This is a genomic window from Ensifer sp. NM-2 (assembly GCF_003024455.1).
Taxonomy (GTDB): domain Bacteria; phylum Pseudomonadota; class Alphaproteobacteria; order Rhizobiales; family Rhizobiaceae; genus Ensifer; species Ensifer canadensis.
In genome coordinates, this window is the sequence record NZ_PVZR01000001.1 from 849,302 (window position 1) to 906,364 (window position 57,063).

53 protein-coding genes and 1 pseudogene (2 of these 54 only partly in view) are annotated in these 57,063 nt (G+C 62.3%); 31 read left to right on the top strand and 23 right to left on the bottom strand.

Annotation, left to right across the window (positions count from 1 at the left end; all coding sequences use genetic code 11):
• The 4 genes from C6558_RS04115 to C6558_RS04130 form a co-directional block, all read left to right on the top strand.
• Window positions 1–537 carry the final stretch of an acyl-CoA dehydrogenase gene (locus tag C6558_RS04115; protein WP_025426140.1) on the top strand. Its footprint begins 1,245 nt before the window's first position, so 537 of the gene's 1,782 nt are visible here — the last part of the coding sequence; its start codon lies beyond the left edge, outside the window; the stop codon is at window positions 535–537.
• Window positions 538–548: 11 nt separating this feature from the next.
• Window positions 549–1,301 carry a crotonase/enoyl-CoA hydratase family protein gene (locus C6558_RS04120; RefSeq protein ID WP_025426141.1) on the top strand — a complete coding sequence of 251 codons (753 nt, stop codon included), beginning with the start codon at window positions 549–551 and terminating at the stop codon, window positions 1,299–1,301.
• A gap of 361 nt (window positions 1,302–1,662) precedes the next feature.
• Entirely contained in the window at window positions 1,663–3,741 is a 2,079-nt protein-coding gene (gene mcpU, locus C6558_RS04125) for a methyl-accepting chemotaxis protein McpU (protein ID WP_225906252.1), read from the top strand.
• Between the two features lie 341 nt (window positions 3,742–4,082).
• Window positions 4,083–6,299, top strand: coding sequence for a methyl-accepting chemotaxis protein (locus tag C6558_RS04130; protein WP_239637566.1), 2,217 nt, complete (start codon window positions 4,083–4,085; stop codon window positions 6,297–6,299).
• Between the two features lie 54 nt (window positions 6,300–6,353).
• Here the strand turns inward: C6558_RS04130 and C6558_RS04135 are convergent, their stop codons facing one another.
• Both C6558_RS04135 and C6558_RS04140 read right to left on the bottom strand, forming a co-directional pair.
• A complete protein-coding gene (locus C6558_RS04135) occupies window positions 6,354–7,604 on the bottom strand; it encodes a class I SAM-dependent RNA methyltransferase (RefSeq protein WP_025426144.1) in 1,251 nt (416 codons plus the stop codon).
• Window positions 7,601–8,371: a TlyA family RNA methyltransferase gene (locus C6558_RS04140; protein WP_025426145.1), complete on the bottom strand. Its 771-nt coding sequence runs from the start codon at window positions 8,369–8,371 to the stop codon at window positions 7,601–7,603. Before C6558_RS04140 ends, C6558_RS04135 begins: the two co-directional genes overlap by 4 nt.
• Before the next feature lie 115 nt (window positions 8,372–8,486).
• Between C6558_RS04140 and C6558_RS04145 the strand changes: the two are divergent.
• A pseudogene (locus tag C6558_RS04145) lies at window positions 8,487–9,434 on the top strand (methyl-accepting chemotaxis protein); the annotation flags it as partial.
• Between the two features lie 2 nt (window positions 9,435–9,436).
• Here the strand turns inward: C6558_RS04145 and dxs are convergent.
• The 5 genes from dxs to C6558_RS04170 all read right to left on the bottom strand — a co-directional run bounded on the left by dxs (window position 9,437) and on the right by C6558_RS04170 (window position 14,842).
• A complete protein-coding gene (dxs, locus tag C6558_RS04150; RefSeq protein WP_038575941.1) occupies window positions 9,437–11,350 on the bottom strand; it encodes a 1-deoxy-D-xylulose-5-phosphate synthase in 1,914 nt (637 codons plus the stop codon).
• A gap of 236 nt (window positions 11,351–11,586) precedes the next feature.
• Window positions 11,587–12,510, bottom strand: a complete 924-nt coding sequence (locus C6558_RS04155; protein WP_025426148.1) for a pirin family protein — start codon at window positions 12,508–12,510, stop codon at window positions 11,587–11,589.
• A gap of 110 nt (window positions 12,511–12,620) precedes the next feature.
• Window positions 12,621–12,872 carry an exodeoxyribonuclease VII small subunit gene (locus C6558_RS04160; RefSeq protein ID WP_025426149.1) on the bottom strand — a complete coding sequence of 84 codons (252 nt, stop codon included), beginning with the start codon at window positions 12,870–12,872 and terminating at the stop codon, window positions 12,621–12,623.
• Between the two features lie 2 nt (window positions 12,873–12,874).
• Window positions 12,875–13,804 (bottom strand): histone deacetylase family protein, encoded by a 930-nt coding sequence (locus tag C6558_RS04165; protein ID WP_025426150.1) that lies wholly within the window; start codon window positions 13,802–13,804, stop codon window positions 12,875–12,877.
• 63 nt (window positions 13,805–13,867) lie between these two features.
• Window positions 13,868–14,842 carry a zinc-dependent alcohol dehydrogenase family protein gene (locus C6558_RS04170; protein ID WP_025426151.1) on the bottom strand — a complete coding sequence of 325 codons (975 nt, stop codon included), beginning with the start codon at window positions 14,840–14,842 and terminating at the stop codon, window positions 13,868–13,870.
• A 16-nt stretch (window positions 14,843–14,858) separates the two neighbouring features.
• Here C6558_RS04170 and C6558_RS04175 point away from each other — a divergent pair, with 16 nt between their 5' ends.
• Window positions 14,859–15,260 carry a thioesterase family protein gene (locus C6558_RS04175; protein ID WP_025426152.1) on the top strand — a complete coding sequence of 134 codons (402 nt, stop codon included), beginning with the start codon at window positions 14,859–14,861 and terminating at the stop codon, window positions 15,258–15,260.
• A gap of 12 nt (window positions 15,261–15,272) precedes the next feature.
• Here the strand turns inward: C6558_RS04175 and C6558_RS04180 are convergent, their stop codons facing one another.
• Genes C6558_RS04180 through C6558_RS04200 form a run of 5 tightly spaced genes read right to left on the bottom strand, consistent with a single transcriptional unit; the run spans window position 15,273 to window position 19,830 of the window.
• Window positions 15,273–16,460: a thiolase family protein gene (locus tag C6558_RS04180; RefSeq protein WP_025426153.1), complete on the bottom strand. Its 1,188-nt coding sequence runs from the start codon at window positions 16,458–16,460 to the stop codon at window positions 15,273–15,275.
• Window positions 16,444–17,946 (bottom strand): class I adenylate-forming enzyme family protein, encoded by a 1,503-nt coding sequence (locus tag C6558_RS04185; protein WP_025426154.1) that lies wholly within the window; start codon window positions 17,944–17,946, stop codon window positions 16,444–16,446. Before C6558_RS04185 ends, C6558_RS04180 begins: the two co-directional genes overlap by 17 nt.
• Before the next feature lie 4 nt (window positions 17,947–17,950).
• A complete protein-coding gene (locus C6558_RS04190) occupies window positions 17,951–18,514 on the bottom strand; it encodes a biotin transporter BioY (protein WP_025426155.1) in 564 nt (187 codons plus the stop codon).
• A gap of 36 nt (window positions 18,515–18,550) precedes the next feature.
• On the bottom strand, window positions 18,551–19,156 hold the full coding sequence (locus C6558_RS04195) for an energy-coupling factor transporter transmembrane protein EcfT (RefSeq protein ID WP_025426156.1): 606 nt from the start codon (window positions 19,154–19,156) through the stop codon (window positions 18,551–18,553).
• Window positions 19,150–19,830 carry an energy-coupling factor ABC transporter ATP-binding protein gene (locus tag C6558_RS04200; protein ID WP_025426157.1) on the bottom strand — a complete coding sequence of 227 codons (681 nt, stop codon included), beginning with the start codon at window positions 19,828–19,830 and terminating at the stop codon, window positions 19,150–19,152. The genes C6558_RS04195 and C6558_RS04200 overlap by 7 nt, the downstream gene beginning before the upstream one ends.
• Before the next feature lie 113 nt (window positions 19,831–19,943).
• Here C6558_RS04200 and C6558_RS04205 point away from each other — a divergent pair, with 113 nt between their 5' ends.
• Together C6558_RS04205 and tldD are read left to right on the top strand one after the other, a co-directional pair.
• A complete protein-coding gene (locus tag C6558_RS04205; protein ID WP_025426158.1) occupies window positions 19,944–21,143 on the top strand; it encodes a winged helix-turn-helix domain-containing protein in 1,200 nt (399 codons plus the stop codon).
• 77 nt (window positions 21,144–21,220) lie between these two features.
• Complete coding sequence (gene tldD, locus C6558_RS04210; RefSeq protein ID WP_057211534.1) at window positions 21,221–22,636, top strand: metalloprotease TldD; 1,416 nt, start codon at window positions 21,221–21,223, stop codon at window positions 22,634–22,636.
• Window positions 22,637–22,650: 14 nt separating this feature from the next.
• Here tldD and C6558_RS04215 read toward each other — a convergent pair whose 3' ends face one another.
• Window positions 22,651–23,916 carry a D-alanyl-D-alanine carboxypeptidase family protein gene (locus tag C6558_RS04215; RefSeq protein WP_025426160.1) on the bottom strand — a complete coding sequence of 422 codons (1,266 nt, stop codon included), beginning with the start codon at window positions 23,914–23,916 and terminating at the stop codon, window positions 22,651–22,653.
• Window positions 23,917–24,240: 324 nt separating this feature from the next.
• On the opposite strand from C6558_RS04215, the gene C6558_RS04220 reads away from it, so the two are divergent.
• Window positions 24,241–25,290, top strand: coding sequence for a polysaccharide deacetylase family protein (locus tag C6558_RS04220; RefSeq protein ID WP_025426161.1), 1,050 nt, complete (start codon window positions 24,241–24,243; stop codon window positions 25,288–25,290).
• A 118-nt stretch (window positions 25,291–25,408) separates the two neighbouring features.
• Here the strand turns inward: C6558_RS04220 and pdxH are convergent, their stop codons facing one another.
• Entirely contained in the window at window positions 25,409–26,029 is a 621-nt protein-coding gene (gene pdxH, locus C6558_RS04225; RefSeq protein ID WP_025426162.1) for a pyridoxamine 5'-phosphate oxidase, read from the bottom strand.
• 140 nt (window positions 26,030–26,169) lie between these two features.
• Here pdxH and C6558_RS04230 point away from each other — a divergent pair, with 140 nt between their 5' ends.
• From C6558_RS04230 to C6558_RS04245, 4 genes are all read left to right on the top strand, one after another.
• Complete coding sequence (locus C6558_RS04230) at window positions 26,170–26,622, top strand: RT0821/Lpp0805 family surface protein (protein ID WP_025426163.1); 453 nt, start codon at window positions 26,170–26,172, stop codon at window positions 26,620–26,622.
• 212 nt (window positions 26,623–26,834) lie between these two features.
• Complete coding sequence (locus tag C6558_RS04235) at window positions 26,835–27,893, top strand: DnaJ C-terminal domain-containing protein (RefSeq protein ID WP_025426164.1); 1,059 nt, start codon at window positions 26,835–26,837, stop codon at window positions 27,891–27,893.
• A gap of 205 nt (window positions 27,894–28,098) precedes the next feature.
• The gene (fabI, locus tag C6558_RS04240; RefSeq protein WP_025426165.1) at window positions 28,099–28,917 is read left to right on the top strand and encodes an enoyl-ACP reductase FabI; all 819 of its coding nucleotides are present in this window, start codon (window positions 28,099–28,101) and stop codon (window positions 28,915–28,917) included.
• A 49-nt stretch (window positions 28,918–28,966) separates the two neighbouring features.
• Window positions 28,967–29,551, top strand: a complete 585-nt coding sequence (locus C6558_RS04245; protein ID WP_025426166.1) for a histidine phosphatase family protein — start codon at window positions 28,967–28,969, stop codon at window positions 29,549–29,551.
• Window positions 29,552–29,708: 157 nt separating this feature from the next.
• Here the strand turns inward: C6558_RS04245 and C6558_RS04250 are convergent, their stop codons facing one another.
• The gene (locus C6558_RS04250; RefSeq protein ID WP_025426167.1) at window positions 29,709–29,969 is read right to left on the bottom strand and encodes a DUF1344 domain-containing protein; all 261 of its coding nucleotides are present in this window, start codon (window positions 29,967–29,969) and stop codon (window positions 29,709–29,711) included.
• A gap of 297 nt (window positions 29,970–30,266) precedes the next feature.
• Between C6558_RS04250 and C6558_RS04255 the strand changes: the two genes are divergently transcribed.
• From C6558_RS04255 to ribB, 3 genes are all read left to right on the top strand, one after another.
• Entirely contained in the window at window positions 30,267–33,446 is a 3,180-nt protein-coding gene (locus C6558_RS04255) for an EAL domain-containing protein (RefSeq protein WP_057221513.1), read from the top strand.
• Window positions 33,447–33,668: 222 nt separating this feature from the next.
• Entirely contained in the window at window positions 33,669–34,769 is a 1,101-nt protein-coding gene (gene aroC / locus C6558_RS04260; RefSeq protein ID WP_025426168.1) for a chorismate synthase, read from the top strand.
• Between the two features lie 113 nt (window positions 34,770–34,882).
• Window positions 34,883–35,983, top strand: a complete 1,101-nt coding sequence (gene ribB / locus C6558_RS04265; protein WP_025426169.1) for a 3,4-dihydroxy-2-butanone-4-phosphate synthase — start codon at window positions 34,883–34,885, stop codon at window positions 35,981–35,983.
• 142 nt (window positions 35,984–36,125) lie between these two features.
• Here the strand turns inward: ribB and C6558_RS04270 are convergent, their stop codons facing one another.
• A complete protein-coding gene (locus C6558_RS04270) occupies window positions 36,126–36,656 on the bottom strand; it encodes an invasion associated locus B family protein (protein ID WP_025426170.1) in 531 nt (176 codons plus the stop codon).
• 355 nt (window positions 36,657–37,011) lie between these two features.
• Here C6558_RS04270 and coxB point away from each other — a divergent pair, with 355 nt between their 5' ends.
• The 13 genes from coxB to rnhA all read left to right on the top strand — a co-directional run bounded on the left by coxB (window position 37,012) and on the right by rnhA (window position 47,074).
• Window positions 37,012–37,896, top strand: a complete 885-nt coding sequence (coxB, locus tag C6558_RS04275) for a cytochrome c oxidase subunit II (RefSeq protein WP_025426171.1) — start codon at window positions 37,012–37,014, stop codon at window positions 37,894–37,896.
• 20 nt (window positions 37,897–37,916) lie between these two features.
• Window positions 37,917–39,605: a cytochrome c oxidase subunit I gene (ctaD, locus tag C6558_RS04280; RefSeq protein ID WP_025426172.1), complete on the top strand. Its 1,689-nt coding sequence runs from the start codon at window positions 37,917–37,919 to the stop codon at window positions 39,603–39,605.
• A gap of 98 nt (window positions 39,606–39,703) precedes the next feature.
• On the top strand, window positions 39,704–40,660 hold the full coding sequence (locus C6558_RS04285; protein WP_025426173.1) for a heme o synthase: 957 nt from the start codon (window positions 39,704–39,706) through the stop codon (window positions 40,658–40,660).
• Entirely contained in the window at window positions 40,660–40,800 is a 141-nt protein-coding gene (locus C6558_RS04290) for a hypothetical protein (protein WP_025426174.1), read from the top strand. The genes C6558_RS04285 and C6558_RS04290 overlap by 1 nt, the downstream gene beginning before the upstream one ends.
• Window positions 40,801–40,812: 12 nt before the next feature.
• Window positions 40,813–41,412: a cytochrome c oxidase assembly protein gene (locus C6558_RS04295; protein ID WP_025426175.1), complete on the top strand. Its 600-nt coding sequence runs from the start codon at window positions 40,813–40,815 to the stop codon at window positions 41,410–41,412.
• Window positions 41,413–41,476: 64 nt separating this feature from the next.
• Window positions 41,477–42,355 (top strand): cytochrome c oxidase subunit 3, encoded by an 879-nt coding sequence (locus tag C6558_RS04300; RefSeq protein WP_025426176.1) that lies wholly within the window; start codon window positions 41,477–41,479, stop codon window positions 42,353–42,355.
• 99 nt (window positions 42,356–42,454) lie between these two features.
• Window positions 42,455–42,949, top strand: a complete 495-nt coding sequence (locus C6558_RS04305) for a murein L,D-transpeptidase family protein (protein WP_057211512.1) — start codon at window positions 42,455–42,457, stop codon at window positions 42,947–42,949.
• The gene (locus C6558_RS04310; protein ID WP_025426178.1) at window positions 42,946–43,329 is read left to right on the top strand and encodes a DUF983 domain-containing protein; all 384 of its coding nucleotides are present in this window, start codon (window positions 42,946–42,948) and stop codon (window positions 43,327–43,329) included. Before C6558_RS04305 ends, C6558_RS04310 begins: the two co-directional genes overlap by 4 nt.
• Window positions 43,322–44,065 (top strand): SURF1 family protein, encoded by a 744-nt coding sequence (locus tag C6558_RS04315; RefSeq protein WP_025426179.1) that lies wholly within the window; start codon window positions 43,322–43,324, stop codon window positions 44,063–44,065. Before C6558_RS04310 ends, C6558_RS04315 begins: the two co-directional genes overlap by 8 nt.
• Before the next feature lie 154 nt (window positions 44,066–44,219).
• Window positions 44,220–44,585, top strand: coding sequence for a DUF1304 domain-containing protein (locus C6558_RS04320; protein WP_025426180.1), 366 nt, complete (start codon window positions 44,220–44,222; stop codon window positions 44,583–44,585).
• A 3-nt stretch (window positions 44,586–44,588) separates the two neighbouring features.
• Window positions 44,589–45,596: a 4-hydroxy-3-methylbut-2-enyl diphosphate reductase gene (gene ispH / locus C6558_RS04325; protein WP_025426181.1), complete on the top strand. Its 1,008-nt coding sequence runs from the start codon at window positions 44,589–44,591 to the stop codon at window positions 45,594–45,596.
• A gap of 36 nt (window positions 45,597–45,632) precedes the next feature.
• Window positions 45,633–46,613, top strand: a complete 981-nt coding sequence (locus C6558_RS04330) for a homoserine kinase (RefSeq protein WP_025426182.1) — start codon at window positions 45,633–45,635, stop codon at window positions 46,611–46,613.
• Complete coding sequence (gene rnhA / locus C6558_RS04335) at window positions 46,610–47,074, top strand: ribonuclease HI (RefSeq protein ID WP_025426183.1); 465 nt, start codon at window positions 46,610–46,612, stop codon at window positions 47,072–47,074. The genes C6558_RS04330 and rnhA overlap by 4 nt, the downstream gene beginning before the upstream one ends.
• A gap of 46 nt (window positions 47,075–47,120) precedes the next feature.
• On the opposite strand, the gene C6558_RS04340 is transcribed toward rnhA, so the two are convergent.
• Both C6558_RS04340 and C6558_RS04345 read right to left on the bottom strand, forming a co-directional pair.
• A complete protein-coding gene (locus C6558_RS04340) occupies window positions 47,121–47,606 on the bottom strand; it encodes a peroxiredoxin (RefSeq protein ID WP_025426184.1) in 486 nt (161 codons plus the stop codon).
• 139 nt (window positions 47,607–47,745) lie between these two features.
• Complete coding sequence (locus tag C6558_RS04345) at window positions 47,746–48,594, bottom strand: protein-disulfide reductase DsbD domain-containing protein (protein ID WP_025426185.1); 849 nt, start codon at window positions 48,592–48,594, stop codon at window positions 47,746–47,748.
• A 181-nt stretch (window positions 48,595–48,775) separates the two neighbouring features.
• Between C6558_RS04345 and C6558_RS04350 the strand changes: the two genes are divergently transcribed.
• Window positions 48,776–49,369 carry a YqgE/AlgH family protein gene (locus C6558_RS04350; RefSeq protein WP_371412230.1) on the top strand — a complete coding sequence of 198 codons (594 nt, stop codon included), beginning with the start codon at window positions 48,776–48,778 and terminating at the stop codon, window positions 49,367–49,369.
• A 117-nt stretch (window positions 49,370–49,486) separates the two neighbouring features.
• Here C6558_RS04350 and C6558_RS04355 read toward each other — a convergent pair whose 3' ends face one another.
• From C6558_RS04355 to thrC, 4 genes are all read right to left on the bottom strand, one after another.
• Window positions 49,487–52,393 carry an EAL domain-containing protein gene (locus C6558_RS04355; RefSeq protein WP_025426187.1) on the bottom strand — a complete coding sequence of 969 codons (2,907 nt, stop codon included), beginning with the start codon at window positions 52,391–52,393 and terminating at the stop codon, window positions 49,487–49,489.
• Window positions 52,393–53,004, bottom strand: coding sequence for a GNAT family N-acetyltransferase (locus tag C6558_RS04360; protein WP_025426188.1), 612 nt, complete (start codon window positions 53,002–53,004; stop codon window positions 52,393–52,395). The genes C6558_RS04355 and C6558_RS04360 overlap by 1 nt, the downstream gene beginning before the upstream one ends.
• 192 nt (window positions 53,005–53,196) lie before the next feature.
• Window positions 53,197–54,498, bottom strand: coding sequence for a pitrilysin family protein (locus C6558_RS04365; protein WP_025426189.1), 1,302 nt, complete (start codon window positions 54,496–54,498; stop codon window positions 53,197–53,199).
• Window positions 54,499–54,514: 16 nt separating this feature from the next.
• Window positions 54,515–55,915, bottom strand: a complete 1,401-nt coding sequence (thrC, locus tag C6558_RS04370; protein ID WP_057211510.1) for a threonine synthase — start codon at window positions 55,913–55,915, stop codon at window positions 54,515–54,517.
• Between the two features lie 279 nt (window positions 55,916–56,194).
• Between thrC and C6558_RS04375 the strand changes: the two genes are divergently transcribed.
• A complete protein-coding gene (locus tag C6558_RS04375; protein ID WP_025426191.1) occupies window positions 56,195–56,743 on the top strand; it encodes a hypothetical protein in 549 nt (182 codons plus the stop codon).
• Window positions 56,744–56,920: 177 nt separating this feature from the next.
• Here the strand turns inward: C6558_RS04375 and C6558_RS04380 are convergent, their stop codons facing one another.
• On the bottom strand, window positions 56,921–57,063 hold the 3' portion of the coding sequence (locus tag C6558_RS04380; protein ID WP_025426192.1) for an ABC transporter substrate-binding protein. The gene runs 964 nt beyond the window's last position; the window shows 143 of its 1,107 coding nt (coding positions 965–1,107); its start codon lies beyond the right edge, outside the window; the stop codon is at window positions 56,921–56,923.

A 57,063-nucleotide genomic window follows, 5' to 3' on the forward strand; every position in this document is an offset into this window, starting at 1 on the left:
GTTCATGGCGGCATGGGCTTCATCGAGGAGACCGGTGCCGCTCGTTACCTGCGCGATGCCCGCATCGCCCCGATTTACGAGGGCACCAACGGCATTCAGGCGATCGATCTCGTCACGCGCAAACTGCCGCTTTCGGGCGGCGAACACGTCCGTGGCTTCATTGCCGAATTGCGCGAGATAGGTGGCGCGGTCCGCGCCTCCAACCGTGAGGGATTCGGCGAAACTGCGGCGCGACTAGATGCTGCGCTCGACGATCTCTCCGAGGCGACGGAATGGCTGATTGCTGCTGTTTCGGCCGGTAAACTCTCCGAGGCACTGGCAGGAGCCACGGCCTGTCAGCGCCTGTTCGGTCTCGCCTTGACCGGCGCCTACCTCGCCAAGGGCGGTCTGGCCGAAGCGTCTGACGGTAAGGACGAGCAACGCATCGCGCTCAGTCGGTTCGCCGCGGAAAACATGCTGGCGGAAACCTCCGCCTTGAAGGATCGTGTCGTTACCGGTGCCGACAGCCTTGCTGCCGCGCGCGCCGTCTTGGGTTGAGGGGAAATATCATGACCGACCAGGTGCTTGTCGAACGTCCGGAAGCCTATCCGGGCGTGCAGGTCATCCGCTTCAACCGGCCGGAAAAGAAGAACGCCATCACGCGCGACATGTACGCGAAGATGACCAATGCGCTGACGGTTGCCGGCAGCGATCCGGCCGTTCGCGTGACCGCGTTCCTCGGCACCGAAGGCTGCTTTTCCGCCGGCAACGACATGGCCGACTTTCTGGCGTTTGCCATGGGCGGCAGCATGGGCACCGAGGTCATCGATTTTCTGAAGGCGCTCGCGGGTGCGGCCAAGCCGGTCGTCTCCGGTGTCGACGGGCTTGCCATCGGCATTGGCACGACGATCCACCTGCATTGTGATCTGACCATCACTTCCGCCCGCTCGGTGTTTAAGACGCCCTTCGTCGATCTGGCCCTGGTGCCGGAAGCGGCGTCGAGCCTGATTGCGCCGCGCATCATGGGGCATCAGCGTGCCTTCGCTCTGCTTGCCGCCGGCGAACCCTTGGAAGCGCGCGACGCGCTCGAAGCCGGACTGATCTGGAAGATCGTCGGCCAGGATGCCGTCGAGGAAGAGACGCTTTCGCTCGCCGCCCGCCTTGCCAAGAAGCCGCCGGAGGCGCTGCGCATCGCCCGTGATCTCGTCCGCGGTGACCGCAGTGATGTGCTCACGCGTATCGACGAAGAGGCGAAGCACTTCGCAGCGCAGCTGAAAAGCGCCGAGGCAAGGGCTGCTTTCGAGGCCTTCATGCGTCGCTAGGACGTTTTCCCGGCATCCCTTTCGGTGCCGGACAAGCAAAGTCGGGGCGGTCCTTTAACCGTCCCTGTGTGAAGATCGCGTTGCCGCCGGCATCCCGAACTTGCATATGACAATTTTAATCGCTTCTTAAATAGCGATCGCTAGCGTGCGGCGCGATAGGCCTACCCTCACCAGGGTGGCCCCGGCCGCATGAGGCATGGCTGGCCCCGCCTTTTTGGCATGTTCAACGTTTTCCCGAGGCTTGACCAACCGCCACTCCGGCGGCTGAGCGATGCTGCGCGTGAAAATCATCGAGAGCTCATGTCCGGCGAAGCACGCCGGCCCCTGTTAGGAGCCCATCTTGTCCAAGCGATCGAACCTCATGACGCGCATTCTCGTCGCCGCGTCCGGTGTCGTTGTTACCGCCTTTGCCGGCTTTTCCGTCTATATCGACACGCTTCAGTACGACACAACCACCAAGGCGGTCGAAGAAAACATCTCGTCCTCCGGCGTCCAGGCCGCACAGAGCGTCGCCAAGTGGCTCAACGGTCGCGTCACGTTGACGGCGATGGTGGCCGACGCCGCCGGTCGGACGACCGATGACAACGGCGTCCAGCCGATCCTCAAGAACGACGTGCTGACCAACGAGTTCATCTCGACCTATGTCGGCAACGAGAGCGGCAAGTTCATCACCTGGCCGGACAATCCGATGCCGGCGGGCTACGATCCGCGCCAGCGCCCGTGGTATCAGCAGGCCGTCAAAGCCGACGCGCGTGTTCTCACCGAGCCCTATGTCGACGCCTCGACCGGCGACCTCATCATCAGCGCTGCCGTTCCGGTCAAGCGCGACGGCAAGCTTTACGGCGTCACCGGCAGCGACTTCTCACTGGAAACGCTGGTCTCGATGGTCAAGGGCATCGACGTCGGCGGCGAAGGCTTCGCCTTCCTCGCCAGCAAGGACGGCCAGATCCTCGTTCACCCGGATTCCAAGCTCGTCACCAAGACGCTTGCCGACGCCTTCCCGATCGACACCCCGACGATCAGCTCCGGCATCATGAACACCGAACTCGATGGCAAGCCGATGATCGTCAGCTTCGTACCGGTTCAGGGCCTGCCCTCGGTCGAATGGTATGTCGGCTTCGTCATCGACGCCGATGTCGCCTATTCCGCGATCGACCAGTTCCGCATTGCCGCAACCGTCGCGACCATTCTCGCCGTCGGCGTCATGCTCGTCTTCCTCGCAACCTTCCTCAACCGCCTTGTCATCCGCCCCGTCACCGACATGACCGGCGCGATGGAGAAGCTTGCCGCCGGCAATCTCAACGTCGAAATCCCCGGCGAAGATCGCCGCGACCAGATCGGCTCGATGGCCGCCGCAGTCGCCGTCTTCCGTTCCAATGCGGTCGAGCGTGCCCGCCTCGAAGACGAGGCCGACGCCAACCGTTCACTGTCGGAGCGCGAGCGCCTGGAACGCCAGGCTCGCGATGCCCGTGATGCTGCCGAAGTGCAGCAGGCCGTCGATGGCCTGGCAAGCGGTCTCGGCCGCCTGGCCGACGGCGATCTCGCCTACCGCATCGACAATCCGTTTGCCGATCGTCTCGATCGTCTGCGCGCCGACTTCAACAACTCGGTCGCCAAGCTGCACGACACGCTCTGCGCCGTTGGTGCCAATGCCCGCGGCATCGACGCCGGTGCGACGGAAATCCGTTCGGCCGCCGACGATCTGGCCCGCCGCACCGAGCAGCAGGCAGCCTCGGTCGAAGAGACGGCAGCTGCGCTTGAAGAGATCACCACCACGGTCAAGGATTCTGCCCGCCGGGCGGAGGAAGTCGGCGTGCTGGTCGCCCGCACCCGGGCCGGTGCCGAAAAGTCCGGCGAGGTCGTTGCCAACGCCGTCGAGGCGATGCATGCGATCGAAAAATCGTCGGGCGAAATCTCCAACATCATCGGCGTCATCGACGACATCGCCTTCCAGACCAACCTGCTGGCGCTGAATGCCGGCGTCGAGGCGGCCCGTGCCGGTGATGCCGGCAAGGGCTTTGCCGTCGTTGCCCAGGAAGTGCGTGAACTGGCACAGCGTTCGGCCAATGCCGCCAAGGAGATCAAGGCGCTGATCACCACCTCGGGCAACCAGGTGCGCAGCGGCGTGACGCTGGTCGGCGACACCGGCAAGGCGCTGGAGACGATCGTTGCCGAAGTGCAGGAGATCAACAAGCATGTGAGCGCGATCGTCACGGCGACGCGCGAACAGTCGACCGGCCTTCAGGAGATCAACACGGCAGTCAACACCATGGACCAGGGCACGCAGCAGAACGCGGCAATGGTGGAAGAGCAGACGGCGGCAAGCCATGGCCTGGCTTCGGAAGCCGCTTCGCTCAATGCGCTTCTGGCCCAGTTCAACCTCGGCAATACCCAGAGCGCCTATGCGCCGGCAGCTATGCCGCGCCGTCGCGCCGCATAGACGTAAAACACCTTAGATGCGAAGCAGGGCCCGGAGCACAACTCCGGGTCTTTGTTTTTGGATGCCCGTTTTTCGAAAATCGGCGCGTGCGCCGTAATTCGTTGTTCCGGCTTTCCTTTTTTAAGTTTTGATAAAGTGTCGAGGCATACCGTCCGATTGCCGCGAAATGACTTCGCACCGCACATCCGCCGATAGGGTCCATCTCCCGAAAAGCTCGCCTCAGGGCCACCGATGTGTTCCAGACACCTGCCTCACGCTGCGCGTGTTTTGGCTTTCCATCACGCGTTCGAAGTTTGCTCGCGATCTGCTTTTTCAAGCAATCGCGCGAAGGGAGACGAACGGTGATTCTCAAGACTGCGACCGCACGAAACATGTTTGCCATCGTGATGACTGGCCTTTTGACCTGTATGGTCACGGCTGCCATCGTGTTCTGGCTATCCTATCAGCAGCTGAAAGAGCGCAGCATTGCGGAGATGACCAACGCCGCCTATGCAAGCGCCGCCAACGTCGAGGCGAGGTTCGCAGAGACGAAAACGCTCGCCAACAACATGCGCTCTGCCCTCTATGCCATGAAGGACAGTGGCACGGCGTCTCGCGAAGGTACGGTTGCGCTGCTGAAAAAGCTGATCGCGGACAACCCGCTCGCCGTTGGCCTCAGCACCGGCTGGGAGCCGAACGCGTTTGACGGCAAGGATGCGGAATATGCGGGCAAACCGGGCCACGATGCCAGTGGCCGCTACGTTCCCTATATCGCCCGTTCGGGGGAAAAGATCGTGTACGAAGCGCTGGTCGATTACGACAAGCCCGGCGCAGGAGATTACTATCAGGTCCCCAAGAAGACTGGCCGCGACATGATCACCGAGCCTTACTTCTACAAGATCGACGGCAAGGACGTGCTGATGACGTCGATCATGGTGCCGTTGAAGCTCGACAATGCCTTCGTCGGCGTCGATGGCGTCGACATGGCGCTTGACCACCTTTCCAACGAGTTGGGCAAGCTGGCCCCGTTCGGTACCGGATTCGTTTCGCTGGTCAGCCAGGGCGGCAGCATCATCAGCCATCCCGATCAGACTTTCCTTGGAAAATCGCTAAAGGACACCGGGCTTGAGGCCGGCGGTTGGGGCCAGCTTCTGGGCAAGACCGAGCAGGCGTTTGAACTCACCCACACGGATGGCTCGGTGCACATCGCCGTTGCCGTGCCGGTCAAGCTTCTGCCCGATACAACCTGGTACGTCGTCGTATCCGTGCCGCAGGCTACCGTCTTTGCCGGTCTCTCGCAGCTTGCGATGATCTCCGTCGCGGTTATCGCCGTCGCAGCCTTGATCATGATCCTGGTCGGTTGGACGCTTGCCACCCGATTCCGCAAGCGCGTTGCGGCGGTCATCGGCGTCACCGGTGAAATCGCTGCGGGCAAGACCGATGTCGACCTGTCGGAAGCCGAGTGCAAGGACGAGATCGGCGATCTCGCCCGCTCGCTGCAGGTGCTGCGCGACGCGACCATCGCCAAGCTCAAGCTCGAAGACGAGGCCGACGCCAACCGTTCACTGTCGGAGCGCGAGCGCCTGGAACGCCAGGCTCGCGATGCCCGTGATGCTGCCGAAGTGCAGCAGGCCGTCGATGGCCTGGCAAGCGGTCTCGGCCGCCTGGCCGACGGCGATCTCGCCTACCGCATCGACAATCCGTTTGCCGATCGTCTCGATCGTCTGCGCGCCGACTTCAACAACTCGGTCGCCAAGCTGCACGACACGCTCTGCGCCGTTGGTGCCAATGCCCGCGGCATCGACGCCGGTGCGACGGAAATCCGTTCGGCCGCCGACGATCTGGCCCGCCGCACCGAGCAGCAGGCAGCCTCGGTCGAAGAGACGGCAGCTGCGCTTGAAGAGATCACCACCACGGTCAAGGATTCTGCCCGCCGGGCGGAGGAAGTCGGCGTGCTGGTCGCCCGCACCCGGGCCGGTGCCGAAAAGTCCGGCGAGGTCGTTGCCAACGCCGTCGAGGCGATGCATGCGATCGAAAAATCGTCGGGCGAAATCTCCAACATCATCGGCGTCATCGACGACATCGCCTTCCAGACCAACCTGCTGGCGCTGAATGCCGGCGTCGAGGCGGCCCGTGCCGGTGATGCCGGCAAGGGCTTTGCCGTCGTTGCCCAGGAAGTGCGTGAACTGGCACAGCGTTCGGCCAATGCCGCCAAGGAGATCAAGGCGCTGATCACCACCTCGGGCAACCAGGTGCGCAGCGGCGTGACGCTGGTCGGCGACACCGGCAAGGCGCTGGAGACGATCGTTGCCGAAGTGCAGGAGATCAACAAGCATGTGAGCGCGATCGTCACGGCGACGCGCGAACAGTCGACCGGCCTTCAGGAGATCAACACGGCAGTCAACACCATGGACCAGGGCACGCAGCAGAACGCGGCAATGGTGGAAGAGCAGACGGCGGCAAGCCATGGCCTGGCTTCGGAAGCCGCTTCGCTCAATGCGCTTCTGGCCCAGTTCAACCTCGGCAATACCCAGAGCGCCTATGCGCCGACACCAACGTCGCGTCGGCGGGCGGCATAGGTCGGGTGCATCGGTCTGAACGATGAGAAAGGGCCCGGACATCCGGGCCTTTTTCTATTTCTCGAGCGTTGCGACTGCCTCGACATGGGCCGACCAGAGGAACTGGTCGATCGGCGTGACCGACGTGATGCGGTAGCCGGCAGCAACGAGGATCGCGAGATCGCGGGCAAGCGTTGTCGGATTGCAGGAGACGGCGACGATCTTCTTGACGCCGGAGCGGGCGATTTCCTGACACTGCACGTCCGCGCCCGCGCGTGGCGGGTCGAAGACGATGGCATCGTAAACCTTCAGTTCCTGCGCCATGAGCGGGCGGCGGAAGAGATCGCGCTTCTCGATCGTCACCGGCTTCAGCCCTTGCGTGTTGCGGGCGGAGAAGTCGAGCGCCTTCAGCGCCTTGTCCTCGCCTTCGACCGCGTGCACGCGGGCCTTGCGGGCGATGCGCAGGGCGAATGTGCCGCTGCCGGCAAAGAGGTCCGCAACCCGCTTTGCCTTGCCGATATGATCGAGCACCAGTGCTGCCATCGCCTCTTCAGCGGCAAGCGTTGCCTGGGTGAAGCCGCCGGGCGGCGGCGAGACGGAGACGCCGCCGAATTCGATCACCGGCTTCGTCGGCTCGACGATGATCTCACCATTGAGGCTGACGCGGGCAATGCCGCGTTCTCCGAGAACCGTCTCGACGGTGCGCCGGCGCTCGCGATCGCCAAATCCCTTGATGCCGTCGACCGAAAGGTCGAGACCGGAAAGCGTTTCGAGAACGGTGATGCGGAACGGTTCGGCGTTGACGGCCATGGCCGCGCCGATCTTGCCGATGGTGGCGAGCCGCGAGACGATGCCCGGGCTCGTGACGGGACATTCCGAAATCGCCACGATGTGGTGGCTTTCCGCCTGGTTGAAGCCGAGGAGCAGGTCTTTTTCGGTCTTGCGCGCCGTGAACACGGCGCGGCGGCGCTCGCCGGGTTGGGCTGTTATCAGCGGCGCGACATCAGGCTTCAATCCCTTCGACTTCAAGGCGTTGATCACCAGGTCGCGCTTGAAGGTCTGGTAGAGGCCGTCGGCCGCGTGCTGCAACGTGCAGCCGCCGCAGGTGCCGTTCTGACCGTCCGGGCCGAAGTGGCGACAGTGCGGTTCGACCCGGTCAGGCGATGCTTCGCGCAGCGAGATCAGCGTGCCCTGAGACTTGTTGACCGCAAGGGCCGCGCTCTCGCCCGGCAGCGTGAAGGGCGCATAGACCGGACCAGCCTCGGTTTCGGCAATGCCGTCGCCCTGCGCGCCGAGACGGGCGATGGTCAGGGTCTGCGTGCTCATGGCTTTTTCCCGGCCAGCAGGAACTCGACGTTGCCGTCGCCGCCTGATATCGGCGAGGGGATCAGCCCGAGGCTCTGCCAGCCCATGTCTTCGACCAGCCAGCGCTCGAGTTCGGCGGCAACCGCCGGCGCGCTGTCGGGATCCTTCAGCAGTCCGGCCTTGCTGATCGCATCGCGACCGGCCTCGAATTGCGGCTTGACCAGCAGGATGCAGTGCGCACCGCGAAGCGCCATCTCGAGTGCCGGCGGCAAGGCGAGCTTCAGCGAAATGAAGGAGACGTCGGAAACGATGAAGGTCACTTCACGGTTGTCGATGTCGTCCTCGGTCATCGCCCGGGCGTTGAGGCCCTCGATGCTGGTGACGCGCGGATCGCCCGAGATCCGCGGATGGATCTGGCCATGACCGACATCGATGGCAACCACGTGATCGGCACCGCGCTTCAACAGCACCTCGGTGAAACCGCCGGTGGAGGCGCCGATATCGACGCAGCTTTCACCGGTCGGATCGAGCGCGAAATGATCGAGCGCTGCGGCAAGCTTCAGCGCTGCGCGCGAAACATAGTCCTGCGCCGGGTCATCGATGGTGATGGTCACGCTCTCGGCAAAGGCCAACGACGGCTTGGTGACCGTGCGGCCGTCGACCTTGACGGTGCCGCGCTGGATCGCGTCGCGGGCACGGGCACGGCTAGCCACCAGTCCTGTGTTGAGCAGCAGCTGGTCCAGGCGGACTCTGTTCTTGTGTTCTTCATTCTGGCGTTCTTCTGACATGTGTTTCTCATGGAGGGTTGGCGGCCTATTGGCAAGCCCCCTCGCTGCACGGCTGCTCGGCAGAGCGGGTAAGACGTGGTGATAAAACCCCCAAGGAGACAGGGAAGTAATCACATCACGCGAAATAAGCGAAAGTGCTGACGACCTGTCGCGGCGCACGGAGCAGCAGGCCGCATCGCTGGAACAGACCGCGGCGGCCCTCGACGAGATCACCGCCAACGTCACGAGCTCGACGCGGCGGGCCGAAAAGGCGCGCATCGTGGCCGGAGAGGCGAATTCAAGCGCTGCCAAATCCGGCGTCGTGGTGGCGAGTGCCGTGGAAGCGATGCGCCGGATCGAAAGCTCCTCCGGCCAGATCTCCAACATCATCGGCGTTATCGACGAGATCGCCTTTCAAACCAACCTCCTGGCGCTCAATGCCGGTGTCGAAGCGGCGCGGGCGGGCGAGGCCGGCAAAGGCTTTGCGGTCGTTGCCCAGGAGGTGCGCGAGCTGGCCCAGCGCTCGGCAAAGGCCGCCAAGGAGATCAAGGAGCTTATCCGCAATTCCAGCGTCGAGGTCGAAGGCGGGGTCAAGCTGGTGCGCGATACCGGCGAGGCGCTGAAGGCGATTGGCGGCCATGTGGCCACCATCAACCAGCACATGGACGCGATCGCCATCTCGGCGCGCGAACAGTCGGTGGGGCTCAGCGAAGTCAACACCGCCGTCAACCAGATGGACCAGGTGACGCAGAAGAACGCGGCGATGGTCGAAGAGGCCAATGCCGCCAGCGCCCAGCTCGCCAGCGAGGCCGGCCGTCTGCGCGAGCTCATCGCCCGCTTCACGCTGCCGGGCCGCACGAACAGCATGACCGCCCCAAGCGATCTGCGCACCATGGCACCACTATGGCGGCGCCATCTGCACCGATACGCTCGGCGAGTGCCGCCCGCCCCGTGTCTTACGGCAATGCGGCGGTGGCGCAGGACGATTGGCAGGAATTCTGATCGTCGCCACGACACACAAGAAAGCAAAAGCCCCGGTTCATCGCCGGGGCTTTGGTGTTTCGGACTGCCTTCGATCGCGTAGCCTTAGCCGGCAGCGCCGATGCCGATATCCTGCTTCTGGCCGAGTGCCTTGAACACCGTAGAAACGATGCCGGCGCGGTCGAGGCCGGCCAAGGCATACATCGCTTCGGGCTTTGCCTGCTCCATCCAGATGTCAGGCATCACCATCGGGCGCACCTTCAGGCCACCGTCGAGCAGGCCGTCTTCTGCGAGGAACTGCAGCACGTGGCTGGCAAAACCGCCGACTGCGCCTTCCTCGATGGTCACAAGCACTTCGTGATGGCGGGCAAGCTGGCGGATGAGGTCGTGGTCGAGTGGCTTGGCAAAGCGCGCGTCGGCAACCGTCGTCGAAAGACCCGCCGCGTCGAGATCTTCGGCGGCCAACAAACAGTCGGCAAGGCGCGTGCCGAAGGAAAGCAGCGCCACCTTGGAGCCTTGCTTGACCACGCGGCCCTTGCCGATTTCAAGGATCTGGCCGCGCTCCGGCATTTCGACGCCCACGCCTTCGCCGCGCGGATAGCGGAACGAGATCGGGCCGGCATCATAGGCGACAGCGGTCCGCACCATGTGCTTCAGCTCTGCCTCGTCGGCGGCTGCCATGACGACGAAGCCGGGCAGGGTCGCGAGATAGGTCGTGTCGAAGGAGCCGGCATGGGTAGGCCCGTCGGCGCCGACGAAACCGGCGCGGTCGATCGGAAAACGCACAGGCAGGCCCTGGATCGCCACGTCGTGGACCACCTGGTCGTAGCCGCGCTGCAGGAAGGTGGAATAAAGTGCGGCAAACGGCTTGTAGCCTTCAGATGCCAGACCGGCCGCAAAGGTCACCGCGTGCTGTTCGGCGATTCCGACGTCGAAGCAGCGCTTGGGGTGGGCGAGGGCGAACTTGTCGAGCCCGGTGCCGGATGGCATGGCGGCGGTGACCGCAACGATCTTGTCGTCGAAACCGGCTTCCTGCGTCAGGGCTTCGGCGAAGACCGAGGTGTAGGCGGGCGCGTTCGGCTTTGCCTTGGCCTGCGCGCCGGTGATGACGTCGAACTTGTTGACGCCGTGATACTTGTCGGCAGCGGCTTCGGCGGGCGGATAGCCCTTGCCCTTCTGCGTCACCACATGGATCAGCACCGGCCCCTTGGCGTTGTCGCGAACGTTGCGCAGTACCGGCAGCAGGTGCTCGAACGAGTGACCGTCGATCGGGCCGATATGATAGAAGCCCATTTCCTCGAACAGCGTGCCGCCGGTGACGTAGCCGCGGGCATGCTCGACCGCGCGGGTGATCGCCCGGTCGACCGTCTTGCCGAGATAGGCCGTCAGTTTCTTGCCGACTTCGCGGATGCCCATGTAGGTGCGGCCGGAAGCGAGGCGCGCCAGATAGGCGCTCATCGCGCCGGTCGGTGGCGCGATCGACATGTCGTTGTCGTTGAGGATGACGATCAGGCGGGCATCGAGCGCGCCCGCATTGTTGAGCGCTTCATAGGCCATGCCGGCCGAAAGCGCACCGTCGCCGATGATGGCGATGACATTGCGGTTCTTGCCGTCGAGGTCGGCGGCGACAGCCATGCCGAGGCCGGCGGAAATCGACGTCGAGGAGTGCGCGGCACCGAAGGGGTCGTATTCGCTTTCGGCGCGACGGGTGAAGCCGGACAGGCCGCCTTCCTGGCGCAAGGTGCGGATGCGATCGCGACGGCCGGTCAGAATCTTGTGCGGGTAGCACTGATGGCCGACGTCGAAGATCAGCCGGTCATGCGGCGTGTTGAATATCTTGTGGATGGCGATCGTCAGCTCGACGACGCCGAGGCCCGCGCCGAGATGGCCACCGGTACGCGAGACCGCATCGATCATCTCTGCACGAACTTCGCCGGCAAGCTGCGGCAGATCCTTGTCGTCGATCTTCTTCAGATCGTCGGGAAAGGTCACCTTGTCGAGCAAGGGGGTTGCCGGCATCGGGTTCGTTGGCAGTTGTGTCACGCTGCATGCCTCATGCGCACCGCACGGATCGGGTGCGCGATAGTTGGTGGTACCGTTAAAGCGGCTCTTTAGACGCAATTGTTGCTGAATGCAAAATTAGGCTTTCCTGCGTCGTTGTCCTAGACACTACCGTATGATTCCCTGAATCGAAATCGATTTAAGGAAGCATGCGGCAACTGGAAGCGGCAAGCGGTCGCGGTTGTTCGATGCCCTCAACCGGTGGGAAGGGGCACGAATTCCTCCTCGTCGCCGGGCACGATGTCGAAGCGGCCGGTGCGCCATTCTTCCTTGGCCTTCTCGATGCGGTCCTTTGACGATGACACGAAATTCCACCAGATGTGGCGGGCCGAGCCGAGTGCTGCGCCGCCGAACAGCATGACATGACAGCCGAGCGGACCGGCGGTGACGGTGATTTCGTCGCCAGGCCGGAAGACCAGCAGCTGATTGTCGGCGAAGTGGTCGCCGGCGATGATCGCTTCGCCTGAGAGGATATAGATCGCACGCTCTTCCCAATTGGCGGCAAACGGCGCGCTTTTGCCGGGCGCGATGTTGAGGTCGACATAGATCGTGTCGGTAAAGACCGAGACCGGCGACTTCTGCCCTTCGAAGCTGCCGATCACCACCCGGGCATCTATGCCGCCGTCATTGAGCTGCGGCAGCATGTGCCGTTCGGTATGGTCGAAGATCGGGTCGATCTCTTCCTTGTGGTCGGGGAGCGCCAGCCAGGTCTGCAACCCGGAAACCGAGCGTTCATGCCCGCGCTGGTTTTCCGGTGAACGCTCGGAGTGAACGATGCCGCGGCCGGCGGTCATCAGGTTCACGTCGCCGGGGCGGATGACCATTTCGGTGCCGAGGCTGTCGCGATGCTTGATTTCGCCGTCGAACAGATAGGTCACGGTCGAAAGGCCGATATGCGGATGCGGCCGAACGTCGATCGCCTCGCCGGCACGCAACAGCGCCGGTCCCATCCGGTCGAAGAAGATGAACGGCCCGACAAGCCGCCGCTTCGCTGTCGGTAGTGCGCGGCGAACCTGCAATCCGCCGATGTCGCTGGTGCGCGGGATGATCAGGTGTTCGATGGCGTCGCAGGCGGGCTTGTCGCCGGCGAGCGGGTCGGGGCCTGGAAAGAAGGACATGGTGCACGCTCCCGTTGTTCGTATGGTCTGAGCCTAGCGCCTAACGCACGTTGCGGGTAGGCGCTAGGCGAAGACGCAGCGTTTCCGGACGTTGACCAATCCCCCGTCGTTTACTCCGCGTCGAGCGGTTCCACGCCCTGCGGCTTGCCGGCACGGTCGAGCCTGATTTTTTCGATCCGGTCTTCGGCAGCCTTCAACAGCGCCTCGCAGTGCTTCTTCAGCGCTTCGCCGCGCTCATAGATCTCGATCGACTTGTCGAGCGCGACGTCGCCGCGTTCCAGTGCCGAGACGATGCGCTCCAGCTCTTCGACGGCTTGCTCGAAGGAGAGGGCCGAAACGTCCGGTTGCGTGGTGGTGGTCATGGTTACCCTCTCATCAATCTCAAAATATGCATGCCGGCCGACTCGGCCAGTCCCTGCAGGTCATAGCCGCCCTCGAGCAGGCTGACCATGCGGTTGCCGGCGCTGCGGTCGGCGATCTCGTGCAGGCGGCCCGTCGCCCAGTCGAAGTCCTCGGCGACAAGGTTGATCTGCGCCAGCGGATCGCGGTAGTGGGCATCGAAGCCGGCCGAGATCAGGATGAAATCCGGCCGGAAGTTCGTCAGCGCCGACAGCACACGAGAGCGGAACGCCTCGCGAAAATGCTCGCTGCCGGCATTGGGCGAGAGCGGCGCGTTGACGATGTTGCCTTTCACGCCGGTTTCGTCCTTGGCCCCGGTGCCGGGATAAAGCGGCATCTGATGAGTGGAGCAGAAAAGCACCGACGGATCGTCCCAGAAGATGTCCTGAGTGCCGTTGCCGTGGTGCACGTCCCAGTCGACGATCGCCACGCGCTCTGCCCCATGCGCCACCTGTGCGTGGCGGGCGGCAATCGCGACGGTGTTGAAGAAGCAGAAGCCCATGGCCTTGTTCTTCTCGGCGTGGTGGCCGGGCGGACGCGCCGCGACGAAAGCGTTGTCGGCCTTGCCCGTGAAAACTGCATCGACCGCCTCAACCGCACCGCCGATGCCGGTCAATGCCGCCTCGAGGCTGAACGGGCTGGCATAGGTGTCAGCTTCCAGATTGGCGATGCCCTCTTCGGGGATGGCGCGCTTGACGGTGCGCAGATGCTCCTCCGGATGGGCGAGCAGCACCAGGTCTTCGCTCGCCTTCGTCGCCTTTATGCGCTTGAGGTCGGCGAAATTCGGGTGCTCGAGCGCAAGGTTCAGCGCTTTCAGCCGGTCCGGCCTTTCAGGGTGACCTTCCGGAACCTCGTGTTCCAGGAAGATCGGATTTTCATAGAGCAGCGTGGTCATGCGCCGAAACTAGTGCTCCAACCTGCCAACGTCCATGGCGCGCCCAAGCGAAAGCACTGATTTTCAACAGCGCGTATCAAGCAGCAGCTTGCCGTCGCGGCGAGGATCCGCCTGATGCGCCAAGGCCTCATCCAGGCAACTGAGCGGGTAGGTTTGCGCAATCCGGCTTGAGAAAAGCCCGGTGCGCAGACCGGCAAAACTCTGCGCAAAAGCCGCTTCGATCGCTGGCCGACCGGCGGCGTGCACCCAGGTTCTCAGCCACAGAAAGGAGAAGCGTACATCCGGCCGAGCCTGGATTGCCGGTATCGGCACGGGCACACCGCTAAGCGCGCCATACTGGATGAATGCGGCGCCGAGCTGGAGCGTCTGGCCGATGAGCTCGCCGGCAAACGGGCCGCCGACCGCGTCGACAATGGCGTCGAAGGCAAGGCCCGAAGGGATATGCCCTTTATCGGCGATGACGATTTTGCCGGGTGTGTCGGACGCAAGCCGCTCGGCGCTGCGTTGGCTGCGCACGATCCCTATCGGTTTTGCGCCTTCGCCCGACATGAGCTTCAGCAGCATGCCGCCGATGGCCGAACCCGCTGCGGTCACGCCGATTCTCTGGCCGTTCACCGATCCGAAATGGGACTTGAGCGCTTCGATGAGCCGGATCGTCGTCAGCGGGTTGACGTAGCTGGTGGCCGCCTGGCGGTCGTCGATATCGTCAGGCACGGCAAAGCACCATTCGGCCGGCCGTACCAGATATTGCTGCCAAAGGCCGCTTGCGCCGATCGGGATCACGCGATCGCCGGGCTTCAAGGTCGTAACGCCAGCGCCGATGCGGCTGACGGTGCCGACGCCCTCGAAGCCGGGCACGAAGGGCAGGGTCGTCCGGGCACTATAGGCGCCGGTGACGGGAATGAGGTCGGAGGGATTGATGGCCGACAGGGAGAGCGCGATCTCGACCCCGCCGTGCCCCGGCGGGATTCGCTCGGCATCGACGAGCGCAATCACTTGTCGCGGATCGCCGAACTGGCTAACGAGGGTGGAGCGCATTCTAAGAGGACCTCGCATGGACGGCAGGGAGCGGGAAAACGTCACGGAAATCCGCATTCCGTTTCGCGATATAGACATGCATGGCCACATGCACAATGCCGCCTACTATGCCCATGCCGAAGCGGCACTTTCCCAACTCTGGCGGCACCGGCCGTCGGTCGTCCATGAGCCTGCCTATCTCGTTCGCCGCTCGGCCTGTGTCTTCCATCGCGGCCTGCGCTATGACGAGCCGGCGCGCTTCATCGTTACTGTCGCCAAGATCGGCGGAAGCTCGGTGAGCTTTGCCGTGCGCGTCGAGGCGGCCGGCCAGCTTGCGGCAGAACTCGAGATTGTCTGGGTTGCCGTCGATCGCGAACGGCACACGCCGCTGCCGGTGCCGGCCGCAACGCGCGAATGGCTCGGCAGCTACATTCTCTGAACCATCACGAACCTATTCGGTAGGCCGCAGGCTGCGGAACAGCGCGACGCCGCCCATGCCGCCGCCGATGCCCATCATCGCCAGTGCCTGCGTTTCGCGCGGGACTGCCAGCATCTGCGTGAACAGCCGCACCACGAGGATCGCGCCGGATGCGCCATAGGGATGGCCGAGGGCGATGGCACCGCCGTCGAGATTGACCCGTTCCGGCGAAATATCGAGTTGATCTAGGCTGCCGAGCACCTGCGAGGCGAAGGCCTCGTTGAATTCGATGAAATCAATCGCATCGACATCAAGCGCCGGATTGCGCGCTTTCAGTTTTTCCATCGCCGGCACCGGGCCGAGCCCGAGCAGATCGGGATGCACACCGGCGGTCGTCGCATCGATGAATTCGAGCGCAAAGGAAAGCCCCAGGCGTCGCGCTTCGGCAAGGCTGGTCACCAGAACCATCGCTGCGCCGTCGTTGATCGGGCAGGCATTTCCGGCGGTCACCGTGCCGTCCTGGACGAAGACGGGTTTCAGCCGCTGCAGGGTTTCGAGCGATGCATTGGCGCGCGGGCATTCGTCGGCCTCGACGATCCCCGCAGTCGTTTCGATCGGTACGATCTCGCGCGTAAACCGGCCCGCGCCCTGGGCGGCGACGGCGCGTCGCTGGCTTTCGAGCGCAAACGCATCCTGTCTTTCGCGGGAAATGCTGCAGGCTGTGGCGACGTTTTCGGCGGCAACGCCCATGTCAGGGTCACCGATCTCGTCCGGTGCCATGCGCGAACGCTTGATCGGTTGAGGCTCTTCGCCAGGGGTCGTCGGCGGCCTCAGGCGAATATGGGCGCGACTGGCGCTTTCGGTGCCGCCGGCAAGGTAGAAGCGACCGGCGCCCGACTGGATGAGACGGGCGGCAAGGGTGATGGCCTCGAGCCCGGCGCCGCACTGCCGGTCAATGGTCAGGCCGGGTGTCGATACCGGAAGTCCGGCCTCAAGTGCCGCCAGCCGTCCAAGGTTGCCGGCGCAGTTGGCGGCATTGCCGAGGATGACGTCATCGAGCGCCTCCGCCGCCAGGCCGACATCGGCGAGGATGCGGGTGATCAACGGCGCAGCGAGCCGTGCCGGCTCGACCTCCGCGAGCACGCCGCGCACGCGCCCAACAGGCGTACGCAGGGCCGCCACGATCACCGGTGTGCGCGATGGGTCAGACGAAGGGCTCAAGGGCGTCATGTCCGTCCACAATCCATTGCTTGAGAGTCCCGGCGGCCACCTTACCAGATTGCGTCATCGGTAAGGTATGGCAAAGCCAGATCCGTCGTGGATGTTTATAGCGCGGCAGATGGCTGTCGAGATGACGGTCGAGCGCCGCTCGGTCGATTGTTGCACCATTCGGCTCGATGACGGCGACGAGTTCGCTGCCGAGATCGGGATGGTCCAGTCCGAGAACGAACGCCGCATGCACATCGGCATGCCCGACAAGCGTCGCCTCGACCTCCTGCGGATAGATGTTGTTGCCGCCGGAAAGCACCATGCCGCCGGAGCGCCCGACGAGATGCAGCGTGCCGTCGGCACTAAGGAATCCGAGGTCGCCGACGGTTGCGAGCCTGCCGACACGCCTGAGGCCCGCACCATCTCCGGTGCCGATATAGCCGCTCGAAATCAGGTCGCTGTTGACGAAGATCGTGCCGGCTTCGCCTGACGGTAGCGGCTTTTCGCTCTCGTCGAGCACGATTAGGCCGACACCGGGAAAGGCGCGTCCGACGGCGGTCGCCGATGCTGTGTCGCCGGGACCGGCAACGCTGATGAAGCCGAGTTCGGATGCTCCGTAATACTCGACGATGTCAGCTTGCGAAAACGGTGTCGCAGCGGCTGCGCGATCGGCGGGTGTCAGCTTGGCGCCGGCAACGGTGATCTTCTGCACCGACGCCAATGCCGCATGGGAAGGCGATGCGCAGAGCCGCCTCAGCATCGTCGGTACCAGCACGAGCCGTCTGACATCCTGCGAGGCGATGGTCTCGGACGCACGCGCCGCATCGAAATGCGCCATGCCGACGAATTCGGCGCCGGCAACAAGCGTTTCGGCGAACGCATAGAGCGTCAGCCCATGGGCGAGCGGGCCGGGGGCGAAGGTGCGCGTGTCGCTGTTAATGCCAAAAAAATCCTGGCCCATCTTCAGGCTGCGCCGCCAGGACCCGCGATCGCGCACGATCGCTTTCGGCATGCCCGTGGTACCGGAAGTGAAGACGACGAGAAACGGCTCGTCATCGGCGCCGATGGCGATCGGCGTCATGTCTTCGTCTGAACCGGCGGCGAAAAGCAGGCTTTGACCGGAAGCGGTCGCATCGAGCCGCAGCCCCTCGCCGTCGGCGCGAACCGTGATGTCGGGGCGCAATTGCTCACGCATTGCCGCCCGCGTTGTCTCCGGCAGATGTGGGTCGATCAAAACAACGCAATGCCCGCCTGATGTTGCGGCGACGAATGCGGCAGCGAAAAGGGGATGGTTGCCGATCTCCAGTGCGATCAGCTTTGTGGTGGCGGGCAGGACGTTTTTATTCCCGGTGTCTGCCGTCAATCTCCCGAACGCGGAAACGAGCTGGCCGGCGCAAAGCGCAAGCTCCCGGAATGTGAAAACCCGGCCTTCCATGCGGAAGGCCGGGACTTGCGGGATTTGTTCCGCGTGGCGCGCAATGGCGGCGGCAAACGGCATCGGTTCAGGCGCGAACCGGCAGCAGCGGATAGCCGGCGAAGACGGCGCGTGCGGCAAGCGTCGCGATGGCGGCCTTCAGCAGGTCGCCGGGAAGGAATGCGAGCGAACCGGTGGCAACCGCGAGCAGCGGCGTGCCGGTGACGGCCGATACCCAGGGCATGCCGATCGCATAGAGCACGACGATGCCGCCGATTACCGAGGCGAGGAAGAAGCCGACGAACTGGTGCAGTTCAGCCTGGCCTTCCCGGACGAAGCGCTGCGCGATCAGGCCGGTGACGAAGGTGGCAACGACCCAGCCGAGAATGAAGCCGCCAGACGGGCCGGCAAAGACGGCGAGACCGCCACGACCGCCTGATAGCACCGGCAGACCAATGGCGACGAGCAGAATGAAGAGCAGGAAGGCGAAAGCGCCGCGCTTGGCGCCGAGAATGCAGCCGGCGAGCATCACGCCCATGGACTGCGCGGTGATCGGCACGGGAATGAAGCCGAGCGTGATCGGCGGAATGAGGCCGAGCACGACGACGATCGCGGCAAAGAGGGCGATAAGGACGAGATCTCTGGTGTTCATGCTGTTCCGGTTCCTTGCTTATTAGGATGCGCGAATTTATTGACGGCGAAAACCACGCGCGTCAATCGCCGCGGCGATCGTATCCGCATCTTTGAGCGTCAGGATGATCAGTGGTCCGATGATCGTCAACGGTCGCACCGGCAGCCCACGCGCCCGGTGTGCTTCGCGAATGGCCTGATAGCGCGTGAAAATGTCTGGCACAAAGCGCAGGACGAGCCCAAGCGCCAGGCTGACATCGGCAGCGCGCACCCAGCCCAGGCGTTCGAAGGGCGTCAGCAGCACCGTGATCTCGTCCATGAAGCCGCCGATCGTCGTCGTTGCGGTCACGGCAGCGGCGAAAAGCACCAGGGCCATCAGGCGCAGGGTCAAGACGGCGACTTCGTTCAAGGGGAGAAGGAAGAGGTTCACGGCCGCGAGAAAGAAGATCGTGAAGAAGACGAAGCCGACGCGTTTCAGCGCTTCGCGCCAGGAAAGGCCGACCGAGAGATAGAGCCCGCCGGAAATCACAAAGGCGATCAGCTGCACGACGAGCGAGCTGGTGAGGAAAAGCAGGATGCTGAGCGCCACCAGTGCCAAAAGCTTCGCACGCACCGGCAGCCGGTGCAGCCAGCTGTTGCCCTCGATGTGCAGGCTCGTCAGCATCCGGCGATCTCGTGGTAGTGGCGGATCGTTTCCTGCGGCGCGCCATCGGCGGCAAGCCGTCCTTCGTGGAAGAGCAGCAGGCGCTCGACATTTTCGACCAGCGGCAGGTCGTGGGTGATGACCAGCGTGTCTTCGTCAAGTGTCGCGATCGTGTCGGCGACGCGCCGCCGGTTGCGTAGGTCGAGCTGGTTGGTCGGCTCGTCGAGGATCAGGATTTTGGGATCGGTGACGACGACGCTGGCCATGGCGATCAGCTGGGTCTCGCCGCCGGAGAGTTCGTGAACCCGGCGCCGCGCCAGGTGCTCGACGCCGAAGCGCGACAGCACCGCTTGCGTCCGCTTGTCGATTTCCTCGCCTTTGAGGCCGCGGTTCTTCAGGCCGAAGCCGATGTCATCGGCAACGACGGGCATGATCAGCTGGTGCTGCGGATTCTGGAAGATGAAGCCGGCTTCGGAAAGCACGGCGCGCTCGTCCTTGACCGTATCGAGGCCATTGACGGTGACGCTGCCGGCAGAAGGTTTGACTAGACCGTTGATCAGCCGCGCGAAGGTTGTCTTACCGGAGCCATTGAGGCCGATAATGCCGACACGCCTTTCGGTGATCGTCAGCGTCAGCGGCTGCAGCGCCACCCGTTCGCCGAAGCGGACCGAGCAATCGGTAAAGCGGATGTCCATCCCGTCCCTCGCGGTTTGCGGTTGCTCTATAGGCCAAGTCGGCGGACAAGGGCAATGCGCTTTGCGCCAAGGTTCCGTTTGAAATATGGGAATAAAAGCCTACTCTTTCTCCCATGACGATTCGGCTCTCCAATAGCGATGCCCGGCGCATCTTCCTCGCAAAGCAGGGCCTTTCCGGCGCGCCGCACCGCGCGCTCGGCAAGGATGGCCTACTGAAGCTGATCCATGACATCGGCTTCGTTCAGGTTGACAGCATCGCGACGGTGGAACGCGCCCATCATCAGATCCTGTTCTCGCGCAACCAGACCTATCGCCGCGAACATTTGACATCGCTGCTTGAAGACGACCGCGAACTGTTCGAGCACTGGACCCATGACGCTTCGATCATCCCCAGCAGCTTCTACCGCTACTGGAAGCACCGCTTCAAATGGGAAGGCGAGACCATCGTCGACCGTTGGAGCAAGTGGCGCGGCGAGGGATTTGAAAAAGGCTGCGACGAAACCTACGAGCGCATCGCCAAGGGCGGTCCCGTGCTTGCCCGCGACCTCAAGGAGGCCGAACACGAGTCCGGCGGCTGGTGGAACTGGCATCCGTCGAAGACTGCGCTTGAGGTGCTGTGGCGCACCGGCAAGCTGGCGATCGCCAGGCGCGAGAATTTCCAGAAGGTCTACGACCTGACAGAGCGGGTGATCCCGCCGCACCACCAGGATGGCGAGGTGGAGCATCACGAGTTCATAGACTGGGCCTGCCGCAGCGCCCTTGAACGCTTGGGCTTTGCCACCCACGGCGAAATCGCCGCGTTCTGGGATCTGGTCTCTCCGGACGAAGCGAAGGCCTGGGTGGCGGAACATCGCGACGAACTGATCGACGTGTCGATCGAGCCGATCGACGGCGGCAAGCCACGGTCGTCCTATGCGCTTGCGGGTTTTCCTGACGAGCTTGGCGATATTCCCGACCCGCCGGGCCGCGTGCGCGTGCTGAGCCCGTTCGATCCGTTGCTGCGCGACCGCAATCGCACCGAGCGGCTGTTCGGCTTCTTCTATCGCATCGAGATCTTCGTGCCTGAGCCGAAGCGGGAATACGGCTACTATGTCTTCCCGCTGATCGAAGGCGATCGCCTGATCGGCCGCATCGACATGAAGGCCGACCGCAAGCGCGGCAGTCTCGATGTGCGCCGGCTCTGGCTGGAGCGTGGCGTCAAGCCGTCCTCTGGGCGCATGGAGCGCATAGATGCAGAACTCGAACGCGTCGCCCGCTTCGCCGGGGTCGAGCGCATCGAACGCCTCGATGGCTGGAACGCTTCGCTCTCCTGATCGATATTTTTCTTGGCTTGAACCGCTCGCCTTCCTAAATGGAGGCCATCGAACTTATGACGCGGGAGCGCACGACTATGAACACCGATCTGATGAGCCTCTTCGATGCCGACGAGGCAGCGATCCGCAAGGTTCTGTCGGAGACGCTTGCCGGCGCCGACGATGGTGAGCTGTTTCTCGAACATGCCCAGGCCGAAGTGCTCTCCTTCGACAACGGCCGGCTGAAGGGCGGCAGCTTCAACACCGACCAGGGTTTTGGTCTGCGTGCGGTCGCCGGCGAATCGGTCGGCTATGCCCATGCCGGTGAGCTGTCGCTGGCAGCACTTCGCCGTGCCGCCGATGCAGTCGGCCAGGTGACGCGCGGTTATGCCGGCTCCTATGCCGCAGCGCCGCAACGCACCAACACGAAGCTCTATGGCGACGAAAACCCGATCGGCGAGCCGAGCTTTGAGGCGAAGGTCGCGCTTCTGCAGGAAATCGACGCCTATCTGCGTGCACGCGATCCCAAGGTCAGGCAGGTGACGGCCTCGATCGCCGCAAGCTGGCAGCTGGTCGATATCCTGCGCGCCGATGGCCACCGGGTTCAGGACATCAGGCCGATGACGCGCATCAACATCTCCGTGGTTGCCGGCGATGGCGACCGTCAGGAAAGCGGCTCCTACGGCATCGGCGGACGCCGCGGCTTCGGCGACTTCATCACCGAGGAGAACTGGAAGAAGGGTGCCGACGAGGCACTACGCCAGGCGCTCGTCAATCTCGACGCGATCGATGCGCCGGCCGGTACCCTGGACGTGGTGTTGGCCTCGGGTTGGCCGGGTGTGATGCTGCACGAAGCCGTCGGCCACGGCCTTGAAGGCGACTTCAACCGCAAGAAGACCTCCGCTTTTGCCGGCCTGCTCGGCGAGCAGGTTGCTGCCAAGGGTGTGACAGTCGTCGATGACGGTACGATCGAGGCCCGGCGTGGCTCGATCTCGATCGATGATGAGGGCACGCCATCGGGCTACAACGTGTTGATCGAGGACGGCAAGCTCGTTGGCTACATGCAGGACCGGCAGAACGCCCGGCTGATGGGCATGCAGCCGACCGGCAACGGCCGGCGCCAGGGTTATGCCCATGTGCCGATGCCGCGCATGACCAACACCTACATGCTGTCCGGCGACCGGACGCCCGAGGAAATCATCGCCTCGGTGAAGAAGGGCATCTATGCCGTCTCCTTCGGTGGTGGCCAGGTGGACATCACCTCCGGCAAGTTCGTCTTCGGCTGCACCGAGGCCTACATGATCGAGAACGGCAAGATCGGCGCGCCGGTCAAGGGCGCGATGCTGATCGGCAATGGCCCCGACGCGATGAAGCGCGTGACGATGGTTGGCAACGACACCAAGCTCGACACCGGCATCGGCAACTGCGGCAAGGCCGGGCAATGGTTGCCGGTCGGCGTCGGCCAGCCGCATCTGCGCATGGACCAGATCACCGTCGGCGGCACGCAGGCCTAAGGCCGATGGCTCCCTTAGCCTCGCGAGGGCAGCAGCACGCAGTCGTAGGAGCGCTTCTTCAGCGCGCTGCAGGCGGAAGCGGCAGCATCACGGCTGCTGAAGCCGACGAAGCGGGCGCGATAGATGGTGCCGGCGCCTTCGCCCACCGCTTCCGTATAGGGAGACGCCTCCGCCAGCATGTCGCCTCCGGCTGCTTGCGCCTGTGCCAGAAGCGCGCGGGCCGCTTCAGCCGAAGGTGCCGCCGAGATCTGGATCTGCCAGCGGCCGGCGGCTGGAACGACAGCGGCGTTTTCCTCTTCGACCATGGCCGTCGGCCGTTCGGCCGGCACGACCGTCGTGGATGACGCGGCGATCAATGCCGCAACGCTGTCGCCCTTGGCACGATGGGCTGCCGTGAAGGGCAGCGGCACGTCCGACATCGTGGCGGCAGATGCGACCTCGACCTCAGCTGCAGCAGCACTCCGCGTCTTGGCAGCGGCCACCAACTGGCGGCCATTGGAGGCTTTGCCGACATGGCGGTTGAGCAATGCCGCCATCTTGTCGTCGCGGCTGCGCGCCGTGCGCCCGCCCATCACCACGCCGATGACGCGGCGGTTGCCGTCCCTGACGGCACTGACGAGATTGAAGCCGGAGGCATTGGTGTAGCCGGTCTTGATGCCGTCCATGCCGTCATAGCGGTACATCAGGTTGTTATGGCCGCGAATCTTGCGACCGCGAAACGTGAAGCTCGGCGTGGCAAACAGCCGGTATTCCCTGGGGTAATCGCGTATCAGCGCCACCGCGAGCGTCGACATATCGCGTGCTGTGGTCACCTGCCTGCTTGCGGGCAGGCCGGATGCGTTGATGAAGACGGTGCGGCTCATGCCCAGTTGGCGCGCCTTGGCCGTCATTTTCCTGGCGAAGTTCTGCTCCGAACCGCCGAGCCTTTCGCTCATCGCGGCGGCTGCGTCGTTCGCCGAGCGGACGATCATGGCATAGACTGCTTCGCGCACGGTGATCGTGCTACCCGGCTTCAGGCCCAGTTTCATCGGCGGCTGGGCCGCCGCCGCCCTCGATACCTTGATCTTGCTGTCCCAGTTCATGTCGCCGCGCCGGAGCGCCTCGAAGGTGAGGTACAGCGTCATCATCTTGGTGAGCGATGCCGGGTGGTTCAGCGTGTCCGCATTCTCCGACGACAGGACTTTGCCCGTGCGCGCATCGAGCACCAACGAAGCGCTGCCGGCAAACGCCGTCGCAGACCCCAGAGCGAGAGCGCACATCGCCAAAAGGAGGCGGCGGATAGCTTTCATGTCAGTCCCCATCGAAATGCGCCGTCGGACAGGCGCGCTGTGCCTTTTTGTGACAAGGCCGTGTCTTTGCTGCAACTTTGAGGCAGAATGCGATTTCTTCCTGCGACTTTCGTCGGGGTGGTAAACCAGAAATTAACGCCGACGTCCTTCAGCAAGGTTTAACGCTCCCGCCATTAACCTCCATGGTGGTGCACCAGGTCTGGCGCGCCAGGGACACTGTAACGCTTGAAACCCTCCAGACGATCTTCTCCGTAAATCGACCGAGGCGCAAGGAGTTCTGCAGTGATCGATACAGGCTGATTTGAATGGACTGATATGGCGGGTGGGATCACGGCAAGCATCAGGACGAGGGCGCGGCGCGCGGCAATCGCCGGTGGGCTTGAGTTGGCGCACGGTCTAAGCCGCGCTGGCCTGATGCCTGATGCCCGTCGGCGCGGCGCTATTTTCACCCTGCATCACGTCCGCCCGCGGGTTGCCCGGGCCTTTGATCCGAACGCCCATCTCGAAATCACCCCGGAGTTTCTCGATAGGGCCATCACCCGGCTGAAGCGGGACGGCTATCGCTTCATTGCGCTCGACGATTTGCCGACGGCGCTTGCCGACGAGGGTGCAGCGCCCTTCGCCTGCTTCACCCTCGACGACGGGTATCGCAACAATCTCGACCATGCCCAGCCGGTCTTTACGCGGCACGGCGTGCCGTTCACCGTTTTCGTGACCGGCGGGTTCGTCGACCGCACCCATACGCTCTGGTGGGAAACGCTGGCCGATCTGCTCTCGGCAACCACGCAGTTCCGGTTTGATTTCGGTAGCGGCGTGGAGGTACTCAAGGCTGAAAGTAGCGCCGACAAGCACGCGATATTTGGCCGTATGGCCGCCTACATCCACAGTCGCGAGGAAATTGTTTCGGTTGCCGAGCTCGACGCGGCGGCGCTGGAACATGGGATCGATGCGTTGGCTATCACCAAAACGCTGACGCTCGACGAAGCCGGTCTCCGTCTCCTGATTGAAAACCCGCTCGCCAGCCTCGGGGCGCACACCATAAGCCACCGCGCCGTCGCGCGGCTCGGTGATGAACAGGCAAGCCAGGAGATCGAGGCATCCGCCGCCCGCGTCGAAGCCATTGTCGGCCAAAGGCCGCGCAGCTTTGCCTATCCCTATGGGGATCGCCCGGCTGTCTCGCCGCGCGATCAAAGGCTTGCAGCCGATCTCGGCTTTACGGTTGCGGTCACCACCATGCCGGGCACGGTCGCGGCGGCGACGCCGCTAGACGCCTTGCCGCGCATTTCACTTAACGGCCATTTCCAGCGTGCCCGTTACGTTTCGGCGCTCGCCTCGGGCATTCCATTTCGGCTCGGTCGAAGCTAGAATCTTTCCGCTTTAGACGAAACGGAAGCGCTCAAGCTTCTCACTTTTGCGCATTTCCGGGCGGAAAACCGCTGCACACTTTTCCTGGAAATGCTCCAGCCGCCGCCTACCGCGTCCATCATGGGTACATCCGCACCTTTTCCCAGCCACCTTCCGGTGTCTCGCGACGGAACTCCAGGCGGTCGTGCAGTCGGAATGGCCGGTCGTGCCAGAACTCGATCGAGGTCGGGCGGATGCGAAAGCCGGACCAGTATTCCGGACGGGGGATTTCGCCAAGCGCATGGCGGGCCGTGTATTCGGCAACCGCTTTTTCCAACGCGAAGCGGCTTTCGAGCGGACGGGACTGTTTCGAAGCCCAGGCGCCGATGCGGCTGCCGCGCGGTCGCGACTTGAAATATTCGTCCGCCTCGGCCTCCGAGACGATTTCGACAGGCCCGCGCAGCCGTACCTGGCGCCGGAGCGATTTCCAGTGGAAACACATGGCGGCCTTGCGGGCGCCGAGAATTTCGCGGCCCTTCTGGCTTTCGAAATTGGTGTAGAAGACGAAGCCGCGCTCGTCGAAATCCTTGAGCAGAACCATGCGCACATTCGGCAACCCGTCGGGGTCGACGGTCGCCAGCGCCACGGCATTCGGGTCGTTGATCTCGCTGCCTTCCGCGTCTTTCAGCCATGTGCCGAAAAGGGAAAAGGGCTCATTTGCTTCCGTGAAGTCACCGCTTGTTAACTCATTCACCGCCATATTGCCTTCTAACGCCGTGATGTCTGGCGCGGAAACGCTTCGGGATGAGCCCGAGCGGTGTTTCCGCATCGAAAATGTCAGAGCCTGCTTGTTGACTTCCTCGGGAAACGTGCGGCTCTTGCGAGTCTGACAGGATTGCCGTGCAAGACATAGCAAAGTGGATCGATGGCAAGAAGGGGTATTCCTTCTCGGTGATGCGTGGCGCGGCAATTTGCCTGCCCGTGCTCATTATGTCCGGTTGCATGGGAGCCGGCCTCGACATGTTCGGCAGTGGTGTCGATCGCACCGTTTCAACCGGTACCGTTCCCGTTGCCAAAACCTCCGACGGCCTTTCCGATGCGGTCCTGATTCGCAACGCCGTGACCTCAGCCGAACTCGGGCAGGGGTCGCTCAACCCTATTCCCTGGGCAAACGCCACGTCCGGCAGCGCCGGCGTCATCAGCAGCATTCAGGAAGACAACGCCAGCGGCATGCTTTGCCGTCGTTTCACCACGACCCGCCATTCCTATGAGGGCATTGCCAAGTTCGACGGCAGCACCTGCAAGCTCAGCGATGGCGAGTGGTATCTCACCAGCTTCGGTCCGCGCTCCTGAAATCCTGCGTTAACCACGTTTCGGCAAACCGCGGCAGGAACGGTTCGATCGTCGTTTTGACCTGCTCCGTCGTCGCCCCGGCTAACCGATATTTAGCAAGTTCTGCCCATCCTCGCCGCTGAACGGGACGTGCCACAGCACTTGATCCCCGGTTTGAGGCATAAGGCGGGCATCCGGGAGAGGCCGCCGATCAGAGAAGATGGTAGCAAGCCATGCGTGATCCCTATGCAATTCTCGGCGTCCGGCGCACCGCCGGTCAGGACGAAATCAAGGCGGCGTGGCGCTCGGTCGCCAAGGCCATCCATCCCGACCACAATCAGGACGACCCGACTGCCGCCGAGCGCTTTGCCGAAGCAGGCAAGGCCTACGAGCTGCTGCGCGACCCGAAGCTGAGAAGCCGCTACGACTATGCCCGGCGCGAAGCCGAGCTGCGCCGCATGGAGGCGATGAAGGCGAAGATGCGCGGCCCCGAGCCGGAGGAGCAGCCGGTCGATGCGGAAACCGCCGAAGAGGCGGTCTCGCGGATCTTCGGCACAGAGAGCCGTACCAGCGCCGCCAGGCCCGCGCCGAAGCCGGCAGCGGCCAAAGCACCCGAAAGGCCAGCCGCTGCCCCCGAGCCGAAACCCGAGCCTGTCACTGAGCCGAAGCAGGAGGCGGTCGCCAAGACGGAGCCGCCGCTGATGCAGCGTGCCGCAGCACCCGCCGCCGAGCTGGTGGCCGCCATCGTCAGACGCATTCGCGGCCGGGCGGCCAAACCCGCCGACAAGGTTCCAGATCTCGCTGTCGATCTGACCGTCACCATCCAGGACTTGATCGATCGTCAACGCCTGTCCTTGGAATTGCCCGACGGTGAAACCTTCAAGGTCCAGATACCGCCGGGTGCCGTCGACGGACAGACGATCCGCCTGGCGGAGCAGGGCTATCGCGTCACCCGCATGACACGCGGCGACGTCGTCGTCACCCTGCGCGTCGACCAGAGCGGCGATTTCCGAACCAGTGGACTCGATCTGTTCACGACACTGTCCGTCGATCTGCAGAGCGCCGTGCTGGGCTGCGAGCATGTCATCGCTACGCCGATCGGTGAGGCGACCGTTGTCGTTCCGGCCTGGTCCGGGTCGGACAAGGTCATTCGCGTCGACGGCTTCGGGCTGCCGGGTGCCTATGGCGCGCGCGGCGATCTGCTGGTCGAGTTGCGGCTCATTTTGCGCGACACGCCTGATGACAAGGTCACCGACCTCATGAAATCGCTGCGCGACGGCTTTTATTTGTGACGGTTTGCTGACACACTGAACCAATATTACGGGGACTAACAGTTCCTGATCCCGGCCGCGCTTGAACCACCGGAGCGGCTATGCCATAGGCAATTCTCGACAATTTGCCGCACGCGCGCTGACAGCGCAGATCTGGCGTTTTTGAATTTTGTGAAGTCTGGCGTCGGCCATCGTCGATGCCGGCAGATAGTATTGGGGACAATGCATGGCTCAGGCATCGGGTTTGATGAAGGGCAAGCGTGGCGTCATCATGGGCGTCGCGAACAACCGTTCGATTGCATGGGGGATCGCGAAGTCCATCCATGGCCAGGGCGGCGAAGTTGCTCTGACCTATCAGGGTGATGCACTGAAGAAGCGCGTCGAGCCGCTCTTGGCGGAAATCGACGGTTTCATGGCCGGCCACTGCGATGTCAGCGACGAAGCCACCATCGACGAGGTTTTCTCGACGCTTGAAAAGCACTGGGGCAAGATCGACTTCGTCGTTCACGCGATCGGTTTCTCCGACAAGGACGAACTGACCGGGCGCTACGTCGACACGTCGCCGGAAAACTTCGCCAAGACGATGCAGATCTCGGTCTATTCCTTCACCTCGGTCGCCCGGCGCGCTGAAAAGCTGATGACGGACGGCGGCTCGATGCTGACGCTGACGTACTACGGCGCCGAAAAGGTCATGCCGAACTACAACGTCATGGGTGTCGCCAAGGCCGCGCTCGAAGCGAGCGTCAAATACCTGGCGGTCGACCTTGGCCCGAAGAACATCCGCGTCAATGCGATCTCTGCCGGCCCGATCAAGACACTGGCCGCCTCCGGTATCGGCGACTTCCGCTACATCCTGAAGTGGAACGAGTACAACGCACCGCTGCGTCGCACCGTCACCATCGAGGAAGTCGGCGATGTCGGCCTCTACATGCTGTCCGACCTGTCGCGCTCGGTCACGGGTGAGGTTCACCACGCCGACAGCGGCTACCATGTCGTCGGCATGAAGGCGGTAGACGCTCCGGATATCTCCGTCATCAAGGATTGATCGGCGCCGCCGACCGGCCCGAACAGCCTCCTGCCCGGAGCGAAATGTTGTGCTGATCTATGTGATCCGTCACGGACAAACGGACTGGAATGCGGAAAGCCGCCTCCAGGGGCAGAAGGACATCCCTCTCAACGATACCGGCCGCCAGCAGGCGACCGGAAACGGGCTTGCGCTTGGTGCCATCCTCGGCGCCGACGCCGCGCAGTTCGACTTCGTCGCGAGCCCCCTCGGTCGCACCCGCGAAACGATGGAGCGCCTTCGCCGGGCCATGGGTCTTGATCCCACCGCTTACCGCACCGACGACCGGCTGAAGGAAGTCTCCTTCGGCGATTGGGAAGGTTTTACGCTACCGGAGCTGAAACGGTCCGTGCCGGAGCGCATCGCCGAGCGACGCAAAGTGAAATGGGATTTCATCCCGCCCGGCAATGATGCCGAAAGCTACGAGATCCTGTCCTGGCGGATTGCCGCATGGCTCAAGGACGTGAGCAAGCCGACGGTCTGCGTCAGCCATGGCGGCGTCATCCGTGCGCTGTTCAAGCTTTTTGGTGAGATGGACGAAGATGAGGCGGCTTCTGCTGCCATCCCGCAGGATCGTCTGTTGCGGATTGCCGGAAATTCCATCGGCTGGATCTGAGGCTTCCGTCCTGAACGGACCGGTAGAAATGCTCTACCTTTTTGTTTCCACGCATTTCCTGACGGAAAACCGCTTCGCACCTTTCCTGGAAAGCTCTGACGAAGCCGGGTCAGCACACCCGCCCCTCAAGGGGCGGGACTTGGGTTCTTAAATAGTCTTACTGAACGATTTCCAGATCGTTGATCACGCGCTTGCCGTCGACCTCAGTGTAGAACACGAGAACTTTGACGCCGGCGGTGAGACCTTCAAAATTGAATTCTTCAGGCGCCTGATAGCTTTTGCCGTCGTCGAGCTGAAGGCTGAGGCGATCGGTATCGACCCCGGTAATAACGGCCTCTACATCGGCACTTTCGGCAACGGCCGACAAAGGCGCAAGCAAGCCGGCGGTAGCCATGAGCGCGGCAATGACAAAACGCATCTTTCTTGCCCTTTTCAATGTATCTGCGATTATTCTTGTCATCACCCTTTGATCCCCGATTGTGGCAAAAATTGCCTTGCACCGTAGCTTTTGACAGGCTTTCCCTCCATTTCGGGGATGCCCGGCCGGTTGATGGAGACTGAACGCCAAACGTGCAGTTTTCAAGCATTCCGCCGGCTGAGCCGGCGGTGCATCAGCACTGTATCCCCATGAATTGTAGGGTTTTCCAAAGAAATGTGACGAAAGCCAATCTTAAGACTCGATCGCTACCTTCGGTTGGGGATCGAGGGGAATAGAGTGAAGATTGTTGACGTTCTGCGCCAACGCATTCGGGCGGCAGCCAGATTTGCGAAACCGTCGCTGATACCGGCCGCCATCGCGGGCATCGTCGTCTTTAGCGGCGGCCATGTCTATGAGCGCCAAAACCGCGAAAACGCCCGCAGTGATCTCAGGATCGACGTCGAGAATGAACTGAACCTCATTGCCAATCGCCTCCAGTCGGAGGTCAATACCAATATTGCGGCCCTCAACGGTTTCGCCAACAGCATTGGTGTCCATCCCGAGATGACCGCCGATGATTTCACCATCATGTCGACCAAATTGCTGCTGCAGAATCCGCAAATGGTGCGTGCGTCGGCGGCCCCGGGCGGCGTTGTTCGCATCGCCTTTCCGCGCGAAAGCCAGCAATGGTTCGTCGGCACCGACTTCAACAAATTCGGGGCGACTCGCCGCGCCGTTGAGCGCGCATCGTCCACGGTAAAACCGGTCATGATCGGGCCGATCCGTTTGCCGAGCGGGCGCAACGGCTTTGAACTCTTCCTGCCGGTCTTCGCCAAGATCCAGGGGCGCATGGAGCGATGGGGCTACGTTGAAGCAATCCTCGATGAAAGGGCTCTCTACCGATCCGCCCGCCTGCTTGAGGAAGGTGTCGAAACGCCGGAATTCACCGGCGACCACCGTCATGTCGACGTGCATCTCGCAATCCGCGACGTGTCGGAACCGGAGCGTATCCAGGATGCCTTCTTCGGTGACGACAGTGTGTTTCGAATGGCACCGGCCAAACGCCAGCTCACTCTGCCTGGTGGTGTCTGGGAGTTGGCGGCGACACCGATCGGCGGCTGGGAAAAGTTGCCCCAAAACAGCAGGGACCTGCGCTTGGCGATCGCGGCGGCGGTCGCCGTCGTTGTCATTCCTATTCTGCTGGCCGGCGGGCTGGTCAACGAGCGCCAGCGCAACATCGCCAAGCTCCGGGCGCGCGAAGGCGAGGTGATGACGCTTTCGCATCGTCTCAACCTGGCGCTCGAAGCTTCCAAGATCGGCATATGGGAGATCGACCAGGCCACGCAGGAGCGCTCCTGGGACGATCGCATGTTCCATCTGCATGGGCTTACGGTCCATGATGACGAGCCGACCTACGATGAATGGCGCTCGACCGTGCACCCGGATGATGTCGGTATCGCCGCCAACGCGCTCTTCCGCAGCCTTGATGAGGGCCTGGAGTACCGCTCGCAGTATCGGGTCGTGCTGGCCGACGACAGCATACGCCATATCCGCAATGTCGGCTCCGGCCATCAGGGGGTTGATGGCCGGTCCAAGATCACCGGCATCAGCTGGGATGTCACCGATGACGTGCTCAAGAATGAAAGGCTTGGGGCTGCCAAGGCCCAGGTTGACCAGCAGAACCTGGAGCTCGAGCAGGCCCTCATGGGGCTTTACGAGCGCGAGCAGGATCTGGAAAAGCTGTCGCGTCGGCTCGATCTGGCGCTCGACAGCTATCGCTGCGGCATGTGGGAAGCGGATCTCGACAGCAACGTCACCTATTGGGACGAGCGCATGCACCAGCTCTACGGGTTGGTCTACACCGACGGCGCAACGAACGAAGCGACATGGCTCAACGCGCTGCATCCCGACGATCGCGGATCCGCGCTATCGGCGGTCAACACGGCGATCGGCGCGCGCGAAACCTATGTACACCAGGCCCGCGTGGTGCTGACGGAGGGCGCTGTCCGCCACATTCGTTCGGTCGGCAAATTGCATGTCTCGCCGGAGGGGCGCAGGAAACTGGTCGGCATCGCGCTTGATGTGACCGACGACGTGGTGATGACCGAGCAATTGCGCGCCGCCAAGGCGATGGCCGACGCCAAGAATGCCGAGCTCGAACAGGCACGCATCCGCATCGAGCACAATTCGCTGCACGATCCGCTGACGGGCCTGGGCAATCGCCGGATGCTGGACAAGGCGCTTGAGCGTCTGACCGGCCAGAACACCGATGCGCTCCAGAGCATTGCCATCCTTCACATCGACCTCGACCGTTTCAAGCAGATCAACGACACGCTCGGCCATGCGGCCGGCGATGCGATGCTGGTTCATGCGTCGGAGATCCTGCGTTCCAACATGGCGCCGGGTGACATGGTGGCGCGCATCGGGGGCGACGAATTCGTCGTCGTCGTCACCGGCGCGCCGGGCGCTGCCGAACTTGCGGCGCTCTGCGATCGGATCATCGCGGAAATGCGCCAGCCCGTCGATTACAACGGATTTCCCTGTCGCTTCGGCGTCAGCATCGGCGTCGCCGTGGCCCGCCAGGCGCATGCCGACGCACGCAAGCTGCTGGTCAATGCCGACATGGCGCTCTACCGGGCGAAGGAAAACGGCCGCAACCGCTATCAGTTCTTTACCCAGATGCTCCAGGCTGAAGTCGTCACCGCCAAGCGCGTCGCCGATGAAATCCTCGAAGGCATCGAGCGCGACGAGTTCGTGCCCTGGTACCAGCCGCAGTTCGACGCCTCGACATTGGCACTCTCCGGTGTGGAAGCGCTCATCCGCTGGCGCCATCCGCGCCAGGGCATTCTGACGCCGGACAAGTTCCTGGCGATCGCCGATGAACTGAACGTCACCGCGGCGCTTGACCGCCTCGTCCTGGAGAAATCGCTGGCCGACCAGATGCGATGGGCGGCTGCCGGTCTGCGGGTGCCGAAGATCTCCGTCAATGTCTCGGCCAAGCGCCTGCAGGACGAGCGGCTACTCGCCTCGCTCGAAGGCTTGAGCATCGTGCCGGGGCAGATTTCCTTCGAGCTGGTGGAGTCGATCTTCCTCGATGAAAGCGACGACATCGTCACCGCCAATATCGAGGGTATCAAGAAGCTCGGTATCGACATCGAGATCGACGATTTCGGCACGGGCCATACGTCTATCGTCAGCCTGCTCAAGATCAAGCCGAAGCGGTTGAAGATCGACCGGCAGCTCGTGGTCCCGGTTCTCGGCGCCCGCACCGAACAGGCGTTGATCCGGTCGATCATCGATATCGCTCGCTCGCTCGGCATCGAGACGGTGGCAGAAGGGGTCGAGACCATGGCACATGCCGAGATGCTCGGCATTCTCGGCTGCGATCTGCTGCAGGGCTATGCCTTCTCGAAGCCGCTGAGCGCAGAGAACTTCTTGGCATTTGCGACAGATCGGGGGTTGAGACTCGCTTCCTGAGGCGCTTGCAAATTCCCGATATATGTCCCGCAAAAATATGCCGCGGTTTCGCGCGACACGCCCAGGAACAAGAGAACTGAAGCGCAACGGGTTGATCTGAAAGATCGCGACGTGCCTAAGCGGTGGTCGGAAAGACTTCCCCCTGTCCCGGCTTTGCACTAAGAGAGGGGCGCCCGTACATGAAACATGTACGTCCGTTGCTTCTCAGAGTTCGGTTGCCTTATGTCGCACAATACCTTCGGTCACCTCTTCCGCGTCACCACCTGGGGCGAAAGCCACGGCCCGGCGCTTGGCTGTGTGGTGGACGGCTGCCCCCCCGGCATTCGTTTCACGCTCGGCGAACTTCAGGCCTGGCTCGACAAGCGCAAACCCGGCCAGTCACGCTTCGTCACGCAGCGCCGTGAGGACGATCTCGTCAAGGTTCTCTCCGGTGTGATGCTGGATGAGGACGGTGAGACGATGATTTCCACCGGCACACCGATCTCGATGCTGATCGAAAACACCGACCAGCGTTCGAAGGATTATTCGGAGATCTCCAAGCGTTATCGCCCGGGGCATGCCGACTACACCTACGACGTCAAATACGGTATTCGCGATTACCGCGGTGGCGGCCGTTCGTCGGCGCGCGAAACGGCGGCGCGCGTTGCTGCCGGCGGCATCGCCCGCAAGGTGGTGCCGGGGCTGGTCGTGCGCGCTGCACTCGTCCAGATCGGCAAGCACAAGATCGACCGCGCCAACTGGGATTGGGCCGAGGTCAACAACAATCCGTTCTTTGCACCGGACCCGGCGATCGTGCCCGTCTGGGAGGCATATCTGGATGGCATCCGCAAGTCCGGCTCGTCCATCGGCGCCGTCGTCGAAGTGGTGGCCGAGGGCGTGCCGGCCGGCATCGGTGCGCCGATCTACGCCAAGCTCGACCAGGACATCGCTGCAAACCTGATGTCGATCAACGCCGTCAAGGGTGTCGAGATCGGCAACGGCTTTGGCGCCGCCGAAATTACCGGCGAGGAAAATGCCGACGAGATGCGCATCGGCGAAGACGGCAAGCCGGTCTTCCTGTCCAACAATGCCGGCGGCATCCTTGGCGGCATTTCGACCGGCCAGCCGGTCATCGCCCGCTTTGCGATCAAGCCGACTTCTTCTATCCTCACCGAGCGTCGTTCGATCGACAGTGACGGTAACGAGGTGGATGTGCGCACCAAGGGACGTCATGACCCCTGTGTCGGCATCCGCGCCGTGCCGATCGGCGAGGCAATGGTTGCCTGCACGATTGCGGATCACTACCTGCGTGACCGCGGCCAGACCGGCCGGCTTACTGCATAACTCCTTAAATCGGGATCGATTTAAGGGCAAAATTATGCAGCAACTCAAAGTGTTACGGCGACCCTTGCGCTCCTAGACAGGCGCGCCGCTGTAAGTAATTCGGGAAGAACAAGATGTCCTATGACCAGAAGCGTGTCGTTGATGCCATCCGTGCCTTCGAAGCCGGCGAGATTGTCGTCGTCACCGACGATGGCGGCCGTGAGAACGAAGGCGACCTGATCGTCGCCGCGGTCCATTGCACGCCGGAGAAAATGGCCTTCATCGTGCGCCACACCTCGGGCATCGTCTGCACGCCGATGCCGCGCGAAGAGGCAAAGCGCCTCAATCTCAATGCCATGGTGGCAGAGAACGACTCGGCGCACACCACCGCCTTTACCGTCTCGGTCGACTTCAAACACGGCACGACAACCGGCATCTCCGCTGACGATCGCACGCTGACGGTGCGCAACCTTGCCAACCCCAATGTCGGCCCGACCGATTTTGTGCGGCCGGGCCACATCTTCCCGCTGGTTGCCCGCGAAGGCGGCGTTCTGATGCGCTCGGGCCACACGGAGGCGGCCGTCGATCTCTGCAAGCTCGCAAGCCTGCCGCCGATCGGCGTCATCTGCGAACTGGTCAATGACGACGGTACCGTCACGCGCGGCCCGCAGGTCAGCGCGTTTGCCGAAAAGCACGGTTTGAAGCAGGTTTCCGTCGCCGACCTGATCGCCTACCGTCAGCGCAAGGAAACGCTGATCGAGCAGGGCGGTTCGTTCGACATCGAGACACCCTACGGCATGGCCAAGGGACATTCCTACTCGCTCCCCTGGGATCCGATGCAACACCTCGCCGTCGTCTTCGGCGACATCCGCGACGGCGTCGACATTCCGGTTCGCCTGCACCTTGAAAATGTCGGTGCCGACGTTTTCGGCAAGGACTGCCAGATCGACCGGATCATGAAGCGCATGGCCGAAGAGGGCAGGGGCGTCATCGTCTATCTGCGCGAAGGCTCGGTCGGCGTCGGCGTGTCGCAGACCGCCCGCAAGGGCAAGCATGAACGCGAAGCCCATGACGAGGCGCAGGCTCGTGAAAGCGAGTGGCTGGAGATCGGCCTCGGCGCACAGATTCTGAAGGATCTCGGCATCAGCTCCATCCGGCTCATCGCCTCACGCGAGCGCCACTATGTCGGCCTCGAAGGCTTCGGCATCAAGATCGCCGCGACAGACATCATCTGACGCTGAGCGATTGCACGTCTGCACACCTCGCAAGCCCGGACGAACATCCGGGCTTTTGCTTTTTTTGCGCGGTTCTTGGTGTTCGAAACGAAAAAGCCGCGCACGAGGCGCGGCTTTGAAAATCGGTCTGTGGCGAGTGCCATCACGGCAGGGCGTCGTAGCCTTCGCCGAAGCCTTTGAGGTCGACCGGAATGCCAATGCCTTCTTCCGGCGACTGGAAGACGATGAAGGTTGCCGTCGCGCCGGAACGGAAGGTCTTCAACAGTTCGTCTTCGAGCACGACCTCGGCATAGCAGCCGTCGGAGAAGCAGCGCACGAAATAGGCGCGGCCGATATCCTTGCCGTCGACGTTGAGGCCAAGGCCGTTCGGCAACAGCACGCCGAGCGGCGCCAGAACGCGCAGGATCTTCGCCTTGCGGTCGGCGGTCTTCAGCACGACGACCGAGAGGCCGACTTCCGGCCGGTCCTCGGCGATGACGTTCTGCATCAGGGCGCATTGGTCGGTTGACGCACCTGCCGGCTGATCGCAGACGATCGACCATGCGCCATGGTTGGACTTGACCGTTCCGGGCGCGCCAGCGGGTTGTTGGGCAGCACTCGCCGTAGGAAGGGCGAGGACGGCAAATCCGAGAGCGGCAAGAGCCGACAGTCGGGAGAAAAGGGGCAGGCCCATGTAAACCTCAAAACGTCGAATCATCAGGGCTATTCTTGAAGCGCGCGGGAGAAAATGAAAAGCCCTGTGGGGTACATTCCAGCGCCATATGGCGGAAATTGGGCTCGCGGAGCGCCATTGTCGCGCTGATGTGGCGTGATAGCGCCGTCAGTGGCGCAGACCGGGACATATAAGTCGATTCGCTGGGGGTTCCGAGGGGTGCCTGTGAGAAAAGTCGCATTTGTGCAAAAATGCCGCATGGGGTTGATTGCACAGATGTTGCGGCGTTGGGCAAACTGTGGTTTGAAGCGCTGCAGTATCGCAGGGATTCTGCGTTCCGGTTTGATCCTGATCAAGCGCATTGGGGAGACATATTGTGAAAAATAAGGCTTATGCAGTTATGGCAGCGCTTGCCTGTCTGCTTTTTGCTTCGAGCGCCTTCGCTGACAAGCCTGTCGATTGGCAGACGAACTTTCAGACGGCTGCGACGGGCATTATGGAAGAGATCACGTGGTTTGAGCACTATACCCTGTGGTTCATCATTCCGATCACTCTTTTTGTCCTCCTGCTGCTGATTGTCGTGGTGGTCAAATTCCGTGAGAGCGTCAACCCGGTTCCCTCCAAGACCAGCCACAACACCGCTATCGAAGTTGTCTGGACCGTTGGTCCGGTCATCATCCTGCTATTCCTGGCGATCCCGTCCTTCCAGCTTCTGACCGCGCAGCTGACGCCGCCGCAGAATCCGGACCTGACGGTCAAGGCGACGGGCAACCAGTGGTACTGGTCCTATGAATATGAAGTCGGCGAAAGCCCGCTCTCCTTCGACAGTCTGCTGATGAAGGAAGAAGATCGTGCGGGTCTCGGCAAGGAAGACAAGGCCGAATACCCGCGTCTGCTCGCCGTCGACAACGAAGTCGTCGTTCCGGTCGGCAAGACCGTTCGTGTGCTCGTCACGGCTGCCGACGTCATCCACGCTTTCGCAATGCCTGCCTTCGGCGTTAAGATCGATGCCGTTCCCGGCCGCCTGAACGAAACCTGGTTCAAGGCTGACCGCGAAGGCCTCTATTACGGCCAGTGTTCCGAGCTCTGCGGCAAGGACCACGCCTATATGCCGATCGCCATCCGCGTTGTTTCGCAGGAAAAATACGACGCCTGGCTCGCTGCCGCCGCAACCAATATCGGCGATGCGAACAAGGCGCTCATGGCGTCCATCGACGGCGCGGCCAAGGCCGTTGACGTCGCTGCCAACGCCGCACAGTAATCGGAAGGGGAGCTCGACCCATGGCTGGAACAGCCGCTCATCACGACCAACGCCATGATCACTCCGATCATGGTCACGCAGACCACGCGCACAAGCCGTTGACCTTCTTTCAGCGCTGGTTTCTGTCAACCAACCACAAGGACATCGGCACGCTCTACCTGATCTTCGCGATCATCGCGGGCATCATCGGCGGCACGCTGTCGGTGTTCATGCGCGCCGAGCTGCAGGAACCGGGCATCCAGATCTTCCACGGTCTGGCGCAGATGGTTTACGGCTTCGAGGGCGATGCTGCCATCGACGGCGGCAAGCACATGTTCAACGTGTTCACGACCGCGCACGCGCTCATCATGATCTTCTTCATGGTCATGCCGGCGCTGATCGGGGGCTTCGCCAACTGGATGGTTCCGATCATGATCGGCGCGCCGGACATGGCGTTCCCGCGCATGAACAACATCTCCTTCTGGCTGATCATTCCGGCCTTTCTGCTGGTTCTGCTTTCGATGTTCGTCGAAGGTCCGGCAGGCGCCTATGGTGCGGGGGGCGGATGGACGATCTATCCACCATTCTCGACATCAGGCATGCCCGGGCCGGCGATGGATCTTGTGATCCTTGGCCTGCACATCGCCGGTGCCTCGTCGATCCTCGGCGCGATCAACTTCATCACCACGATCCTGAACATGCGCGCTCCGGGCATGACGCTGCACAAGATGCCGCTGTTTGCCTGGTCGGTTCTGATCACCGCCTTCCTGCTTCTGCTCTCGCTGCCGGTTCTGGCAGGTGGCATCACCATGCTGCTGACCGACCGCAACTTCGGCACGGCCTTCTTCGCGCCTGAAGGCGGCGGCGACCCGATCCTGTTCCAGCACCTGTTCTGGTTCTTCGGTCACCCGGAAGTGTACATCCTGATCCTGCCGGGCTTCGGCATCGTCAGCCACATCGTTTCCACCTTCTCGCGTAAGCCGATCTTCGGCTACCTCGGCATGGCCTACGCCATGGTCGCGATCGGCGCCGTCGGCTTCATCGTGTGGGCGCACCACATGTACACCGTCGGCATGTCGCTCGACACGCAGCGTTACTTCGTCTTCGCGACGATGGTTATCGCTGTTCCGACCGGCGTGAAGATCTTCTCGTGGATCGCGACGATGTGGGGTGGTTCGATCCGCTTCACGACCCCGATGGTCTGGGCGATCGGCTTCATCTTCCTGTTCACCGTCGGTGGTGTCACGGGCGTTCAGCTCGCCAACGCCGGTCTCGACCGTTCGCTGCACGACACCTACTACGTGGTTGCTCACTTCCACTACGTTCTGTCGCTCGGCGCCGTGTTCGCGATCTTCGCTGCCTGGTACTACTGGTTCCCGAAGATGACCGGCTACATGTACTCCGAGTTCCTCGGCAAGCTGCACTTCTGGGTCATGTTCATCGGTGTGAACTTGATCTTCTTCCCGCAGCACTTCCTGGGTCTCGCCGGCATGCCGCGCCGCTACATCGACTATCCGGATGCCTATGCCGGCTGGAACATGGTGTCGTCCTACGGCTCGTACATCGCAGCCGTCGGCGTGCTGATCTTCCTCTTCTGTGTCGCTGAAGCCTTCGCAAAGAAGCGCGTCGCTGGCGACAATCCGTGGGGCGAGGGTGCGAACACGCTGGAATGGCAGCTGTCTTCGCCGCCGCCGTTCCACCAGTGGGAACAACTCCCGCGCATCAAGTGATGGGAAAGAAACAGAAGCCGCCGATCCCGGCGGCTTCACCCCGCCGGAGAACCGGCAAAAGACGGCCCGTATGGGCAAAAGACGATCAAGGACGAGACATGACGGTCATCGACAATCACGAAGCAGTTGGCAGGGGTGGTGCACCGCGCCTGTCCGAGGCCTCTGCACGCGATTATTTCGAGCTTCTGAAACCCCGCGTCATGTCGCTCGTTGTGTTCACTGCGCTTGCAGGCCTCGTGCTTGCACCCGGACATATCAATCCCTTCATTGGTTTCATCGCCATCCTGTGCATCGCTGTTGGCGCCGGCGCCTCAGGCGCGCTCAATATGTGGTATGACGCCGACATCGACGCGGTCATGACCCGCACGGCCAAGCGCCCGATCCCTGCAGGCAAGATCCTGCCCGAGGAAGCCCTCGCCTTCGGCCTGACGCTCTCCGCCTTTTCCGTGATCATCCTCGGGCTCGCCGTCAATTGGCTCGCAGCCGGGTTGCTCGCCTTCACCATCTTCTTCTACGCCGTCATCTATACGATGTGGCTCAAGCGCTCGACGCCGCAGAACATCGTCATCGGCGGTGCTGCCGGTGCCTTCCCGCCGATGATCGGCTGGGCGTGCGTGACCGGCGGCGTATCGGTGGAAAGCATCGTCCTGTTCCTCATCACCTTCCTGTGGACGCCAGCGCATTTCTGGGCGCTGGCGCTGTTCAAGATGGGCGACTACGGCGCCGTCGGCGTGCCGATGCTGCCCAACGTCTGCGGCCAGGCAACCACCAAGAAGCAGATCGTCATCTATGCAGTCCTGACGGCCCTGATCGGCATCTGTCCCACCTTGCTCGGTTTTGCGAGCATCGGGTATGGCGCGGTTGCAGCGGCACTAGGCCTGGGCTTCGTTTGGTATTCGATCGGCGTGCTGCGCATGCCTGAGGCGGATGAGCGCATGCTGCCCGCCAAGAAGCTTTTCGCCTTCTCGATCATGTATCTGTTCGTGATCTTCTCCGCCCTGATGGCGGATCACCTGATCGTCAATATCTGGCTGAATGCCGGGAGTGTTGCCTGATGGAAACCGTCAAGCTGAACGAAGCCCAGAAGAAGTCCCGCCGCGGCCGCAACATTGCGCTCGGTATCGTGCTGGCTGGCCTGGTCGTCCTCTTTTACGTCGTCACGCTGATCAAGTTCGGCAACGGCATGGTCAACTGAGGGAAGCGCGATATGACGACCTCTCAGGACCCTCAGCAGAAGCAGCGCTCCAACGGCGCTATCGTCGGTACTTGCATTGCCTTCGTCGTCGGCATGACCGGCATGGCCTATGCGGCCGTGCCGCTCTATGACATGTTCTGCCGCGTCACCGGCTATAACGGCACGACGCAGCGCGTCGAGCAGGCATCGGATGTCATTCTCGACGAAAAGGTCAAGGTGACCTTCGACGCCAATACCTCCGGCGGCCTGCCGTGGGAGTTCAGGCCGGTTCAACGCGACATCGATGTGCGGATCGGCGAGACGGTACAGGTGATGTACCGCGCCAAGAACCTTTCGTCGAAGCCGACGACCGGGCAGGCGACGTTCAACGTCACGCCGATGCAGGCCGGTGCCTATTTCAACAAGGTTCAATGCTTCTGCTTTACCGAGACAACACTGCAGCCGGGAGAGGAGATGGAGATGCCGGTGGTATTCTTCGTCGATCCGGACATGGTCAAGGCGGTAGAGACCAAGGACATCAAGACACTGACACTTTCCTACACCTTCTACCCACGCGAGCCGTCGAAGCCGGTCGCACAGGTGAAGACGGGCGAAACTGAGAACAAACTTTGACTGGAGGCCCGTTTCGGCTATGCCGAAAGGGCGACAAGAGAAAGACCTATCGGGGATTACTGACATGGCCGATGCACATCAGAAGAATCACGACTACCACATCATCGACCCGAGCCCCTGGCCGTTGCTTGCCTCGATCGGCGCATTCGTCATGGCGTTCGGCGGTGTCGGCTACATGCGCTATCTCTCGGGCGGCTCCTTCAAGCTGTTCGGCGCTGACCTTGCCAATCCGTGGGTCTTCTTCATCGGCCTCACAGTCGTTCTCTACACCATGTACGGCTGGTGGTCGGACACGGTGAAGGAAGCGCACGAGGGTCACCACACCCGCGTCGTCTCGCTGCACCTGCGCTACGGCATGATCATGTTCATCGCTTCGGAAGTGATGTTCTTCGTCGCCTGGTTCTGGGCCTACTTCGACGCCAGCCTGTTCCCGGGCGAAGCCATTCAGGCAACCCGCGCCGCCTTCACCGGTGGTGTCTGGCCGCCGAAGGGCATCGAGGTTCTCGACCCCTGGCATCTGCCGCTCTACAACACCGTCATCCTGCTGCTTTCCGGCACGACGGTCACCTGGGCGCACCACGCACTGCTCCACAACGACCGCAAGGGCCTCGTCTACGGCCTGTCGCTGACGGTCGTGCTCGGCGTGCTGTTTTCCTACGTCCAGGCCTACGAATACGCTCACGCTCCGTTCGCCTTCAAGGACTCGATCTACGGCGCGACCTTCTTCATGGCGACCGGCTTCCACGGCTTCCACGTTCTCGTTGGTACGATCTTCCTGCTCGTCTGCCTGCTGCGCGCGCTGCGTGGCGACTTCACGCCGAAGCAGCACTTCGGCTTCGAAGCGGCGGCCTGGTACTGGCACTTCGTTGACGTCGTCTGGCTGTTCCTCTTCTTCTCCATCTACATCTGGGGTGGTTGGGGCGCGCCGGTCGCTCACATGTAAGAAGATTTGAGCGCAAGCTCTTCTCGATAAGGCGGCTGCGACCATGCAGCCGCCTTATTTTTTGTTTGCATTACGGCGGAATCGATGGGGCGAGCCGACATGAATATTCGCGTGGCTGCGGTGACGACGGCCTGGCTTCTGGCAGGATGCTTTTCAGCCTCTGCCGGCGATCCGGCCGACCGCGTGGTGGTGCACAAGGAGAAGCGCATCCTGCAGCTCTACCGGGGTGGAGAGATGCTGCGCCAGTATTCGGTCGCTCTTGGCGGCAATCCCATCGGTCACAAGGAACGCGAAGGTGACCGGCGAACGCCGGAAGGCCTCTATGTCCTCGATTGGCGCAACGACAAGAGCGGCTATCACCTGTCGATGCACGTCTCCTATCCGAGACCCGAGGATATCAAGGCAGCGGCAGCTAAGGGCGTCGACCCCGGTGGCATGATCATGATCCACGGCCAGCGCAATTATTTCGGCTGGCTGGCGTTTATGACGCAGATGTTCGATTGGACGGACGGCTGCATTGCGGTTACGAATGCCGAAATGGATGAAATCTGGGACCTGGTTCCCAACAACACCCCGATCGAGATCAATCCGTGAGTGACGACAAAGCCCTCTATCCGCCGGTCGACCCGGTCATGGCAGGTATCAAAGGCCATTGCCCGCGATGCGGCCAGGGAAAGCTGTTCGATGGGTTCCTGACGGTAAAGCCCGCCTGCGCCAGCTGCGATCTCGACTATCGTTTCGCCGATTCCGGCGATGGTCCTGTCGTCTTCGTCATCCTGATTGTCGGCTTCATCGTCGTCGGTGCGGCACTGTGGATGGAGGTAAACCTCAATCCACCGCTCTGGCTGCATTTCCTGCTCTGGATACCGCTGGCGATCGTGCTCAGCCTCGGCCTGACGCGCATGCTGAAGGGCATCCTTATCAACCTGCAGTATCGCAACAACGCGCGGCCCGGCGAGATCGACCGTGGCTGAGATCGAGACCAGGAAGAAGGGCAGCCTTGTTGCGCGCCTCGGCGCATTCGCCGTGCTCGCTATCGTCTTCGCCATCCTCATTTCGCTCGGCACCTGGCAGATGCAGCGGCTGCACTGGAAAGAGGGCCTGCTTCAAGCGATCGCTGAACGGCGGTCGGCGCCACCGGTGACGCTTGCCGAGGTCGAAAAGATTTCAGCCGAAGGCGGCGATATCGATTATCGCACCGTCAATGTTTCCGGCACCTTCGACCACAGCAAGGAGCGGCACTTCTTCGCGACCTACAACGGTCGCACCGGCTACTATGTCTTTACGCCGCTGAATATCGAGGACGGCCGTGCCTTGTTCGTCAACCGCGGTTTCGTTCCCTTCGAACTGAAGGATTCGTCGACCCGTCTCGCGGGCGAGCTTCCGGCGTCCGTGGCCATCCATGGCCTCGCAAGGCCGAAGCTCGCCGAAAAGCCGTCGTCGCTGGTCCCGGACAATGACCTCGCCAAGAATATCTTTTACTGGAAGGACCTCGACACGATGGCATCTTCGGTCGGGCTTCCCGCCGAGAAGGTCGTACCGTTCTTCGTCGACGCCGATGCTACGCCCAATCCGGGTGGGCTTCCGATCGGCGGCGTTACCCAGTTCGACCTGCCGAACAGCCATCTGCAATACGCGCTGACCTGGTACGGTCTTGCCGGAGCCCTGGTCGTCGTCAGCGGCGTTTTTCTGATGCGGCGCAAGCCATAGGCGGGCCTCTACAGCGCCGCGCGTCTTATTATCGCAAAGGTCGCTGTAGCACTTTGATTTGCTGCATGTTTTTATCCTTAAATCGAATAGGACTTAAGGAAACAAGCTGTAGCGCCGTGCTATCCCTGACCGACGCAGTTGGGGGACATGTGGAATGGGTTTGATATCGACGATCCTGATCGCGCTGACGGCGCTGTTGCATCTCGGTTTTCTCGTGCTGGAGATGTTTCTGTGGACGAGGCCTGAGGGACGTTCGGTGTTCCGCATGACGGTGGAGCAGGCGGAAGCGACCCGGGTGCTCGCCGCCAACCAGGGGCTTTACAACGGCTTTCTCGCGGCTGGTCTTTTCTGGTCTCTTCTGCAGCCGGAGGCGTCATTTGCCTTCGAGTTGAAGGTGTTCTTCCTTGTGTGCGTGATCGTTGCCGCTATATATGGCGCGTGGTCCGTCAAGCCGCGCATCCTGTTGATCCAGGGCGGCCCGGCGATTGCAGCCCTTGTTTTCGTTCTACTGGCATCCTGATCCATGGCATCATCCGCGGCAAAATCCCCGATCACCATTCGCCTTTGCGGGCCGCGCGGTTTCTGCGCCGGCGTCGACCGGGCGATCCAGATCGTCGTCCTGGCGCTGAAGGAATTCGGCGCGCCGGTCTATGTTCGCCACGAGATCGTGCATAATCGTTATGTGGTCGAAGGGCTGGAAGCCAAGGGTGCCATTTTCGTCGAGGAACTCGACGAGATCCCGCCGGAGCATCGCAAGCAGCCGGTGGTGTTTTCCGCCCATGGCGTGCCGAAATCGGTGCCTGCGGATGCCGATACACGCAATCTCTTCTATCTCGACGCCACATGTCCGCTGGTCTCTAAGGTGCACAAGCAGGCGATGCGCCACAACCGGCTGGGCCGCCACGTGGTGCTGATCGGCCATGCCGGTCACCCCGAAGTCATCGGCACCATGGGGCAACTGCCGGAAGGCGCGGTATCGCTCGTCGAGACGATCGAGGATGCGGACGTCTATATGCCGCCGGATCCGGAAAATCTCGGTTTTGTTACCCAGACCACACTCTCCGTCGACGACACTGCCGGGGTCATCAAGCGGCTGCATGAGCGCTTCCCCAATCTGACTGCGCCGGCTGCGGACTCGATCTGCTATGCCACCACCAACCGCCAGGAAGCGGTCAAGCAGGCGGCACCCGGCTGCGATCTGTTCCTGGTTGTCGGTGCGCCGAACTCGTCGAACTCCAAGCGCCTGGTCGAAGTGGCGCTGAAAGCCGGCGCGAAAAAGTCCGTTCTCGTGCAGCGGGCAGCGGAAATCGACTGGGATTCGATCGGCGAAATCTCGACCGTCGGCCTGTCTGCCGGCGCATCGGCGCCTGAGGTCATCGTCAACGAGATCATCGAGGCGTTCCGCGAGCGCTACGACGCCGTCGTTGAACTTGCCGACACCGTCGAGGAAAATGAGAACTTCCTCGTCAACCGCGAGATCCGGCACGTGCCGCTGACCGCCGCCGACATGGCCTTCGTCAACGGCGAATAACCCGCATATCTTGCCCGCATTTGAAAGTGAACGACCGTGGCAGTTTACACCGATATCACGGAAGACGACCTGAGCGCCTTTCTCGAGGCCTATGACGTCGGCCAGCTGACGTCCTACAAGGGCATCGCCGAGGGGGTCGAAAACTCCAACTTCCTGCTGCACACGACAAAGGGCGCCTATATCCTCACGCTCTACGAGAAGCGGGTGAACGCAGGTGACCTGCCGTTCTTCCTGGGGCTGATGCATCATCTGGCCGATCGCGGGCTTTCCTGTCCGCTGCCCCTGCCGCGCTCCGACGGCGAACTGCTGGGCGAATTGTCCGGCCGTCCGGCCGCCATGATTTCGTTCCTCGAAGGCATGTGGCTTCGCAAGCCGGAGGCCAAGCATTGCCGCGAGGTCGGCAGGGCGTTGGCTGAGATGCATGTCGCTAGCCAGGGCTTCGACCTGAGGCGCACCAATGCGCTTTCGGTCGGCGGTTGGCGGCCGCTATGGGTCAATTCCGAGGCGCGCGCCGACGAGGTGCAGACCGGCCTTAAGGACGAGATTTCCGCCGAGCTTGCGCATCTCGAGAGCCATTGGCCGAAATCGCTGCCGGATGGTGTCATCCATGCCGATCTGTTCCCCGACAATGTCTTCTTCCTCGGCGACCAGCTTTCCGGCCTGATCGACTTCTATTTCGCCTGCAACGATTATCTCGCCTACGATGTGGCGGTCTGCCTCAACTCGTGGTGCTTCGAAAAGAACGGCTCCTACAATATCACCAAGGGCATGGCGCTGCTTTCGGGTTATGAGAGCGTGCGCAAGCTGACGGCGGATGAGGTCGAAGCCCTGCCGCTGCTCTGCCGCGGTTCGGCACTGCGCTTCTTCCTGACGCGCCTCTACGACTGGCTGATGACGCCGGCCGGCGCCTTGGTGGTGAAGAAGGATCCGCTCGAATATTTGACGAAGATCCGGTTCCACCGGGCGATCGTTTCCAGCGCCGAATACGGCCTCCGGATCGAAGAGACCTCTGCATGAAACACGTTGATATTTTTACGGACGGCGCCTGCTCGGGCAACCCCGGGCCGGGCGGCTGGGGCGCGGTGCTGCGCTACGGCGAGGTGGAAAAGGATATGTGCGGGGGCGAGGCGGAAACGACCAACAACCGCATGGAGCTTCTGGCGGCGATCTCGGCGCTGGATGCGCTGAAGAACGCCTGCGAGGTCGACCTGCATACCGACAGCAAATATGTGATGGACGGCATCTCCAAGTGGATCCACGGCTGGAAGAAAAACGGCTGGAAGACCGCGGACAAGAAGCCGGTGAAGAACGGCGAACTCTGGCAGGCGCTGGACGAGGCCAACCGCCGCCATAAAGTCACCTGGCACTGGGTTAAGGGCCATGCCGGCCATCCGGAAAACGAGCGCGCCGACGAACTCGCCCGCAAGGGCATGGAGCCCTACAAGAAGGGGCGCCGTCCGGATCCTCTCGCAAAATGAAAAACGGGCCGCATGGCCCGTTTTTCATTCGCAGTGACGTCTAAGCCTAGAGCTGCTCCAGCATCGCGGCGGCGCCCGATACGGTCGCCTGGCCCGGGCTTTCCTCAAGATTGAGCGTCTTCACCACGCCGTCTTCGACAAGCATCGAATAACGCTTGGAGCGGACGCCGAGCGTGCCGGCGGACAGATCGATATCCATGCCGAGTGCCTTGGTGAACGCGGCATTCCAGTCCGAGAGAAAGTGGATCTTGCCCATGCCGCCCGACGATGTCGCCCAGGCACCCATGACATGCAGGTCGTTGACGGCAACCACGGCGATATCATCGATACCGCGCGACAGGATCGCGTCACGGTTTTCGAGATAGCCGGGCAGATGGTTGAGCGAGCAGGTGGGGGTAAAGGCGCCCGGCACAGCAAAGAGCACGACGCGCTTGCCCTTGAAAAGCTGTTCGGTCGTCACTTCCACCGGACCATCGGCGGTCTTTTCCTTGAAGGTAGCAGCGGGCAGCTTGTCTCCGACGGCAATGGTCACGGCATTCTCCTTGCGTTGCGCGCATGGCCAGACCGGCGTTCCGGCAGGGCGTTGTCGCGGCTTGAGTTGTGCGTCCGGGTGTCTCCGGCGATTGTTTTTGGACCCAACCGCCTGAAACCGGCAAGACTATAGAGGCGCATCAATCAAAGGCAAGGGTCGTTTCCATGCTGCGCCCGCCGGCGCGCACGGTGAGGATGACCGGCTTTCCCTTCAGCGTCTTATCCTTGCCGGAGAGCCGAACGGGGATCTCGGCCTTTAGCTCCGCACCTTCCGCCTGAGTGATTGCCGGCTTGCCGAAGGAGACGCCTGAGGCGCCGGCAAGAAACAGTTCGCGGTGCTCCTTGCCGGTGTCCGGCGGTAGCTTCAACGAGAGGCGCACCGCTGCCTTGTGCTCGTCATAAACGGCGGTTGTCACCTTGAAATCCTCGGAGGGCGGTTCCGGCAGGGCGGCGACTGCACCGTCGATGCGGGCGGCATCGAGCGGGTTGTCGAAGTCGTCATGCTTGAGCGTCAGATTCAGTTCGCCCTGCACCGGGATGCAGATGTCCTCGCAGATCCCGAGGAACACCGAGGCGCGGATCTTCACGTCTCCCTTGCCGTGCAGGCGCTTCAGCGTCAAGGGGAAGGCGACTGACTTGTCGTAGCCGACATAGCGCACCACCCCGTCGTCGAAGGTCTTGGGCACGGGAAAGCCGATCTTTTCAAGAACGACTCCTTCGGCCGGATCAAGCGTGATCTGCGGGGGAATGCCGCTAGCGCCGGGCTCGCGCCAATAGGTCTTCCAGCCGGGGTTCAGCTTGACCTCGAGCGTCGCCGGGATCGTGCCATCCTTTTGCAATGGCGCGGCAACAATGCGGATCATGCCGCCGGTTGATGTCATCCATTCGCTGGTCGCCGCCTGGGCGCTGGCAGGCAGAAAAAATGCGAGGAGAAGGCTTGCCGTGCCGATGCGCTGGACCATGTTCTGATATGTGGGACGTTTGATCATGGCCAAAGCAATATCGCTTTTGCCGGCAACGCTCCAGACGCCCCTTTGGGCGCGGAGATCATAAATGTTTGATCAAGCAGAACAGGGTAAACGCGGTACGTGCATTATTTGGCGGTCGCGACGTTGAAGCGCTTTTCATTTCGCGACGAATTGGTAGGCTGTCCGCATTATGGCGATACCCATGGCACAGAAGAAACGGGAACGCGGTTTCCTTGACGGTCAGTTCCTGATCGCCATGCCTGGGATGTTTGACACGAATTTTGCCCGCACCGTCATCTTCATCTGCGCCCATTCGGACGACGGCGCCATGGGCTTCATCCTCAACCGGCCGCAGCAGCTGACCTTCCCCGATGTGCTGATGCACCTCGAAATCCTCGACGAGGACGAGGCAATCCGTCTGCCGGCGATGACCCGCGATTTCCAGATTCAGGCGGGCGGCCCGGTCGAGACCGGGCGTGGTTTCGTGCTGCACTCTGACGATTATTTAAGCGATTCCAGCATTCCGGTCAGCGACGATATCTGCCTGACCGCCACGCTCGACATCGTCCGTGCGATCTCGCGCGGGGAGGGGCCGCACCGGGCGACGATGATGCTGGGTTATGCCGGCTGGGGTCCCGGCCAGCTTGAGGCGGAGATCACCCAGAACGGCTGGCTGACCTGCCCGGCGCGCGAAGAGCTGATCTTCGACAAGGCGCTCGGCGACAAATACGATCGCGCTCTGGCATTGATGGGCGTCAGCCCGGCGATGCTGTCGATCGAGGCCGGCCACGCCTGATACCCGGCGCCGGATCCGGCCATGAACTGTAATCCAGATTGCCTCAATCAGATTCGTCCATGAGACATCCGAGGCTGCGTGTATCCGCAGCCTTGCAGTGGCGCACCCTTGTGGAGCTTAAGCCCGTTTCATCAGCGGAAATCGCTCTTTCAACAGCCGCAGGATCGACTCCGAACCGATCGGCGGGCCGAACAGGAAGCTCTGGCCGTAGTCGCAGCCCATCTGTGAAAGCTGGATAGCGTCTTCCTCGGACTCGATACCTTCGGCCACAACCTGCATGTCGAGTTCGCGTGCCATGGTGATCACCGAGCGCAGCAGAATGCCGCGCTTATCGCTCGGGTCTCGCACCAGCGCCTTGTCGATCTTGATCGTATCGAAGGGGAAGCGGGTGAGATAGGAGAGCGACGAGTGGCCCGTGCCGAAGTCGTCGAGCGCCAGCTTCAAGCCGGCTTCCTTCAGCTTCTCAAGCACCAACCGCGCCTGCTCCGGATTCTCCATGACAAGAGATTCGGTCAGCTCCATCTTCACCTTGGCCGGGTCGCAACGGTTCTTGTTCAGCACGGCACGAACGTCGTCATAGAGCTCGTTGTTGAGCAGCTGCGCGCTGGAGAGATTGATCGACACGAAGATCGGCAGATCGCCGGTCTGGATCTGCCATTCCGTGAGGTCGCTGGTCGCCTTGTCGAATGCGAACATGCCGAGCTGGTTGATCAGGTCGGAATTCTCGGCGATCGGGATGAACTCGGTCGGCGAGACATTGCCGCGCTTGGGGTGATCCCAGCGCATCAGCGCCTCGAAACCGGCAATCTCGGCGTCGCTGAGCCGCACGATCGGTTGGTAGACCAGCGACAGTTCCTTGCGCTCGATCGCTCGCTTGAGATCGGCTTCGAGCTGCATGCGATCCGAGCCGGAGGTTCTAAAGGCTGGACGGAAAGGCTCGACGCGGTTGCCGCCTTCCTTCTTGGCGCGGAACATCGCAAGCTCCGCGTCGTCGATCAGGCCGGCAGCGCTCTGCTCCTGGTCGAGCCAGGAGACGAGGCCGATGGACGCGGTGAGGTTGATTTCGCGGTTGCCATAGTTGAGCGGCACCATGATCGCCTTGCTGACCGCGTCGGCGAAATCGGCGACCTTGGCCGGGTCGCGCTCCGACATCAGGATCAGCCCGAACTGGTCGCCGCCGAGGCGCGCGAGCGTGTCTTGCGGGCGCAGCAGCCGGCGCAGCCGGCGCGTCAGTGCGATCAGGATGTTGTCACCGGCGGCAATGCCGAGCAGGTCGTTGACCTGCTTGTAGCGATCGATATCAATCGCCAGAACGGTCGGGCGTGCGGTCGTGGTGTCGGCCATCAGCAGGATGGCCTGCAGGCGGTCGAGGAAGACCTGACGATTGGGAAGGCCGGTCAGATTGTCATGCAGCGCGTTGTGCAGCAGACGTTCGACCGAGTTGCGCTGCTCGGTGATGTCGATGATCGTGCCGACGCAGCGGATGATCTCGCCATTGGCGCCAAGCACCGGGCGGGCGCGGATCGACAGCCAGTGATAATGGCCATCCTCTGCACGTACACGGAATTCGTGGTTGAGCTTGCCGCGGCGGTGTTCGAGCAGGACGTCGAGCGTGGCACGGAAGCGATCGCGGTCATCGGGGTGCAGGCGCGGCAACCAGTTGCGCAAGGGGCCGTGCATCGAGCCCATGGAGAGACCGAGCTGCAGGGAGATATCGGGAATGGTGACGACGCGGTCACGCGCCACATCCCAGTCCCAGACCGTATCGCCGGAACCCGTCAGCGCCAGCGACTGGCGCTCAAGATCGGAGAACAGGCCCTGCTGGTAGGCGCCGCCGGCAAAGGCGTGCTGCATGACGGTGAAGCCGATCAAGAGCACGATCAGGACGAGGCCGCCGCCAAGTGCTGGCTGGACGATGTCGTTTGCCAGCTGGCCGGTGACGGTCAGCCACGCGCCGAACAGCCAGACCAGAATGAGCAGCCAGGCGGGGACCAGCAGGATGGCGCGGTCGTAACGGTTGAAGCCGAGATAGGCGATCAGCACGATCCCGACCGTTGCCGTCAGTGCGAATGAGAGGCGGGCGATACCCGATGCGATTGCCGGATCATAGACCGCAACGCCGAAGAGCAGGCCAAGGCCGAGGATCCAGGCGAGTGTCGCATAACCCAGATGCTGGTGCCAGCGATTGAGGTTGAGATAGGTGAAGAGAAAGATCACCAGGCCTGCCGCGAGGAACACCTCGGTTCCCGCTCGCCATATTCGCTCGTCGCCGGCCGTGACGCTGATGAGCTTGGACAAGAAGCCGAAATCGACGCAGATATAGGCAAGCACCGCCCAGGCGAGTGCTGCCGTTGCCGGCAGCATCGAGGTTCCCTTGACCACGAACAGGATCGTCAGGAACACCGCGAGCAGGCCGGCGATGCCGAGAACGATGCCGCGATAGAGCGTGAAGGCGTTGACCGTGTCCTTGTAGGCGTCCGGTTGCCAGAGGTAGATCTGCGGCAGCTCAGGCGTCGCCAGCTCTGCGACGAAGGTGATGACCGCGCCTGGGTTGAGCGTGATCTGGAAGACGTCCGAATCGTCGCTCGGCAGCCGTTCGAGCGCAAAGCCCTCGCTCGGCGTGATCGACAGCATGCGTTGCGACCCGAGGTCGGGCCAGAAGAGCTTGGAATTCACCAGGCGAAAATGCGGCGCGACGATCACGCGGTCGAGCTGTTCGCCCGAAACGTTGGCGAGCGCGAAAACCGCCCAGTCGCCCTGGTGGTTCTCGGTGCTGGAACGCACTTCGATGCGCCGGACGATACCGTCAGCGCCTGGCGCCGTCGAAACCTGGAAGGCTTCGCTGCGGCCGCTATAGATCTCGGTCGTCGCGGTCAGGTCGAGTGCGGTGTCTTCGCGTGAAATCTTGACCGGCTCAAGAGCATGGGCAATGCCGCTAAAGGCGCAGAACAGCGTCGTGAGAGCGATCAGAAACGCTGCCAGCTTCGAGGCTGACCATGCGAAGGGCGAGCGGGTTAGAGGCATCAAAGGGGCAATTTCCTGTTCGGTACGGCATCATCGGACAGGAGAGAGAAAAGCACATGGTCACGCCATTGCCCGTTAATCCTCAAGTACTGTCTTAAGTAGCCTTCACGCTCAAAACCGGCCTTTTCAAGGAGCCGGATGCTTCTTGAGTTCTCCGGAATACAGGCTGCTTCAATACGGTGCAACTCAAGGCTCGAAAAGATGTAGGGAATCGCAAGCTTGAGGGCGGCAAACATGTGGCCGTGGCCGGCATGACGCTCGCCCATCCAGTAGCCGATCATGCAGTTTTGCCCGGCACCGCGACGGATGTGGCCGATGGTGATCCCGCCGAGCAGGGTCTCCGCGGGCTTGTGGAAAAGAAAAAGCGGTACGGCCTGGCCGGATGCGAATTCCTGCTCATTGCGGATGACGCGGCCGCGAAAGGCGCTTTCCGTCATTTCGTCGGCGCGCCAGGTCGGTTCCCACGGTTCCAGAAAGCCGCGGCTCTCGCTTCGAAGGTGGTACCATTGGCGATAATCGGCGTAACGGGGGAGGCGGAGCAGGTAATCCTGGTTGGCGATCTCGATCGTCTCGGGCTGTCGCGACAGGAACCGAAAAACCGATCGTGTCATATGTGCCTCCGAGGCCTTCCAGTTGAACGCGCGGAAGATCCTTAACCGCCCGGCGCACGGCGCCCTTTGCGCTGTCGCAAATCCGAGCGTTGCACAACTTTGCGCACAAATCGAATCCGATCTTACGAAAAGTCGCAAACACTTCGCCGGCCGGGCGCCATGGCAGTCCCGGCCGAGATCCGGTGGTCCGGATCAGCTTGCGACGGCGTGCGCGACGGTGGTTTTTCCTGTCAGTGACGACAGGATGTCGTTCATCGGCGCCAGCTGTTCGAGTGGTCCGATCGCCGACAGCGTCGGGGCGGTGTCGAAGAACAGGCGACCTGCCAGATCGGTCAGACGCTCGATGGTAATGCCAGACAGGCGCTCCATCAGTTCGTCGTTCGGGATCGGGCGGCCATAAAGCATCATCTGGCGGGCGATCTGGCCAGCGCGTGCGGCCGGGCTTTCCTGGCCCATCAGCAGCTGGGCGCGGATCTGGGCGCGGGCGCGCTCGATTTCCTGCTGTTCGATGTTCATCGACGACTTGCGCAGTTCGTCGACAATCACGGGCATCAGCTCCGGCAGGTTCTCGCCGCCGGTTGCCGCATGCACGCCGAAGATGCCGGTATCGGAGAAGCCCCAATGGAAGGCATAGACCGAGTAACAGAGGCCACGATGCTCGCGCACTTCTTGGAATAGGCGCGAAGACATGCCGCCACCGAGGATGTTGGCGAGGATCTGCGAACAGTAGAAGTCGCGGGCGTGATAGGCCTTGCCTTCGAACCCGAGCAGGATCTGCGCGTCCATCAGGTCGCGGGTCTCGCGGCTTTCGCCGCCAGTATAGATCGCGGTTTCGAGAACCGGCGTTGCCAGCGGCGTGCGCGGCAGCGTCGAGAAGCGCTCCTCGACCTGGCGCACGAAAGCCTCGTGCTCGACGGCGCCGGCCGCGACGACGAACATCCGGTCGGTGGTGTAGTTGCGGCCGAGATATTGGCGGATCTGGTTGGCGGAGAACGACATCACCGTCTCCGGCGTGCCGAGGATCGGGCGTCCGACCGTCTGGTTGCGATAGGCAGTTTCGGCGAAACGATCGAAGACGACATCGTCGGGCGTGTCGTCGGCAGCGCCGATCTCCTGCAGGATCACCTGTTTTTCACGGCGCAGCTCTTCCTCGTCGAAGCTCGATTCGGTGAGGATGTCGGCAAGGATGTCGACGGCCAGCGGCACGTGATCCTTGAGGACGCGTGCGTAATAGGATGTCGTTTCGGTCGAGGTCGCGGCGTTGACTTCGCCGCCGACATTCTCGATTTCCTCGGCGATCTGGCGGGCGGTGCGCCGGCCGGTGCCTTTGAAAGCCATGTGCTCAAGCAGATGAGCGATGCCGTGTTCGCCCACGGTTTCGTTGCGTGAGCCCGATTTGATCCACACGCCGAGCGCCACGCTTTCAAGGTGCGGCATCTGCTCGGTTACCACCGTCAACCCGGAAGGGAGCCGGGTGCACTCAACTTTCATCATACGTTTCTTCTCGTTCTTACCCCTGGAGACGGGTGCGCTCGCCGATAAAGGTCTCGACGCTCTTCAAATCCGCATCCAGGATATCGAAACGCTCCTCCCTGTTCATCAGGTCAGCAAGCCACGTCGGAAGCGCCGGGTCAATACCACTTGCCGATTTTACGGCGTCGGGGAATTTCGCGGGATGGGCGGTTGCAAGCGTCACCATTGGGGCCGACGCCTTCTCGTGCTTGGCCGCCACGAAGACGCCGATGGCGCTGTGCGGGTCGAGCAGGTAGCCGGTTTTCTCCAAGGTCTTGGCAATGGTCCTGGCGACGTCCTTTTCGGAGGCGCGCCCGGCCTGGAACTCCTTGCGGATCGCCTTCAGCGCCTTTTCGCGGATGGCAAAGGAGCCTGATTGCTTGAGGCTGTCCATCGCGGATCGGACTTCGGCCGGATCGCGATCGTTGGCTTCGAACAGAAGCCGTTCGAAATTGGACGAGATCTGGATGTCCATCGACGGAGACGTGGTCGCCTTGACCCCGCGCATTTCGTAGCGGCCGGTCTTCAGCGTGCGGGCGAGAATGTCGTTTTCATTGGTGGCGACAACAAGCTTGTCGATCGGCAGGCCCATGCGCTTGGCGACGTAGCCGGCGAAGATATCGCCGAAATTGCCTGTTGGCACAGTGAAGGAAATCTTGCGGTCCGGGCCGCCGAGCGCGATCGCCGTCGTGAAGTAATAGACGATCTGGGCCATGATCCGCGCCCAGTTGATCGAGTTGACGCCCGAAAGCTTGACGCGATCGCGGAAGGCCGCGTCGTTGAACATGCCTTTGACCAGGTTCTGGCAATCGTCGAAATTGCCTTTCACGGCGATGGCGTGGACGTTGCCGGCCTTCGATGTCGTCATCTGGCGCTGCTGAACGGCAGAGACCTTGCCATGCGGGAAGAGGATAAAGATGTCAGTACGTTCGCGACCGGCAAAGGCGTCGATGGCAGCACCTCCGGTATCGCCCGAAGTCGCGCCGACGATGGTCGCCCGTTCACCGCGCTCGGCGAGCACATAGTCCATCAGGCGGGCCAGCAGCTGCATCGCCACGTCCTTGAACGCAAGCGTCGAGCCGTGGAACAGCTCAATGACGAAGGCATTGGGGCCGGTCTGGACGAGAGGCGCGATGGCGGGATGACGGAAGGTCGCGTAAGCCTCGTCGATCATCTCGCGAAACTTCGCTGAGGGGATCTCACCGTGGATGAAGGGCTCGAGCACGGCAAAGGCGATATCCTGATAGGACTTGCCGCGCAGCGCCCGGATTTCTTTCTTCGACAGCGTCGGCCATTCCCTGGGAAGGTAGAGACCGCCGTCGCGCGCAAGGCCCGCAAGCAGCGCATCGCAGAAGCCGAGAGGGGCGGCCTCGCCGCGCGTCGAGATATACTTCACCATCCTAGTCCTTCGTCTTGCCTTCGGATCGCGGCGACCCTATGCGAACCGGCCGCAGCGCGTCTGTCTTATTGCGTCAGTCCTTGACAAAGTCCCCACGCATTCTTGTCACCAATGCAATTTCCGGCCCGAGCGTCGTTTCGGAAAATTCCGATCGAGATGGCTGACCCGATCGATTTTTCAATTCGCCGCTGCTATAGACGATGCCCGAAGGCCATGAAAGGCCTTCCGGCCGAGATTTCGGTCAAGGAGTTTCAACCGGTTCAGTAGAGGTTGTTCAACGTGTTTGGCAAAGTATCCCGGCCTGTCCTCGCAATATCCTTTCTCGCGATCCTCGCCGGCTGTAACAAGACGCAATCCGGCGGAGCGATCGATGCGGGCGGCAGTGCCGCAGCAGCTACGCCGGCCGTTGTCCAGGCTGCATGCCCGCAGGTGGTTTTGAGAGAAGGCACCTCGTCGTTCCGCACCTACGCCAAGGGCGGCAAGGACGATCCGACCAAGGTCATCTATCAGGCGTCGCTCGCCGATACGACGCGGCAATGCGTGCAGAGCGAAACCGCGCTCACGGTGACCGTCGTGGTTCAGGGTCGGGTCGTCAGCGGTCCCGCAGGCGGTCCCGGCAAGATCACAATGCCGATCCGCGTCGCAGCGGTCGACGAAGACAAGACGCTCTATTCCGAGCTGACGCAGCATGTCGTTGAGATCCCGGCAAACGGCTCGACGCAGTTCGTCTTCACCAAGACGGACGTCGCGCTCCCGGCCGGCGCAGGCTCCAACGCCAAGGTCTTCGTCGGCTTCGACGAAGGTCCGCCGGCAAAGCGCAAGAAGTAAGCGGCTCTGCCGCATGTTTCCTTAAATCCTATTCGATTTAAGGATAAAAACATGCAGCAATTCAAAGTGCTACGCAACTTTTGCGCGTCTAATTAAGATGCGCGGCGCTGTAGCAGCTGCCTGAAACGAAAAACGCCGGGGCAAGCCCCGGCGTTTTCATTTGGTGACTGTACCGGATTACTCGGCAGCGACGCTCTTGCCGCCTTCCCACTTGTAGAGCGAGAAAGCCTGCGAGGTGAGGTCGCCAGCTTCGCCGTAGGTGAGCTTGCCGAGCACGGTGTCGATCGCTTCGCCGGACTTGATCGCGGTCGCAACGGCGG

What these genes read in the sequence shown, in the direction of transcription:
- C6558_RS04120 (WP_025426141.1), top strand. Translation starts at nt 549, where the DNA reads ATGACCGACCAGGTGCTTGTCGAACGTCCGGAAGCCTATCCGGGCGTG.
- mcpU (WP_225906252.1), top strand. Translation starts at nt 1,663, where the DNA reads ATGACGCGCATTCTCGTCGCCGCGTCCGGTGTCGTTGTTACCGCCTTT.
- C6558_RS04135 (WP_025426144.1), bottom strand. Translation starts at nt 7,604, where the DNA reads ATGAGCACGCAGACCCTGACCATCGCCCGTCTCGGCGCGCAGGGCGAC.
- C6558_RS04140 (WP_025426145.1), bottom strand. Translation starts at nt 8,371, where the DNA reads ATGTCAGAAGAACGCCAGAATGAAGAACACAAGAACAGAGTCCGCCTG.
- dxs (WP_038575941.1), bottom strand. Translation starts at nt 11,350, where the DNA reads ATGCCGGCAACCCCCTTGCTCGACAAGGTGACCTTTCCCGACGATCTG.
- C6558_RS04155 (WP_025426148.1), bottom strand. Translation starts at nt 12,510, where the DNA reads ATGTCCTTCTTTCCAGGCCCCGACCCGCTCGCCGGCGACAAGCCCGCC.
- C6558_RS04160 (WP_025426149.1), bottom strand. Translation starts at nt 12,872, where the DNA reads ATGACCACCACCACGCAACCGGACGTTTCGGCCCTCTCCTTCGAGCAA.
- C6558_RS04165 (WP_025426150.1), bottom strand. Translation starts at nt 13,804, where the DNA reads ATGACCACGCTGCTCTATGAAAATCCGATCTTCCTGGAACACGAGGTT.
- C6558_RS04170 (WP_025426151.1), bottom strand. Translation starts at nt 14,842, where the DNA reads ATGCGCTCCACCCTCGTTAGCCAGTTCGGCGATCCGCGACAAGTGATT.
- C6558_RS04175 (WP_025426152.1), top strand. Translation starts at nt 14,859, where the DNA reads ATGGACGGCAGGGAGCGGGAAAACGTCACGGAAATCCGCATTCCGTTT.
- C6558_RS04185 (WP_025426154.1), bottom strand. Translation starts at nt 17,946, where the DNA reads ATGCCGTTTGCCGCCGCCATTGCGCGCCACGCGGAACAAATCCCGCAA.
- C6558_RS04190 (WP_025426155.1), bottom strand. Translation starts at nt 18,514, where the DNA reads ATGAACACCAGAGATCTCGTCCTTATCGCCCTCTTTGCCGCGATCGTC.
- C6558_RS04195 (WP_025426156.1), bottom strand. Translation starts at nt 19,156, where the DNA reads ATGCTGACGAGCCTGCACATCGAGGGCAACAGCTGGCTGCACCGGCTG.
- C6558_RS04200 (WP_025426157.1), bottom strand. Translation starts at nt 19,830, where the DNA reads ATGGACATCCGCTTTACCGATTGCTCGGTCCGCTTCGGCGAACGGGTG.
- C6558_RS04205 (WP_025426158.1), top strand. Translation starts at nt 19,944, where the DNA reads ATGACGATTCGGCTCTCCAATAGCGATGCCCGGCGCATCTTCCTCGCA.
- tldD (WP_057211534.1), top strand. Translation starts at nt 21,221, where the DNA reads ATGAACACCGATCTGATGAGCCTCTTCGATGCCGACGAGGCAGCGATC.
- C6558_RS04220 (WP_025426161.1), top strand. Translation starts at nt 24,241, where the DNA reads ATGGCGGGTGGGATCACGGCAAGCATCAGGACGAGGGCGCGGCGCGCG.
- pdxH (WP_025426162.1), bottom strand. Translation starts at nt 26,029, where the DNA reads ATGGCGGTGAATGAGTTAACAAGCGGTGACTTCACGGAAGCAAATGAG.
- C6558_RS04235 (WP_025426164.1), top strand. Translation starts at nt 26,835, where the DNA reads ATGCGTGATCCCTATGCAATTCTCGGCGTCCGGCGCACCGCCGGTCAG.
- fabI (WP_025426165.1), top strand. Translation starts at nt 28,099, where the DNA reads ATGGCTCAGGCATCGGGTTTGATGAAGGGCAAGCGTGGCGTCATCATG.
- C6558_RS04250 (WP_025426167.1), bottom strand. Translation starts at nt 29,969, where the DNA reads ATGCGTTTTGTCATTGCCGCGCTCATGGCTACCGCCGGCTTGCTTGCG.
- aroC (WP_025426168.1), top strand. Translation starts at nt 33,669, where the DNA reads ATGTCGCACAATACCTTCGGTCACCTCTTCCGCGTCACCACCTGGGGC.
- ribB (WP_025426169.1), top strand. Translation starts at nt 34,883, where the DNA reads ATGTCCTATGACCAGAAGCGTGTCGTTGATGCCATCCGTGCCTTCGAA.
- C6558_RS04270 (WP_025426170.1), bottom strand. Translation starts at nt 36,656, where the DNA reads ATGGGCCTGCCCCTTTTCTCCCGACTGTCGGCTCTTGCCGCTCTCGGA.
- ctaD (WP_025426172.1), top strand. Translation starts at nt 37,917, where the DNA reads ATGGCTGGAACAGCCGCTCATCACGACCAACGCCATGATCACTCCGAT.
- C6558_RS04285 (WP_025426173.1), top strand. Translation starts at nt 39,704, where the DNA reads ATGACGGTCATCGACAATCACGAAGCAGTTGGCAGGGGTGGTGCACCG.
- C6558_RS04290 (WP_025426174.1), top strand. Translation starts at nt 40,660, where the DNA reads ATGGAAACCGTCAAGCTGAACGAAGCCCAGAAGAAGTCCCGCCGCGGC.
- C6558_RS04295 (WP_025426175.1), top strand. Translation starts at nt 40,813, where the DNA reads ATGACGACCTCTCAGGACCCTCAGCAGAAGCAGCGCTCCAACGGCGCT.
- C6558_RS04300 (WP_025426176.1), top strand. Translation starts at nt 41,477, where the DNA reads ATGGCCGATGCACATCAGAAGAATCACGACTACCACATCATCGACCCG.
- C6558_RS04305 (WP_057211512.1), top strand. Translation starts at nt 42,455, where the DNA reads ATGAATATTCGCGTGGCTGCGGTGACGACGGCCTGGCTTCTGGCAGGA.
- C6558_RS04320 (WP_025426180.1), top strand. Translation starts at nt 44,220, where the DNA reads ATGGGTTTGATATCGACGATCCTGATCGCGCTGACGGCGCTGTTGCAT.
- ispH (WP_025426181.1), top strand. Translation starts at nt 44,589, where the DNA reads ATGGCATCATCCGCGGCAAAATCCCCGATCACCATTCGCCTTTGCGGG.
- rnhA (WP_025426183.1), top strand. Translation starts at nt 46,610, where the DNA reads ATGAAACACGTTGATATTTTTACGGACGGCGCCTGCTCGGGCAACCCC.
- C6558_RS04345 (WP_025426185.1), bottom strand. Translation starts at nt 48,594, where the DNA reads ATGATCAAACGTCCCACATATCAGAACATGGTCCAGCGCATCGGCACG.
- C6558_RS04350 (WP_371412230.1), top strand. Translation starts at nt 48,776, where the DNA reads ATGGCACAGAAGAAACGGGAACGCGGTTTCCTTGACGGTCAGTTCCTG.
- C6558_RS04355 (WP_025426187.1), bottom strand. Translation starts at nt 52,393, where the DNA reads ATGCCTCTAACCCGCTCGCCCTTCGCATGGTCAGCCTCGAAGCTGGCA.
- C6558_RS04360 (WP_025426188.1), bottom strand. Translation starts at nt 53,004, where the DNA reads ATGACACGATCGGTTTTTCGGTTCCTGTCGCGACAGCCCGAGACGATC.
- C6558_RS04365 (WP_025426189.1), bottom strand. Translation starts at nt 54,498, where the DNA reads ATGATGAAAGTTGAGTGCACCCGGCTCCCTTCCGGGTTGACGGTGGTA.
- thrC (WP_057211510.1), bottom strand. Translation starts at nt 55,915, where the DNA reads ATGGTGAAGTATATCTCGACGCGCGGCGAGGCCGCCCCTCTCGGCTTC.